Origin of the sequence: Leptospira mtsangambouensis (assembly GCF_004770475.1) — a bacterium.
Classification (GTDB): domain Bacteria; phylum Spirochaetota; class Leptospiria; order Leptospirales; family Leptospiraceae; genus Leptospira_A; species Leptospira_A mtsangambouensis.
In genome coordinates, this window is the sequence record NZ_RQHK01000005.1 from 56,960 (window position 1) to 114,630 (window position 57,671).

Annotated in this window: 50 protein-coding genes (2 of these 50 running past the window's edge); 33 read left to right on the forward strand and 17 right to left on the reverse strand. The window is 38.2% G+C overall.

Going from position 1 to position 57,671, the window contains the following annotated elements; genetic code table 11:
* Positions 1-254 carry the 3' portion of an NAD(P)/FAD-dependent oxidoreductase gene (locus EHR01_RS08445; protein WP_135694255.1) on the forward strand. The gene continues 1,018 nt to the left of window position 1, outside the view, so the window shows 254 of its 1,272 coding nt (coding positions 1,019-1,272); its start codon lies off the left edge, out of view; the stop codon is at positions 252-254.
* Here the strand turns inward: EHR01_RS08445 and EHR01_RS08450 are convergent.
* A complete protein-coding gene (locus tag EHR01_RS08450; protein WP_135694257.1) occupies positions 240-494 on the reverse strand; it encodes a hypothetical protein in 255 nt (84 codons plus the stop codon). The two genes, EHR01_RS08445 and EHR01_RS08450, sit on opposite strands and share 15 nt — an antisense overlap.
* Positions 495-923 carry a hypothetical protein gene (locus EHR01_RS08455; RefSeq protein WP_135694259.1) on the reverse strand — a complete coding sequence of 143 codons (429 nt, stop codon included), beginning with the start codon at positions 921-923 and terminating at the stop codon, positions 495-497.
* Positions 924-991: 68 nt separating this feature from the next.
* Here EHR01_RS08455 and EHR01_RS08460 point away from each other — a divergent pair, with 68 nt between their 5' ends.
* The 11 genes from EHR01_RS08460 to EHR01_RS08510 are packed head-to-tail and all read left to right on the forward strand — an operon-like array spanning position 992 to position 14,710.
* On the forward strand, positions 992-1,852 hold the full coding sequence (locus EHR01_RS08460; RefSeq protein ID WP_135694261.1) for an alpha/beta fold hydrolase: 861 nt from the start codon (positions 992-994) through the stop codon (positions 1,850-1,852).
* Between the two features lie 17 nt (positions 1,853-1,869).
* Complete coding sequence (locus EHR01_RS08465; RefSeq protein ID WP_135694262.1) at positions 1,870-2,412, forward strand: PaaI family thioesterase; 543 nt, start codon at positions 1,870-1,872, stop codon at positions 2,410-2,412.
* Positions 2,409-3,728, forward strand: coding sequence for an LIC20035 family adhesin (locus tag EHR01_RS08470; RefSeq protein ID WP_135694264.1), 1,320 nt, complete (start codon positions 2,409-2,411; stop codon positions 3,726-3,728). The genes EHR01_RS08465 and EHR01_RS08470 overlap by 4 nt, the downstream gene beginning before the upstream one ends.
* The gene (locus tag EHR01_RS08475; RefSeq protein ID WP_135694266.1) at positions 3,719-4,699 is read left to right on the forward strand and encodes an AAA family ATPase; all 981 of its coding nucleotides are present in this window, start codon (positions 3,719-3,721) and stop codon (positions 4,697-4,699) included. The genes EHR01_RS08470 and EHR01_RS08475 overlap by 10 nt, the downstream gene beginning before the upstream one ends.
* The gene (locus EHR01_RS08480) at positions 4,700-5,518 is read left to right on the forward strand and encodes a DUF58 domain-containing protein (protein WP_135694268.1); all 819 of its coding nucleotides are present in this window, start codon (positions 4,700-4,702) and stop codon (positions 5,516-5,518) included.
* Positions 5,511-6,350, forward strand: a complete 840-nt coding sequence (locus EHR01_RS08485) for an LB_053 family protein (RefSeq protein ID WP_135694270.1) — start codon at positions 5,511-5,513, stop codon at positions 6,348-6,350. Before EHR01_RS08480 ends, EHR01_RS08485 begins: the two co-directional genes overlap by 8 nt.
* Entirely contained in the window at positions 6,350-7,306 is a 957-nt protein-coding gene (batA, locus tag EHR01_RS08490; RefSeq protein WP_135694272.1) for a VWA domain-containing protein BatA, read from the forward strand. Before EHR01_RS08485 ends, batA begins: the two co-directional genes overlap by 1 nt.
* Positions 7,303-8,931 carry a VWA domain-containing protein BatB gene (batB, locus tag EHR01_RS08495; RefSeq protein WP_135694273.1) on the forward strand — a complete coding sequence of 543 codons (1,629 nt, stop codon included), beginning with the start codon at positions 7,303-7,305 and terminating at the stop codon, positions 8,929-8,931. Before batA ends, batB begins: the two co-directional genes overlap by 4 nt.
* Positions 8,915-10,492, forward strand: a complete 1,578-nt coding sequence (locus EHR01_RS08500) for a BatD family protein (RefSeq protein ID WP_135694275.1) — start codon at positions 8,915-8,917, stop codon at positions 10,490-10,492. The genes batB and EHR01_RS08500 overlap by 17 nt, the downstream gene beginning before the upstream one ends.
* Positions 10,493-10,495: 3 nt before the next feature.
* Complete coding sequence (gene htpG, locus EHR01_RS08505) at positions 10,496-12,328, forward strand: molecular chaperone HtpG (protein ID WP_135694277.1); 1,833 nt, start codon at positions 10,496-10,498, stop codon at positions 12,326-12,328.
* Positions 12,329-12,385: 57 nt separating this feature from the next.
* On the forward strand, positions 12,386-14,710 hold the full coding sequence (locus EHR01_RS08510) for a sensor histidine kinase (protein ID WP_135694278.1): 2,325 nt from the start codon (positions 12,386-12,388) through the stop codon (positions 14,708-14,710).
* On the opposite strand, the gene EHR01_RS08515 is transcribed toward EHR01_RS08510, so the two are convergent.
* Complete coding sequence (locus EHR01_RS08515) at positions 14,700-15,503, reverse strand: hypothetical protein (protein ID WP_244310030.1); 804 nt, start codon at positions 15,501-15,503, stop codon at positions 14,700-14,702. The genes EHR01_RS08510 and EHR01_RS08515 overlap by 11 nt on opposite strands.
* Before the next feature lie 76 nt (positions 15,504-15,579).
* Here EHR01_RS08515 and EHR01_RS08520 point away from each other — a divergent pair, with 76 nt between their 5' ends.
* Both EHR01_RS08520 and EHR01_RS08525 read left to right on the forward strand, forming a co-directional pair.
* Positions 15,580-16,758, forward strand: coding sequence for an AZOBR_p60025 family cell surface glycopolymer formation protein (locus EHR01_RS08520; protein ID WP_135694281.1), 1,179 nt, complete (start codon positions 15,580-15,582; stop codon positions 16,756-16,758).
* The gene (locus EHR01_RS08525) at positions 16,755-17,579 is read left to right on the forward strand and encodes a 1,4-dihydroxy-6-naphtoate synthase (RefSeq protein WP_135694283.1); all 825 of its coding nucleotides are present in this window, start codon (positions 16,755-16,757) and stop codon (positions 17,577-17,579) included. The genes EHR01_RS08520 and EHR01_RS08525 overlap by 4 nt, the downstream gene beginning before the upstream one ends.
* On the opposite strand, the gene EHR01_RS08530 is transcribed toward EHR01_RS08525, so the two are convergent.
* The 4 genes from EHR01_RS08530 to EHR01_RS08545 all read right to left on the reverse strand — a co-directional run bounded on the left by EHR01_RS08530 (position 17,565) and on the right by EHR01_RS08545 (position 22,943).
* The gene (locus EHR01_RS08530; RefSeq protein WP_135694284.1) at positions 17,565-20,075 is read right to left on the reverse strand and encodes a discoidin domain-containing protein; all 2,511 of its coding nucleotides are present in this window, start codon (positions 20,073-20,075) and stop codon (positions 17,565-17,567) included. The two genes, EHR01_RS08525 and EHR01_RS08530, sit on opposite strands and share 15 nt — an antisense overlap.
* A gap of 50 nt (positions 20,076-20,125) precedes the next feature.
* On the reverse strand, positions 20,126-21,013 hold the full coding sequence (locus tag EHR01_RS08535; RefSeq protein WP_167482941.1) for a helix-turn-helix domain-containing protein: 888 nt from the start codon (positions 21,011-21,013) through the stop codon (positions 20,126-20,128).
* Positions 21,014-21,388: 375 nt separating this feature from the next.
* On the reverse strand, positions 21,389-22,207 hold the full coding sequence (locus EHR01_RS08540; RefSeq protein WP_135694288.1) for a ParB/RepB/Spo0J family partition protein: 819 nt from the start codon (positions 22,205-22,207) through the stop codon (positions 21,389-21,391).
* Positions 22,191-22,943 (reverse strand): ParA family protein, encoded by a 753-nt coding sequence (locus tag EHR01_RS08545; RefSeq protein ID WP_004788002.1) that lies wholly within the window; start codon positions 22,941-22,943, stop codon positions 22,191-22,193. Before EHR01_RS08545 ends, EHR01_RS08540 begins: the two co-directional genes overlap by 17 nt.
* Positions 22,944-23,171: 228 nt before the next feature.
* On the opposite strand from EHR01_RS08545, the gene EHR01_RS08550 reads away from it, so the two are divergent.
* From EHR01_RS08550 to omp85, 10 genes are all read left to right on the forward strand, one after another.
* Positions 23,172-24,488, forward strand: a complete 1,317-nt coding sequence (locus tag EHR01_RS08550) for a helix-turn-helix domain-containing protein (protein WP_135694530.1) — start codon at positions 23,172-23,174, stop codon at positions 24,486-24,488.
* Positions 24,489-24,490: 2 nt separating this feature from the next.
* Positions 24,491-25,489 carry a hypothetical protein gene (locus tag EHR01_RS08555; protein WP_135694289.1) on the forward strand — a complete coding sequence of 333 codons (999 nt, stop codon included), beginning with the start codon at positions 24,491-24,493 and terminating at the stop codon, positions 25,487-25,489.
* Positions 25,490-26,018: 529 nt separating this feature from the next.
* Positions 26,019-26,444, forward strand: a complete 426-nt coding sequence (locus EHR01_RS08560) for a phosphatidylinositol phospholipase (RefSeq protein ID WP_135694291.1) — start codon at positions 26,019-26,021, stop codon at positions 26,442-26,444.
* An 879-nt stretch (positions 26,445-27,323) separates the two neighbouring features.
* Complete coding sequence (locus EHR01_RS08565) at positions 27,324-27,539, forward strand: hypothetical protein (RefSeq protein WP_040917529.1); 216 nt, start codon at positions 27,324-27,326, stop codon at positions 27,537-27,539.
* A 217-nt stretch (positions 27,540-27,756) separates the two neighbouring features.
* Positions 27,757-29,040, forward strand: coding sequence for an MBOAT family O-acyltransferase (locus EHR01_RS08570; RefSeq protein WP_279638586.1), 1,284 nt, complete (start codon positions 27,757-27,759; stop codon positions 29,038-29,040).
* 8 nt (positions 29,041-29,048) lie between these two features.
* Positions 29,049-30,569, forward strand: a complete 1,521-nt coding sequence (locus tag EHR01_RS08575; RefSeq protein WP_135694294.1) for a hypothetical protein — start codon at positions 29,049-29,051, stop codon at positions 30,567-30,569.
* A gap of 36 nt (positions 30,570-30,605) precedes the next feature.
* Positions 30,606-31,655 (forward strand): aspartate-semialdehyde dehydrogenase, encoded by a 1,050-nt coding sequence (gene asd, locus EHR01_RS08580; protein WP_135694296.1) that lies wholly within the window; start codon positions 30,606-30,608, stop codon positions 31,653-31,655.
* Between the two features lie 16 nt (positions 31,656-31,671).
* Positions 31,672-33,672, forward strand: coding sequence for a hypothetical protein (locus tag EHR01_RS08585; protein WP_135694298.1), 2,001 nt, complete (start codon positions 31,672-31,674; stop codon positions 33,670-33,672).
* A 4-nt stretch (positions 33,673-33,676) separates the two neighbouring features.
* Positions 33,677-35,110, forward strand: a complete 1,434-nt coding sequence (gene pyk, locus EHR01_RS08590; protein ID WP_135694300.1) for a pyruvate kinase — start codon at positions 33,677-33,679, stop codon at positions 35,108-35,110.
* 29 nt (positions 35,111-35,139) lie between these two features.
* Positions 35,140-36,537: an Omp85 family outer membrane protein gene (gene omp85, locus EHR01_RS08595; protein WP_244310032.1), complete on the forward strand. Its 1,398-nt coding sequence runs from the start codon at positions 35,140-35,142 to the stop codon at positions 36,535-36,537.
* A 112-nt stretch (positions 36,538-36,649) separates the two neighbouring features.
* On the opposite strand, the gene EHR01_RS08600 is transcribed toward omp85, so the two are convergent.
* The 3 genes from EHR01_RS08600 to EHR01_RS08605 form a co-directional block, all read right to left on the reverse strand.
* Positions 36,650-37,972: a S41 family peptidase gene (locus EHR01_RS08600; RefSeq protein WP_244310033.1), complete on the reverse strand. Its 1,323-nt coding sequence runs from the start codon at positions 37,970-37,972 to the stop codon at positions 36,650-36,652.
* A gap of 35 nt (positions 37,973-38,007) precedes the next feature.
* Entirely contained in the window at positions 38,008-38,358 is a 351-nt protein-coding gene (locus EHR01_RS19305; protein WP_244310034.1) for a hypothetical protein, read from the reverse strand.
* A gap of 128 nt (positions 38,359-38,486) precedes the next feature.
* On the reverse strand, positions 38,487-39,224 hold the full coding sequence (locus tag EHR01_RS08605) for a pirin family protein (RefSeq protein WP_135694304.1): 738 nt from the start codon (positions 39,222-39,224) through the stop codon (positions 38,487-38,489).
* Positions 39,225-39,332: 108 nt separating this feature from the next.
* Here EHR01_RS08605 and EHR01_RS08610 point away from each other — a divergent pair, with 108 nt between their 5' ends.
* Genes EHR01_RS08610 through EHR01_RS08635 form a run of 6 tightly spaced genes read left to right on the forward strand, consistent with a single transcriptional unit; the run spans position 39,333 to position 48,029 of the window.
* On the forward strand, positions 39,333-40,913 hold the full coding sequence (locus EHR01_RS08610) for a methyl-accepting chemotaxis protein (RefSeq protein ID WP_135694306.1): 1,581 nt from the start codon (positions 39,333-39,335) through the stop codon (positions 40,911-40,913).
* 5 nt (positions 40,914-40,918) lie between these two features.
* Positions 40,919-42,220 carry a caspase family protein gene (locus EHR01_RS08615; RefSeq protein ID WP_135694307.1) on the forward strand — a complete coding sequence of 434 codons (1,302 nt, stop codon included), beginning with the start codon at positions 40,919-40,921 and terminating at the stop codon, positions 42,218-42,220.
* A complete protein-coding gene (locus EHR01_RS08620) occupies positions 42,204-43,718 on the forward strand; it encodes a Kelch repeat-containing protein (RefSeq protein WP_135694308.1) in 1,515 nt (504 codons plus the stop codon). Before EHR01_RS08615 ends, EHR01_RS08620 begins: the two co-directional genes overlap by 17 nt.
* Complete coding sequence (locus tag EHR01_RS08625; RefSeq protein WP_135694309.1) at positions 43,705-45,558, forward strand: Kelch repeat-containing protein; 1,854 nt, start codon at positions 43,705-43,707, stop codon at positions 45,556-45,558. The genes EHR01_RS08620 and EHR01_RS08625 overlap by 14 nt, the downstream gene beginning before the upstream one ends.
* Before the next feature lie 37 nt (positions 45,559-45,595).
* Complete coding sequence (locus EHR01_RS08630; RefSeq protein WP_244310035.1) at positions 45,596-47,305, forward strand: Kelch repeat-containing protein; 1,710 nt, start codon at positions 45,596-45,598, stop codon at positions 47,303-47,305.
* Between the two features lie 7 nt (positions 47,306-47,312).
* Positions 47,313-48,029: a hypothetical protein gene (locus EHR01_RS08635; RefSeq protein WP_135694311.1), complete on the forward strand. Its 717-nt coding sequence runs from the start codon at positions 47,313-47,315 to the stop codon at positions 48,027-48,029.
* Here the strand turns inward: EHR01_RS08635 and EHR01_RS08640 are convergent.
* From EHR01_RS08640 to EHR01_RS08670, 7 genes are read right to left on the reverse strand one after another with little or no spacing between them, the layout of a single operon-like run.
* On the reverse strand, positions 48,026-48,364 hold the full coding sequence (locus EHR01_RS08640) for a nucleotide pyrophosphohydrolase (RefSeq protein ID WP_135694312.1): 339 nt from the start codon (positions 48,362-48,364) through the stop codon (positions 48,026-48,028). The two genes, EHR01_RS08635 and EHR01_RS08640, sit on opposite strands and share 4 nt — an antisense overlap.
* Positions 48,351-49,496 (reverse strand): hypothetical protein, encoded by a 1,146-nt coding sequence (locus EHR01_RS08645; RefSeq protein WP_135694313.1) that lies wholly within the window; start codon positions 49,494-49,496, stop codon positions 48,351-48,353. Before EHR01_RS08645 ends, EHR01_RS08640 begins: the two co-directional genes overlap by 14 nt.
* A gap of 2 nt (positions 49,497-49,498) precedes the next feature.
* Positions 49,499-50,995 (reverse strand): MBOAT family O-acyltransferase, encoded by a 1,497-nt coding sequence (locus tag EHR01_RS08650; protein WP_135694314.1) that lies wholly within the window; start codon positions 50,993-50,995, stop codon positions 49,499-49,501.
* A gap of 11 nt (positions 50,996-51,006) precedes the next feature.
* Positions 51,007-52,293, reverse strand: coding sequence for a hypothetical protein (locus EHR01_RS08655; protein WP_135694316.1), 1,287 nt, complete (start codon positions 52,291-52,293; stop codon positions 51,007-51,009).
* 15 nt (positions 52,294-52,308) lie between these two features.
* Positions 52,309-52,896, reverse strand: coding sequence for an LIMLP_18675 family protein (locus tag EHR01_RS08660; protein WP_135694318.1), 588 nt, complete (start codon positions 52,894-52,896; stop codon positions 52,309-52,311).
* A complete protein-coding gene (locus tag EHR01_RS08665) occupies positions 52,893-53,936 on the reverse strand; it encodes a glycosyltransferase family 4 protein (RefSeq protein ID WP_135694531.1) in 1,044 nt (347 codons plus the stop codon). The genes EHR01_RS08660 and EHR01_RS08665 overlap by 4 nt, the downstream gene beginning before the upstream one ends.
* A gap of 22 nt (positions 53,937-53,958) precedes the next feature.
* Positions 53,959-55,251, reverse strand: a complete 1,293-nt coding sequence (locus tag EHR01_RS08670; RefSeq protein WP_135694320.1) for a glycosyltransferase family 87 protein — start codon at positions 55,249-55,251, stop codon at positions 53,959-53,961.
* 63 nt (positions 55,252-55,314) lie between these two features.
* Here EHR01_RS08670 and queA point away from each other — a divergent pair, with 63 nt between their 5' ends.
* The 3 genes in view from queA to EHR01_RS08685 are tightly spaced (at most 52 nt apart) and all read left to right on the forward strand, a layout consistent with a single transcriptional unit that may run on beyond the window.
* Positions 55,315-56,355, forward strand: coding sequence for a tRNA preQ1(34) S-adenosylmethionine ribosyltransferase-isomerase QueA (queA, locus tag EHR01_RS08675; protein ID WP_135694322.1), 1,041 nt, complete (start codon positions 55,315-55,317; stop codon positions 56,353-56,355).
* A gap of 52 nt (positions 56,356-56,407) precedes the next feature.
* Complete coding sequence (locus EHR01_RS08680; RefSeq protein ID WP_135694324.1) at positions 56,408-57,427, forward strand: hypothetical protein; 1,020 nt, start codon at positions 56,408-56,410, stop codon at positions 57,425-57,427.
* A protein-coding gene (locus tag EHR01_RS08685; RefSeq protein WP_135694327.1) for a FlgO family outer membrane protein crosses the window boundary here: on the forward strand, positions 57,387-57,671 show its 5' portion. Its footprint extends 246 nt past the window's final position; the window shows 285 of its 531 coding nt (coding positions 1-285); its start codon is at positions 57,387-57,389; the stop codon falls past the right edge of the window. The genes EHR01_RS08680 and EHR01_RS08685 overlap by 41 nt, the downstream gene beginning before the upstream one ends.

Below are 57,671 nucleotides of genomic sequence, written 5' to 3' on the forward strand. Positions count from 1 at the left end.
TCTCTCCATTCCATTATTTTGATAAAGGAAACATGGCAACCATCGGAAGAACCGATGCTGTTGCTGAATTTGGCAAAATTCGTTTAAAAGGAATTCTTGGCTGGCTCGGTTGGCTTTTTGTTCATCTTGTCTATCAAGTTGGCTTCAAAAACAAAGTAAGCACTCTACTCAGCTGGGTCTGGAGTTATTTGACGTTCCGAGCAGGATCAAGACTAATCCAAGAAGAAATGGATGAACTCTCAATTCGACCGTAAGTTGAATTGATTTTTATCTGCTTCCGAAATACATTTTTTATAGGCAAGTTCTGTATTCCCAATCCAAACAAGATTATTTTGTTCCGTAATTCCTCCTGTTGTATGTCTTTCTAAAATAGGTATCATAAAAAGATAACTTCGTTTTCGTGTTTTTTCGCACTCGGCTTGAAATTGTTCTTCGCGAGAAAGTTGAGCACAGGCAAAAAAAGAAAATAGTAAAACAAAAATAATTCTTCCCATCTATTTTGAGTCACCTAACAAAGTTTTCAATTTTTCTAATTCATCAGACTCTTCTTTAGTTAAAGATTTTTGATTGGACTCAAGATACCGAAGATCTTCTTCGGCTTTGTTTAGCTGTGTAATTTTATATTCAGGTTTATGGGTTACTTTTAATATAATTTCCCCTTTATAACCTGTCTCACCGTTTGCCTCTAAAATGGTAGACTTCAATCGTTTTAAATATAAAGGAATTTGGTCACGAGTCGATGCAACACTTGCAAATTCAGAAATGCCAAAAGTTAAAAAAGTAATTTTTTTTCGATGGATCTCTGTGGAATCTGCTTTTTTTTCGCAGTCCTCTAAACTTATGCAAATAGACTTTTGTTTGGTTTCTGCAAAGAGCGCTATCCCAAAAATGAATACAAAGAAAATCAAAAGAAAACGGTTCATGATGAAATTCAATTAAAAAAGTAAAAAAGAATCAAGCGCAAATCTAAAAGATAAATGTTTACAATCGGATGGAACCAAAAAGCCTTAGGTATATGTTGCCGATTTCAATTCGCACAAAATTTCATACCATTGAGGGTGTTGAGTGGGGGAATCCACAAGGGATACCAATCCTTGCGTTTCATGGTTGGTTAGACAATGCGAATAGTTTTGCACCGCTTGCTAAGTATTTTCTCGACTATCGGTTTATCTCTATTGACTTTCCAGGTCATGGGAAATCTAGCCACAAACCAGAAAATACAGTATATTATTTTGCTGAATATACTCTGGAAGTTATCTCCATAGCACAAACACTAGGACTAGAAAATTTTATTCTTATGGCACATTCCATGGGAGCCGCAGTTTCTACGTTAGTTGCCGGTACAAACCTTTTACCAATCAGCAAATTAGTTTTAATCGAATCACTCGGACCATTGACAAACCTCTCTGAATCTGCGCCAGATATTCTCACAGAAGCAATTAAACAAATCCTCCATCCAAGAGGCAAAAAAGAAACGTATTTCCCTGATATGGAGTCAGCAGTAGGAGTGAGAATGAAAGCAGGAGATATGAATAAAGAATCGGCTGAAATTCTTATGGAACGAGGAATCGAAAAAACACCAAAAGGTTTTAAGCCTAGAAGGGATTTAAGACTCCATTATAATTCTTTTTTTCGTTATACTGAAGAACAAATTGAATCTTTCTGCAAAAGGATCGAATGTCCAACCTTACTCATACTAGGCGATCAATCCGGATTTCCAATAGCAGAAAAATACAAAAACAGAAAAGATGCAGTCAAAAATTTAAAGGAAGTAATCTTGCCTGGTGGGCATCATTTGCATATGGACTCTCCAGAAGAAGTTTCTTCCGTCATTATCGATTTTTTAAATTAAAAACCCAAGGACAATGAATGAACCAACCGATAGAAAATCCTTCCAAACATGGTTATGAAATCCATCATGATACTTGTTTCGGATGCGGGAAAGAAAACCCATTAGGACTCGTCGCAGATTTCACTTTTCACGATGAAACAGGAGAAGTAAACTTTACTTATAGTTTTAAAAGAATGTACAACGGAGCCCCTGGCTTTGTTCACGGAGGGATCCTATCAACTGTTTTGGATGAGGCAATGGGAGGTCTCTGCTTTCATTTAGGATACATTGTGATGACAGACACTATGAGTTTCAAATTCCATAAGGCAACGCCAGTCGAAAAAGAATTACTAATTCGCGCATGGCCAATTAAAAAAGCAAAACGCAAAGTTCTCCTGGAATGTGAACTTACTTCGCTTGACGGAGAAACTTTATACGTAAAAGGAGAGGGAGCATTCCACATTCTCCCTCCACGTTTTTTCTCCGATAAGTTGACGGGAGGAAAAATTGCGATTGCGAATGAATTACTATCGGTAAATAAATTGAAACGCGCACATCTCTTTGACAGGATAGAAACATGAAATACAAACTTCTCTACTTAACCATTGCAACACTCCTTATCCAATGTTCTGGTGCCTCCGTAAAAGACGGATCAGGCGACCAAGAGTTTGAGTTAAAACTAACAAAAGGTAAGTGGATACGAACAGAGAGATTTAAAAACTCAGGCGGAATTCGTGCCATCGGAGAAGTAAAAGCAGAATGCGGTGGAACAAAGTGTACGGACGACCAAGTTGCGAAATTCGCTCCTGCAAAAATTAAATCACTCCCAAAACATGGTGCCTGGGAAGAATACATTCAATTCGAACAACCCGGCTCTACCGCAGAAAATCCGAAATACAAATCAACTCTTGACCAAATAGGAGAATATGTTGACGGCAAAAAAATAGGAATTTGGAAAAAACCTGATCCAGAAAGCCCACAGAAATTTTTGGCTGAAACACCCTGGGTGGATGGAAAAAAAGAAGGAGTTGCGAAAACTTTCGACAAACAAGGAAATGTGACCTCCGAGACAACCTATGTAGATGATAAAAAAAATGGGCCTTATTATCGAAAGAACAACAAAGGGGAATGGGTCGAAAAGGGATCTTTCAAAGATAACGAAGAAGATGGTGAATGGACTTATTATTTTGTAGGTGCAGATGGAAACGGAATCAAAACAAAAGTTTCTTTTGCTAACGGACTAAAGAATGGTTTAGAAATCAATTATTACAAAGATGGTGCTGTGGAGTCACAAGGTTCATATTCATCTGATATTAGAAGTGGTCTATGGAAAATGTTCGGTGCAAAGGGAAACATTCTAGCAGAAGGAAATTATTCTAAAAAAGAAAATTCTGAAAACTTAGATATCAAATACGAAAGAACTGGAATCTGGAAAGAATACTACGCAGACGGAAAAATATTTGGAACAGGTCCAAGAAAACATACAAGAACCGGTGAATGGAAGTTTTATTACAAAAACGGCCAAATCGGTTACCATGGGAATATGGCAAACGAAAGTATGTTAGAATCTGCTAAAGTATATGATAATACTGGTAAAATTCTTGGAGAGGGGAAACTTTTCTTTTCTCTAGTCAAAATTGATGAAGAAACCCAAGATTTAAAATTAAATTACAAACCAAGCATTCCTTATACTTACTTTTATCCATCTGGGAAAAAACGTATGGTCATCCGTTCTACTGAGGATGCAACAGAGTATTCAGAAGATGGAAGAGAATTAGGGAAAGGACCTGTAGAACCTCAAGGAAGAAAAATGGGATGTTGGACCATTGGAGGCAAAACAGAATATTATATGATCGATAAACCAATGCCAAAAATGACTCCATCACAATGCAAATAAACAAAGAACAAATTACAGAAATATCCGATCAGGTAAAATTACTTAGGTCGGAACTATCCGAATCTATCTCAGGGATGGACAATGTCATCCAATCCCTTTTTGTTGGACTTGTAGCAAATGGCCACGTACTTCTAGAGGGAATGCCAGGCCTTGCCAAAACACTCCTTGCGAAAAACTTAGCATCAATCATTGATGCTAAGTTTTCGAGAGTTCAATTCACTCCGGATTTATTGCCAGCAGATCTTACCGGAACAAATATTTTTAACCCAAAAACCTCATCATTTGAAATTAGAAAAGGCCCCATATTCACCAATGTACTGTTAGCTGATGAAATCAACAGAGCACCTGCAAAAGTACAATCGGCCTTACTCCAATGTATGGAAGAAAGACAGGTGTCGATTGCTGATGAAACTTTCGACCTAGAGCCCCCATTTTTTGTGATCGCCACACAAAACCCAATCGATCAAGAAGGAACATACCCACTTCCAGAAGCACAATTAGATCGTTTTTTGTTTAAAGTAATCGTCACCTATCCCTCTTTTGAAGACGAAGTAGCAATCCTACATCAACATGGAAACTTGGATTTTACTAAGAAAAAAGCAAAGAAAGTTATGAAACCAAAAGAAATCCAAAAGATTTCAGAAATTTCAAACCGTGTATTTGTTGAACCAAAACTACAATCCTACATAGTTAACTTAACACGCAATACACGACCGCAAACCACAAGCGATAACGAATTAAAAAACTTTATCCAACATGGAGTAAGCCCCAGAGCAAGCCTTGCTATGTTAAAAGTGAGTCGGATCAACGCTCTTTTAGAAGGTAGAGATTTTGTGATTCCCGAGGATATACAGCGTTTTTTCTCGGAAATTGTCAAACATAGACTTCACTTAACCATTGATGCGATTAGCGAGGACATCAGCACAGATTCTATTATCAAACGAATCCTATCTGTCACGGAAGTTCCTTAGATGTTGACGCACGAACTGAAACGTCTCCTCCAAGTTTTGCAATGGGAAACGAAAAAGAAATTTTCATCGACCAGACAAGGTTTTCTTCCAATGAGAGAAAAAGGTCGGGGACTAGATTTCAAAGAAGTGCGTAACTACCATTTCGGAGATGACATTCGTTACATTGATTGGAATGTCACTTCCAGAACTGGGGAATTGTATACAAAAGAATATTACGAAGAAAGAGACGCATCCATTATCATCTTCTATGATATGAGTGACTCAATGAGTGAATCAAAAAAAGACACTGCCTTTCAAATTGCTTTGTTTTTGTCCTTATTTCATATTAAATTGGGAAACCGAATTTTACTCGTTACCTTTTCCGATCGCTCTCATTCTCCAGGCAAATGGTTAAGAACAGAAGCAGATGTATTTAAAACTTTTACAAATATCACAAAACAAACAGAAGGTGGCAAAACAAACTATAATTCTGCTTATCAATTTGCATTTAGACTTTATCCCAAATTTGCAGTTTGTTACTGGATTTCCGATTTTATCGAATTTGGGGACTATTTGACCTCCAAACAAAATGCAAAAGTTTGGGAACCAATTGGGATCTGGATTCAGGATGAATTAGATACATTGGATTTTCCTTTTTGGTTCAAATTTTTCCGCCAAATATCACAAGAAATACCCAATTTAAGAAATAAAAAAACTACATATGTCGCTGATCTGAAAGCAGCAAAAAAATTTTTTGGCTCTAATTTAGTCCAAGTCAATCCAAACGCCAAACTCTCAAATCAAATTCTACCACTCTTCAAAATCAAACGCAATGGCTAAATATATACTTCTAATTCTTATCTCTTCCTTTTCTTTATTTGCCACTCCTAAGGAAACAATCCAAGAAGAGGAAATCTTTGTAGGTGATACTGTACATTATCAATTAGAACTTACCGAAGGAGTTGAGAGTGACTTACAAATGGAAGAAGGAGATTTTTACGAAGACTCTACAATGCCTTCTTTCAAAATTTTTAACATCAAAAAAGATAATACAAAACTATCCGCTACAATTTTATTTTATAAACCAGGAAATTTTATTCTCCCTATATCTTGGAAGGAAAATGGCGAAGAAAAAAATTCAACAAAAACAATAAAAGTCAAATCGCAACTACTAGGTTCAGAAACGGATATTGAAGACAGTGAACCTCCCATTAATTTTTCCGGTCCTTATCTTTTTCGTTTGTTACTTGTTTTACTCATCACTGCAATCAACCTATATTTATTATATGCACTTTATTTATACTGGAAGTCAAAGCCAAAAGTGGTGGATGCACTATGGGAAAAACAACCAGTTTTACAAGAAACAACCAAACGCCTTCACGTGATCGAAACATATTTAGAGTCGGAATCAATTTACGAAAAAGAACTTGCCTTTAAGATTAGTGAATATGCAAAAGAAGTGTATTCCAAAAGATTAGAAAAAAATTTTTTAGGAAACACTGATTCCGAATTTTTAGCAGAACTTTTCGATAGAACACATATCGATGAATCCATCCTTCGCAACCTTAGAATTTTTTTCAGAAACACTAAATACGACAATAACCAAACCAAACTAGAAAAAGAGGAAGCCCGATCTGTTTGGGAAAAAATTAAAAAGGATATGGAATTGTAATGTTTGATCAGTTTCAAAGACCATATCTTCTATTTTTAATCATCCCATTATTATTAGTTGCGTTTTATCAATGGAAATCCAAAAAATTTGGAGGAGTTTTACTCATCCAATCGGATAGATTCCAAAAACAAAATTCATTTTTATCTACAAAATTTAGATGCGTTCTATTAATTCTTACAGAGGTTCTATTTTATATAGCAGGAATATTTTTGGTAATTGCAGCAGCAGGGCCAGGAGAAAAATACAAACTAACACCTGATAGCACCAGTGGAATCGATATTATGATTGCCTTAGATATCTCAGGATCTATGGTAAATTCCTATGATTTTTTACCAAAAAACAGACTCACTGTTTCAAAAGAACTACTCCGAGAGTTCATTCAAAAAAGATTATATGATCGAATCGGAATTGTGTTATTTGCGGGAGCTGCTTACCTACAATCTCCATTATCAAGCGATCGATATGCGTTGGATGAATTAATCACCGAAACATCAGACGAAGATATCACCGAACAAGGTACTGCCGTCGGCGATGCATTGGTTCTTTCAACGTACCGATTGAAAGACTCGCAAGCAAAATCAAAAATTATCATCTTACTCACTGATGGTGTTTCGAATACCGGAAAATTGGATCCAGAAACAGCATCCTATGCAGCCAAAGCTTTTGGGATCAAAGTTTATTCCATTGGCATCGGGAAAGAGCAGGGTCAATATGAAGTGAATTACGAATCCCTAGAGTCAATATCAACTGGAACCAAGGGAAAATTTTTCCGGGCAGAATCACCCGAAGTTTTACAAGAAGTGCTAAACGAAATCAATGGCTTAGAAGTCGTAGAGCTACCGTCTAAACCAATGGAAATTCACGAAACACATTTCCCTTCGGCCTTATTCGTTTTCTTTATTCTATTGGGAGTGGCGGGTCTATTAATGATATACCCACTAACAGAAAAACTATGATTGACATCCTAACGGTAACGAAGGTTGCGATTATTTCTATTGTTCTCTGGACATTTTTATTTTCCGGAAAACTTTTTATAAATATAAAAACAAATTCATTCAAAGAAAAACACCCCAATCTAAAAAATAGAATTTTTTCAGCAAATACAAGATTTTACTTCCTACGAATTCTCTGTTTTCTTATCTCTCTAACCCTTGCCTTCTATTCTTTATTTAAGGTAAAAGCAACAGAAGTCGAATCCACAAAAGAATTCGAGTCCGCTGATATTTTATTTGTTGTGGATGTAAGTTTATCAATGAATGCAACTGATGTAAGACCGAGTCGACTAAAACGATTTCAAGACTTAGCATTACGAATTCTTCCGAACTTAAAAGGAAATAGAATTGGGATCGTTGTTTTTGCAGGTCAATCTTTTTCGTTTTGCCCACTCACATCAGATATTGCTGCAGTCGCAGACTATATACAGGCATTAGGCGTAGAGATGGTAGGAGCGAAAGGAACAGATCTATCTATCGCCTTAGATCGAGTCAATCTAATCAGAAAAAAAAACAATGTTATCTCCTCTCAAATTACCATCATTGTATCAGATGGAGAAGACCACGAAAATCAGAATATACCGCCAATCGCTGGTGAGGTGATTGTTTGGGGAATCGGGACGGAAGAAGGAGGGAACATTGAATACCGCGATCCAGGGACAGGAAGAGGGGGCTATGTCACAACGGATGCTGGAATTACCGAATCACTTTCTGCACCAAATTTAGTAATTTCGCAAATGAATGTTTCTAAGTTAAAATCTATTGCAGACCAAAATCATGGAACATACCATGATGTTTCTTTCCAAGCGGACGGTGCATATGCTTTGTTAGATACTGTCCATACTATCAAAAAAAGAAAAATTCAAACCATCGAAAGATTCAAAAATGAGGATGGAGCCCACCCATACTTGATTGCCGCTTTTTTCTTTTTATTTTTAGAGCGACTCTTAAACTTATTTTTACAAAACACACTCAAGGGTATTTTTACAATTTTTTTCTTTCTTTTCTCCTTATTTGGCCAGACGAATTTATATGCATGGGAATTGGATCCAGGTGGCAATACCATTGAGAAGGGAGTCAAATCCTATCAGAACAAAAATTATAACGAAAGCCAAATGGAATTCCAAAAAGCAAAGGAATACATTCATGACGATCCAAGACTTTTATACAATGAATCTGCCACGGCTTATCAGCTGGGACAATACAAAGAAGCAATTGGAATTTCTGAAAAAATATTAACCCATCCCAAATCGAACGATGACCTCAAAGCAAAAACATATTTTAACCTTGGTAATATTTATTCAAGATTAGGTGACAAAAAAAATGCATTAAAAGCATATTCAAAAACTTTGGAGATAAATCCGGATCATTTACCTACAAAGAAAAACATAGAACACCTAACAAAGGATAAAGAGGGCGAAGAAAAACCAAAAAAAGACGAAAATAACGAACAACCACAACCAAAACAGGAAAAACGGAACAAAAAAGAAGAGAAAACAGATGCAGAAAAAATTTTGGATCCATTTTCTCAAGACTCCATCTTAAAAAACAAAAGAGGGGGATCTTTTGATAATGAAAAGTTTTGGTAACAAAAAAAATACGCTTCTATTTCTATACATTTTCCTCCTACCACTGGCTGCCATAAATCCCTCTGAAGTTGAATTCCATTTATTTCCTAACGAATTTTCATTAGGAGAACATGCCAAATTAGAAGTGAGGGCCCACGGAGACAAAATCTTCCGAACAACCCAAACAAATTTAAAACAAAATGGAGTTCGAATCCGTTTTTCTGGAAGCGGAACAGAAACACAAATCATCAACTTTAAAGTTTCAAAATCTCAAATACTCAATTTTTATGTAGATACAGAATCTGAAGGCACATTCCATCTGCCAGAAATTTCAGTGGAGTATGACAACAAGATTTATAAATCACCCCCCATCCAATTCAAAGTTAGCAAAAAAAGTAAGAACTCTCAAAATCAATTTTTCAATCCATTCCCATACGAAGATTTTGAAACGCCTACGGAAGGTTCACCTGAAGTTGTGTTCCATACCAATAAATCTATATTTTATAAAGGAGAACCTATTGTTGGGTACTTTGTGCTCTACTACAATGGATATAGACAACCCTTTCTAGAGAGAGATCCTAACCAATCCATCTCGTTTCCATATTTTCTCTCAGAAACACTAAGACAAGTATCCGTTCAAATTGAACCAGAAGTCCAAAGAAACAATACTCTTAAAAAAACCTTAGTATATGACAAAGAAATATATGGATTAACACCGATTAAATCAGGTAGGTTCCAAATCGGAAAAACAAAATTTATTTCTGGAGATAGTTTACGTTTTAACTCACTACAAGAAACTGTGGATACAACTCCAGCCACTGTGACAGTATTAAATCTTCCGACAAAGCAACCGGAAACATTTACCGGTGCGATCGGAAATTTCCAACTCAACCTCACCAATTTTCCAAAAGAAGTCCATAGAGGAGAAACTGTTTATTTCGAAATCACAATAGAAGGGGAAGGGGGCCATGAGGGAATTAAACCTTCGGACGATTCGAAAACAAAATACCAATTAATCTCACAAACCAGAAATAAAACATTTCGAAAGTTAGAATCTGGTGAATATGGATTTTATTCTGTTGTTCGCTTTCTTTATGGCCATCAAGTAGCAGATGAAGAAAAACTCCAACTTGGGCCATACCAATTTTCTTACTTTTCTTTAAAAGATTCACAATACAAAACACTCTCTCTACAATTTCCAAACTTGCCCATCCTTTCGGAAAAGAAAAAAGAACCGAAAGAAAAATTGGATCATATGACAAATTCAAAAGCACCTTCCATTTTCATTTTAGTTTTTCTTGCTGTTTTTGGCACTCTTTCATACCTAGGATATAGAAAGTATCGATTGAATCTCCAGGCAAATGAGTTTGTAGATTTGGTTCAAAACTTTGGAAAAAAAAGGAATGTATTCCTTGTTGATTATTTAGAAAAAAAAGGTATCACCGAAGAAAACATCCAACTCCTTTCAAATTTAATTGAAAGAGGAGATAAAGAAACCCCAAAAAAAACATTCTTATCTTTATCTAAATTCGAGAAAACAAAAGTCTTAAAATTAACAAAACAATTAAAAACAAAGGAGTAATATATGTCAGCTGAAGAATCAGGAAAAATTAGTGTAGAAACAGAGAATATCTTTCCTATCATAAAAAAATGGTTATATTCTGAGAAAGATATTTTCTTAAGAGAATTAGTTTCCAATGCAAGTGATGCAATCACCAAACTAAAAAAAATCTCTTTATCGGAAGAGTTTGAAGGCGGGAACGATTACAAAATCGATTTAAATTTTGATGTGGATACCCGAATCCTAAGCATTGAAGACAATGGGGTTGGTATGACGACAGAAGAAGTCAAAAAATACATCAACCAAATTGCATTTTCCGGTGCCACAGACTTTGCAAAACAATACCAAAATGCAGAAAACAAAGCCGAAATCATTGGCCACTTTGGACTTGGATTCTATTCCTCTTTTATGGTTTCCAAAAAAGTTACAATAGAAACAAAATCATACAAAAAGGGACAAACAGCCGTTCTATGGTCAAGTGAGTCCGGTACCGATTTTACTATTTCACCCATTGAAAAGGAATCAAGAGGTACTAAAATTTCTCTTTATTTGGATAGTGAGTCTGGCGAGTATCTAGACAAATGGAAACTTAAAGAACTAATCAAAAAATACTGTGATTTTTTACCCGTAGGGATCTATGTCCAAGGCGAAAAGGCAAATCGAGAAAAACCTCTTTGGTCTGACGAACCAGCCAAAATCTCTCAAGAAGAATATAAAGATTTTTATTCTTATTTGTTCCCGTTCTCAGGAGAATCTCTCTTCCATATTCATTTAAACGTTGATTATCCATTCCGTTTACAAGGTATTTTGTATTTTCCAAAGTTAACTCACGAGTTAGAAGCTTCAAAAAACGGAATCAAACTTTTTTGTAATCATGTATTTGTGAGTGATAATGCAAGTGAGTTGATCCCACAATTTCTCACAATTCTCAAAGGAACCATAGACATTCCAGATCTACCGCTAAATGTTTCCAGATCTTACTTACAAAACGATCCGTTGGTAAAAAAAATATCAAACCATATCATTAAAAAAGTTGCTGATCGTTTGATCGAAGACTTCAAAAAAGATAGATCAAAATACGAATCAAACTGGGAAGATATTTCTTTATTTGTAAAGTATGGAGTTCTTACCGATGAAAAATTTTATGAAGCAATGAAGGACCATCTGATTTTTAAGAATTCAGAGGGTGGATACTCAACTACTTCCGAATATTGGGAAAAAAATAAGGAAAAAAACCAAAACAAAATTTTTTACGCCAACGAAACAGAAATGGGATCCGTTTATATGGAACTTCTAAAATCACAAGGTTTAGAAGCATTACTTGTAGATTCCAAAATAGACTCTCACCTCATCCAACACTTAGAGATGAAAAATCCCGATTGGAAGTTCCAAAGAGTCGATTCTGAAATTGCTGATCAAATTGTGGATAAAGATGCTCCAAAAGATCTAGTAAACGAAGAAAACAAAACGGAATCCGATCGAATTCAAAATTTATTTCAATCTTCCTTACCAAAAGAAGGTGTTGAAATCAAGGTAGAAGCCTTAAAATCACTAGAAGTTCCTGGTGTGATTCTTTTACCAGAGTTTATGAGAAGAATGTCTGAAATGAACTCCATGTTAAACAGAGAAGACATGAAAAACATTCTCAAGTCTCACACTCTCATGGTTAACTCAAAGTCCCCACTTGTAAAGTCCGCCTTACAAGCGTTCGAAGGAATAAACTCCGAAAAAGGCAAAAAGTTAGCTAGAGTCATTTATGACCTTGCTTTGCTCTCAGCGAAGGTTATGGATGAAAAGGAAGTATCCGAATATACCAAAAGGACAACGGAATTCCTCCAAGAGATTTTTTCTTCCTAACGATAAATCCCTATAGAAAGATTTGGCAACGATCCCTATTTTTGGGATTGTTGCCATGTGATCCAGATTTGTATAACAAGTCGCCTTAGTTCTCTACCCGTTGTCGTTGCTTACAAAAAGGGATACTTTGAAGAATTCGGTGTCAAAGTCACTCTTCACGTCAACACCCATCACAAGGCCATTATGCCATTACTGGACGCCGGTCGAGTGGAAGCAGGTGAGGTCCCAACCATCGCCTACCTTCAGGATAGTTTTCTCAAAAAATCAAAACTCAAACGAATTTACAAAGGGATATATCTTTATCATTCTCCTTTATCATTTTATTCTCGATTCCAATTCAAACCAGAAGATCTCACAAGAAACAAAGCCTACATACTCCCTGTACCTCACCAATACTCAGTCGAGAGATTGTATGCAGAAAAATTTTTAGAAGAGTATGCCCCAAAAAATCCAGTCAAGGTTCGTTACATTGACACTCCAGGATTTTTAGAAGAAAAAGAATTTTTAAAACCTACATGTCTGGGACTAGTTTCAGATCCATTTTCAAGCCCTTTCCTTCGAAACTTCCAAGACTTTGCCAATACCTTAGAACTACCAATCCTCGAAACCAAATCCTTTTTTCCATCCACCTTACTTGCGTTTAGTGGAGATGCGGTATTAAAAACGGGACGAGAGATTTCGGGTGTTCTTCTTGCTGTTAAAAAAGCAATTGATCTTTTGCAAAACACAAACCAACTCAGTAATGGAAATTTATGGGATGACCTACAACTTTCGCATTTTTACCCACACCTTAGAGTAGGGGAGACAAAAAATCTTCTAAACTCCAACCCTCTCATCCAAAAAGGTATTTTTTCTTATAAAGGAGACGCAGACACACTGTTCCCTCTCCTAAAAGATGTATATTTTCGACTCATCCGAAGGGTCATCCAACCCGATGCTGTCCGATCTGCATTCGACTTTGATGAAATCCTATCCGCATTAGAACCAAAAAAAGTATTTGATGTTCGTAAACTCAACAGTTTCCAAGAACCGACAGAAACAAAACTTCACGCACCTTCACAAATCAACTACAGAAAACTCAATGCTGTACGTCACCTCATTGTGGATGTTAACTCAGTCGTTTTAGATATCCTACAAGGAAATTACAATTCAAGACTTAACTCAGACGAAACTTTGCAACTTGACAACCGGGTGAAAGTTCTCGTCAACTCGATGTTAGATTCCTTCAACGCAAAGTTGGAGTTACAAAGAGAAGAAATTACAGAACTCGAAAATTTAATCTCAATCCTAGAAATCAAACTAGATAGATCCGCTGTCGATTTACAATATTCAGAAGAAAAATACAGATACTTATTCGAATTTTCAAGAGAGGCAATTGCACTCGTAGATGCTGATACAGGAAGCATTCTCGAAGCAAACAACCAATTCCGATCTCTCACTGGATACACTCGTGGCGACATCACGAAGTTGAGTATTGAAGATATCATCCTAGGAAACCAAGTTTCAAACCAACTCCGGTTTGGCTCAGACCTTTCTTCCGACACAATGTTATCCTTACCCGATGCAGAAATTATGCTAAAAGATGGATCAAAATTAGAAGTGGATATCAGCTTCACATCCATCCTACTTTCCCCAAAAAAACGCTACCAAGTTCAGTTCCGACCAAATTCAGAAAAAAAAGAACAAGAGCGATTGCAACACGAATTTATCTCCAATGTAAGCCACGAACTCAGAAGCCCGATGACAAACATCCGAGGGTATTTGGAGTTTTTTAAATCCGATCCTTCGTTACCATTTAACACCGAACATAAAAATATGTTGGAAGTGATTGATAAAAATGCAAAAAGACTTAGTTTTTTAATTGAAAACCTACTCAAACTCACTACTTCAAGAGAAAAAGATAAAGAAGATGAGGTCATCGAAATTTTCGATCCAGTACCTGTGATCGAAGATGTCATTCATATGAATTCCCATCTTGCAAAAGGGAAACCTATTGAATGGGACTTATCACTCAAAAAAGGTTTTTTTCTGCGAGGGATCAAATTTGAATTCTCTCAAATCATTACGAATCTATACGTAAACGCTTTAAAATATACTTCAAAAGGGAAAATTGGAATCTCAATTCGAGAAACCAATGGCAAAATTGAAATCACAGTGGAAGATACAGGCATTGGCATCGATCCAAATTACAAAAATCAAATCTTCGATCGTTTCTTTCGAATTCCTTCTTCCGATAACAAAAAAATCGGAGGAACAGGGCTTGGTTTATCTATTGTTAAGTCACTCGTGGACAAAATGTCCGGAGAAATTTTTGTAGAAAGCAGAATGGGAGAAGGAAGCAAATTTACAATTTACTTCCCCAAAGTAAACGTTAGCGTTTAGATACTTTTTTCTTTTTGGGAATTTGTTTTTTCTTTGGAGCCGATTTTGTTTTGTTTTTAGCAGATAAATCGTTTGGTTTCAACATCGCAATTGCTGGCATATTTTTTTCTTCCAGCTGCATTCCCGAAAGAAGAAGAGATAACTCCAACATTTCTCTGGTTCCTAATAGATGCATCATCTCCAATGCTTTACTCATACCCAATTTTTTAAATATCTGAATCGCATTGGAAACACCAAAAAACTTAATCAGTACAGGCAATTCTTCCAATCCACGTTGTTTGATCCATTTTTTACAATCCGCGACTGAGAGTTCGTTCACAAGCTGAATAACAGGACCGACTTGAACTTCATCTACAAGCCAAAGAAAATCTTTCATTGGAATTTCTTTGAGTAAGGCAATTGACTTTTCAATTCCTAATGTTTTAAGGATCTCCACACTTGTTTCACGGCCTAATGTTTTTGCAAGTAACCCCACATCATGCGGAGGGATACTCCGAGAAACAAGAGCCAAATCGGCCATGGGCAAGGAGTGAATGAAATAAACTAAATCTTCATCCTCATTTTCGCGAATCATCTCCACAAGGACCTTCTCAGGAATTTGTTTGACCAGTTCCACAACCGTATCTTCACTTAATTTTTGTGTGAGAACGATCAACCTTTCCTTGGGGACTTTCCCCGTTAAAGAAAGTAACTTCTCATAACCAAGATTCTTCAAAATCTGGAAGGATTTTTTGGGGCCAAGTTTTTCTAAATATTGATACACACTTTGGATCGTAACGAGAACTTCTTTCATTTGCCCCAACTTTGGATACAAACTGTCAGAATCTTTATAAAATTCCAGAGAAATTCCTTTTCGAATCTGTTAAAATTTGCAAAATGGAAGTGTGAAGCTCTACCAACTTTGTTTTCTTTTGATTTTTTACATTTTGGGAGTAGGGGGGCTCATATTTTTTAAGACAGCTCCCTATGACCACTCCCTATCAGCATTGATCGGAATTTGGGAAGGATTTTATGAAATCAACCCCAATCTGGTCGATTCAAATTTTGTAATTTACAAATCAGGCGGGTATGATGGTCAATTCTTCTACCTTCTCGCAAAAGATCTGTTTGTTTCCTCAGATTGGGATCTCATTGTTGACTCTTACCACTTCCGCTTTCATCGGCTAGGTCTTTCTCTTTTAGCAGGGGCCATTTCAAATCTAGTCGGGTTTTTTTATTACCCGATGGTTACACTCACTATCCTATTCTCCACTTTTTTAATTTCTGTCTTTTGTTTGTATTCCTTACTACCAGAATCCAAAAAATGGTATGTTATCTTTTATTTGTTTTCTCCGTTTTCGTTAAATGCAAATTTACTTTTGGTTGCCGATTCGCTTTTTGTAAGTTTCGGAATCATTGCATTTTATTTTTTTAAAAACAAAAAAGATTTTTGGGCTGTATTCTTTTTTTTCATGATGGTGATCACTCGAGAACTAGGAGTATTATTTTTAATTCCCATCATTTTCAAAGCATTGGGGGAAAAAAAATGGGGACAGATGTTTGCCTATTCTATTCCAGGATTCGCATTTCTTTGTTTGGTGATTTTTGGGCTCATCCACCCGCCAAACCATTTGGGAACGAACCCTCTAGGGTTCAAGGATATGACAGACTTCCCATTGTTTGGATTTTTTAAAAGTTTTCAAGAGAATGGCTCTTTTCAGTTTAAACCAAAAGAATTTCCAAAAATCCTGTTTTTTATCTCGCTCATTTCCATTACCGTTGCCTCTGTCCAATCCCTAAAAAACAATCTTCCGAAGAACATCAATGTACTTGTTCCTATTTTCGGTAGTTTGTTTGTCATCTTCATTGCGGAACAAGGTTATTGGAGATCTTTTGATAACTTGAGTCGTATGTTTACACTCATTTTACCTTTTTCATTGTTACTAGAAGATAGCTTTAAAAATCTTTTTTTGCGTTTTTTCCTAGGCATATCTTCCAGTTTGTTTGTATTTTTAATGATCAGGATCCTCTGGATCACACCAACAAAGGAGTTCTTTTTTAGCCTATGATTTCTTTAGCCTATTCACCTTGTCCAAACGATACATTTCTTTTTTACCATTTGATCCGAAACACAAACTATCCAGTAAAAGAAGAATTATATGATGTGGAAAACTTAAACGAGTTTGCTTTTCAAGGAAAATTCCCTGTCACAAAACTTTCATTTGCAGCATACTTCCATATTATCGAAAAATACATTTTACTAGAAACGGGATCAGCTTTAGGTAGGGGCTGTGGTCCCATTCTTGTTCGAAAAAAAAATTCCAAAACAGACCTAAACAATTATAAACAACTATATATCCCAGGGATGCTCACCACTGCGAATCTCTTATTATCCCTATATACAAACGGAACACAAAAACCAACTGCCCTTCGTTATGACGAAATCATACCCAAGGTACTCAGTGAAGAAGGAAGCTTAGGTGTCATCATCCACGAAGAACGATTTACTTACGAAGAACGAGGAATGGAAAAAGTCGTCGATCTTGGGGAATGGTGGGAAGAATCAACGGGATACCCAATTCCCTTAGGTGCAATTGCAATCCGAAGAGACATTCCACGTGAGGTAGCCCTCCAATTCCAATCTAATCTTAGAGAAAGCTTAAAAGCAGCATACTTAGAACCAAAAGAAATGATGGATTATATCCGCTCTAACTCGCAAAACAAGGATGATGCGGTTATCAAATCACATATCAATCTATATGTGAATGATTTTACAAAAAACTTAGGACATGAAGGGCATGGGGCAGTAGAGTATCTACTCAAACGGGCCATCGAGGCAGGTTTTATTAAAAAACCCACCTCACAACCTTTGTTTTTAGGAGAAAGTTAACATACAAAGGATACTTCCTTTGTCTCGTTTACAGGCTTCAATGGCTTTTGCCACAAGCATTCCCGGCTTCAATTTTGCCGGGTCTGCTTTGACGGCATGACCGGAAGATAAACCTGATACCAAAAGATCCCCTGGATAAATTGGCACTTGTGTTGCATCCACATGGATCTTAGTCATTCCAAGCAAAGCAACAAGAACATATTCCACTGCTTTTTCTTGTTTTCCAAAAACAACATGGGCATTGGCCACAGAAACACCAATGACATTTGTGGAGTAGGGGTGTTTGGACCTTCCTAGAACACCAGGTTCTTCGGTGGCAATCAATAGATCTCCTGCTGTCACTACATCTTTGCCATCCAAACGGAAGTATCTAGCAATACATTCCTCACCACCTTCTTTTGTGATGCGAAGATTCCCTTCAAATAAAGATTCTCCGTTAGCATAAATTGCTTTTCCAGAACCAGAAAGTTCAATTTCGGGAATACCTTTCCCGTCAACAATCAATGCAAAATCAGATTGTGATACAAATCGTCCGCCTGGTGCCGTAGTTCCGGCGCCTAAAATCCCTGCAGACTGTTTTGGTGTTTGGCCTTTGGAAATCCCAAATACACCAACAGAATCACCAAACCCAGATACACCTGTTCCAATAGAAACACCCACAACACCCGTTCCCACTTTTGTATTTTTCCCAAAAATGATCGCGTCGTTTGCTTGCGGAGGGACAAAACCTTTAGAAGAAGCGGCTGCTTCCCCTGTGATTTTTAATAACCCGGTATGGGAATTATAATCATGTTCTTTTTCTGCATAAGGATGTGTATGTGGTTTTGGATCTCTTTTGTCTGACAAACGAGGATCATCAGAAAGCACCACCTTACCGGGAACTGCTTCACCGTGGTTTGCAAGAAGGACAATCCCTGCATCTTGGAACCCTGCCTTCGCCAAACGTTTGTCATTCCCTTGGACAACAGCACCTGGTTTAGTTTCACCGGAGTGCGCGAGCTGCACAATCCCATGAAGTTCTGTACTGGCATGTTTCAAACGTTTATCATTTCCTTGGACAACAGTGTTTGGCTCTTCCCCACCGTTTGATGCAAGTTGCACAATCCCTTTTGCAGTTGTTGTTGCGTCTCTCAATCGAGGGTCATCACCAGTAACTACTTTATCAACGGCAACTTCACCTGCATCCGCCAGTTGCACCAAACCAACTGATTTTTTTGTGGCCACTCGCAAACGGGAATCATTCCCTTGGACAACAACTCCAGGCCGAGTCTCTCCGTCTAACGCAAGCTCCACGATCCCAGGATGATCCGTGGAAGCACTCCGCAAACGTTCATCATCCGACTGGACCACAAGTCCTGGCCTTGCTTCCCCGCTTCGAGACAATCTTACTAATCCATGAGTGAGTTCAGTGGCAATTTTTAGGCGTTTATCATTTCCTTGGACAGCGACACCTGGTTTTTCTTCCCCATCAGAAGCCAATTCGACGATTCCACGGTATTCGGTAGTGGCATCACGTAGACGTCTATCGTTTGCCTGGACCACAACACCTTCCTTTACCTCTCCATCCACCGCCAAACGGATAATACCCGATCGTAAGACGGACGCATAAGGCAGAGGTTCTCTTGCAGGCCCACCGTAATCTTTTTTATCCGGACTAGAATACAATTCAAGTTCAATGACTTCCGTCACATAATCTTTTTTATTCTGCTGTTTCTCTTGGAAAAAAACTAGTTTTAAATACCTTAAGTTAACAGGTGAAAATCTCCATTTATACCAAGTTCCAGGTTCTGACAAAAAGAAATTTTCCTCATGCAACTGGTGCCAAGTGATATCATCTTCACTATAATAAGTAACAAAACGTTCTGGAAAATTTGTAATAGGATCGTTTTTTGTGAGCATTCGCATTTCTTCAATACGATTCACTGAGCCCATATCCAAAATTAAATACTCTTCTTCTGGTTCTTCCTTCTTTTTAGAAGACCATCCATAATCAGGTCTTGTATCAAAAAGATTTTCTTTTACAGCCAAACGATCCAATTCCGAACTCGCCTGGATGGACTGAACTCCCGTGATGAGGATTTTCAATTGCCCAAAACTGATCCGATTTTTTCCGTTACTTGCCTTTCTTGAAATTTTAGAAACAAATTTCACATAACGAGCGCTAGTGAGAGAAAACAGCCATTTGGCAGAAGTTTTAAAGGATTTTCGAAAAGAAGATTCTTGTAAAATCGGTTCCCAATACTTCCCATCATGTGATAACTCAAACCGGAAAGAGTCGGGGAAAAAATCCAACCCGTCTTTGCCAGGTAGAAGTTCGATCCCATTAAAATACACAACATCATCAAACTTAAAGATGATGGAGGAAAGAGAAGACTGTTCCTTTTCTTCGAAAAAGGATAAAAATTCTTCGTTTTTGATTTCAAAGGTTCCAGAAGTGGACACTGATTTGATGGGCAAAGAGTAGGGGTGGCTTGTGCGAATTAAATGATCTTTCATGCGCTTATTGATGCTGATTCCTTCCAAAAAATACCGTTTTTCTATCCAGTCTATCGAATTTCACTGAGGCGAGATCCTTCTTCTTTTTCGGAAAACACAACAAGGACGCTTGGTTTCACTCGCTCAGTAAAATACATTTGAACAATTTGGCGCAAATGTCCTTGGAGGGGCGAGCCAACCACAATTACATTTCCATCTATTTGCACTTGCATCCGCTCCAATTGGTTCCAAGAAGATTGGGTCAACTCTTTGCTCGCCCAAGCAAGAAACCCTGCCCAAGAAGCAGGATGGGAAAGAACATCCTCACCAGAAGATTTCTGCCCAGTTTTAATCACTTCTTGCCGTTGTAGGGAAACCAGTTCGCGACAGAGAGATTGGAGATAGGAACTATCGGATTCCATATGCAATGAAACAGCTTTCTTATATGCTTCTAGAGCAATGTCTGGGCCGAATAAAGTGACCAAATTCTCAAACCCAATTTTTTCTCCCTTTTCCTTTGCCGTCTCCGAAAGAGCCGGCACTGCCGGAGCATTGTTTGTATTAGATATAGTTATATTAATATGGTTAGGGGTCCCATCTGCACCCCCCTTAAGTGACTGTTTTGCCCCCTCAGAGAGCCCCGTTTCAGAATCCCTGGGGAGGATGTTTGTATCCCCCAGAGGGGTAATTTTGGAACCCTCGTAGTGGAAGGAAAAATGGTATCGGGTCGAGGTTCTTCCACTTCCCGGGACTTGGTAGAGTAGGCCTGCCTGAGTGAGTTCCTTTTTGGCAGAGACAATTGATTTTTTGGTTTTGAAACCCGTGAGCCTCATCAAAGTTTCGGTATTGGGCCAAACGGGTTTAAAGTTATAGTCACTGAATTTCAATAGAACCGGATAAAGGGTTTTGGCGGCATGGGATAGGCCCGCCCAAACACCAGAATCTATGATGTCGGTCATCAGTCGGATATAGGGATGCCGCTGGTCGCTCACAAAAGCTCCTCCGCTTTTCTGCAAAAATTAAACTAAATTTAAGCAAATTTTACGAAGGAGTTGACATTATCTGACATAATGTTAATTATGTCTCATCCAACAACATTCCTTCGGGAAACCCCGACCCCCTGGAACACCAGGGGAATTTTTTTATTTTTCGGGTTGGGATACTAGATCCCCCACGTCTCTTGGTTCAAAAAGAAACGTTTGCTCAAACTCAAATCACTTTTATTATGTCACATTATTGTCGGATTCCGGCAGATGTCAAGTTCGTACAGCTTTTTTCCTCTCCCGGTCTGAAATTTTTTTCCTAAGTACTTGACTGCTTAGTACTTGTTTGGGTTATGCCGAGTCGCCGTATTTTTTGACCAATTCTTTTCGGATGAATTTGTAGATGTCTCCTAGTAGGATTTCGTCATCCGACAGAATTTGGATCCCATTGCCAGATCTGCGAATTTTGTATCCAGATAGTAGGGAAGTTTTGGGGGAAGATTCATTTGCTTTGGTCTGTTTGTTGAAGTCTTTTGCATCTCGGACTGTTTTTAAAGCTCCCTTATGGAAGAGGGTTAAAAATTCATCCAGGCTTCCTTTTTTAGCGGCTTGGGCTGCTTGGACCAAAAGGTTCTTATTGTAGATTTCGTTCTTTTTGCATTTCTCTAGATCTTCTTTTGACATGGATGTGATCGAGAGCACTTCCGTCATGTAACTGCGACTTTTCCCAAAAAGATCCCCTAATTCTTGGTCCGTGTAGTTGTGTGAATTTTTTAGGAACAATAGGGCATCCACTTCTTCGTAAGGGGATAGGTTTTCCCTTTGTAGGTTTTCGATGACGGCCAGTTTATAAATTTCTTTGTCTGGGCGGTTTAGGATTTTGCATTCGATTTCGGACCAACCCAAAGATTTGGCAGCGTGGTACCTGCGTTCTCCTGCAATGATTTTGTAGTTACCTTCCCTCTCACCTCTGGATACGATGATCGGTTGCAAGAGTCCATCGACCTTTAAGGTTTGGGCAAGTTCTTCAATCCCCTTTTTACGTTCCTGTCTTGGTTGGTATTCTGAGGGTTCAATTCGGTCCATCCGAATGGTCCGGATGGTCCCGTCTAAATTTTCTGCCTGGTAGATGTCAGCAAGAGTTCCTAGGCGTTTACTTTTTGAGCTCATTTAAGACCTCCTCAATAAAACCTTCATACTCCTGGGACTGCCGAGAAGTTTTGTTATAATCGAAAACTGATTTTTTTGCCAGGTGGCTTTCTCCGATGGCCACTCCATCGGAGATGGTATGTTCGAAGATTCTAAAGTATTTTGTCAAAACCGGTAGGATGGTTTTTGTGAGTAAGGTCTGGGGCTTGAGTTGGGTGATGAGGGCTCCCAAAATTTCCAAGTCAGGGTTGATTCTTTTTTTGATCGAAGAGATCGTTTGTTGCAATCCCATAATCCCGTCCATCGAGAATTTCTCTGCTTGGAGAGGGATGAGGACGTAGTTGGCGGCAACCAGGCTATTCACTGTAAAAATAGAAAGAGAAGGGGGGCAGTCAATGATGACAAATTCAAAATCCTTAATCCCCGAAAGGGAATCTCTTAGGATGTAGGGAGCTTCAACGGAGTTGACGGATACTGTCTCCATCTCCGCCAAACGCATGCTAGATGGCGCAATCCACAAATGCTCGTTATACGCCGGTGCGATAATTTCTTTTAAGTTGGCTGAGTTCTGGAATAGGTGAGCCAAATCCTTTTCGACGGTTTCTGGGTTCAGAAAAATCCCTGTGGAATTCGCCTGTGGGTCCATATCGATGAGTAAGGTCTTAAGATTTCGACGTGCCAATCCCATGGCAAGATTCAAAGAAGTCGTTGTTTTTCCTTCTCCGCCTTTTTGGTTTGCAACTGCAATGGTGATCATCTATCTCTTTTTCCTTCCCAAATGGTATGCTTTCCTGTTGAAAATTTGGGATCAATTGTATTTTTAGAAACCACCAAAAAAAGGATTTTTAGGTAGTTACTTCCTTCATTGTCGGACATCCGACATACTGAAAATTAGCAAAAACTCTCTCCTCTCTTTTGGTCGGACGTCCGACATTCAAATAGGTACGTACTTGACAAAGTGATTAAATTTAAACAGTTTCATAGCATGCCTTCCCAAGCCATTTCCCTACTTGCCTCCGAGAAAACAGGCAAGGATTGGATGGAATCTGTCCTTCCCAATCTATGGGAAGGACTATGTACAGAGCTTGGATTCTCTGCGGGTGTCGTAGTTTTGAAAGCAGAGAATGAAGATTCGTTTTATGAATCTTCTAGTTTTGGTTACGGTGAAGATGGGTTTTATTATTCTTTTTTGAATCGGGATTCTTTGCACTGGGAAGAGTTGATGCACTCCCAGGAGCCGGTTTTTTTTTCGGGAACAGAGTTTGAATTGTTTGGAAAAAAGACAAATGCCATGGCAGTTTCGATTCGCTTCGGGGAAAAGAAAATCGGGTTTCTTCTGGTTGAAATAGAGGATCCATCCGCAGTGCCGACAGGTATCTTCATTTCTCTTTTTGCAGAAAAAATCGGGATGGAATGGGGAAGAACAAAACCCCAAGGCAAACTCCCTCTGGCCAATGCAGAAGAAAATTCGCATGCCTTATACCGTCAGGAAATCCCAAATTTGGACCTGGCAATTTCGGAATTTTCAAAACAAAAAATCCTAACCATCCTTGGCCCTTCTGGATCGGGGAAAAAAAGTTTGGCCAAATGGATCCACCAAAACCAGCTGCCAGGTGCACCTTTTCTGGTGGTCGAATCTTTGCCTGAACATTTCGGGAAACTGGAAAAGGCTCTGTCTGTTTGGGGGGGTGAGTCTCGGAATGGAAGTTTGGTCTTAGTTGGAGTTCAAACTTGGAATTTGGGACAACAACAAATTCTCTCCGATTGGTGGTTTAAGTCAGGCCATTCAGGGTCATTATTTTTACTCGGACCCGAAGAAATGGGCCAAGAATTATTACCTGAATTTGAAAGATTTTTACGAAAAAATTCGTTGGTACTACCATCCCTTAGGTTCCTTCCAAAAGCGAAATTGCAGATTTTGGTTCAGTCCATATTTGAAGAACTGTGTAGTTCTCAAAACCGATCGGGGTTGCAGTTAGGGGCGACGAGTTTGCAAGAATTGGTATCTAGATCGTATTCAGAAAATTTCACAGATTTAAGAAATGCCATTTTGACTGGGATTCTGACTTGCAGGTCGAACCAGGTGGAACTTTCCGATTTGGAACCTGGAAGATCGAAGATGGATTTGGAGATTCCAGATGCTGAAGATTTAGACTTGCGGCGTGGAACTGAGGCCTTAGAAAGGCAGAAGATTCTTCTAGCAATGCGGATTTTTTCGGGCAACCAAATCCGGATGGCAAAGGCTTTGGGTATTTCGAGGGGCTCCCTCCAGTATAAAATGAAACAACTTGGATTAATGTAAAGATGGATGATACTGTATACGAAGAACGGAAAACCCCTGCCGGATTTCTCGTCAAAGTAAGACTTTCCAAGCTGACTTACGTTGTCTTTACTGATTCTGGGCCAGAAGTCCCAAAAGGTGCCAGGAACAATTCCATTGTCGTCAATGTCCCTCGTGTTGGGTTTTTCGGGGACGACTTCGATGTTTCCCACTTCCATTTGGGTGAACTTTCTTTTGTCAACGTCAAGGCTGGAAAACTGGTCATCCCTTACCAACATGGGTTTTCCAACGAAATCAAAACAATCTATCTGGGCACCGGGAGTCTGAGTGATGTTTTGCCTGTAGTCATCTACCACTATAAAAATAAAGAAGATTTGATGGCTGCCTGGGAGCGGGGAGAGCAGGCACAATTTCTCGTAGTGGATGAAGAGATTCCCCGTTCGGATATGGTTTCATTTAAGATCCGATATCCAAGTATGAACATCCTTGTGATCAAAAAAAGGATCAATACCTCTGCGGAATCTCAGTCCCCAAAAAAGGATGAATCCAAAGACAAGGGTGTGGTCGATTACGATAAGGTGAGGGCGACTGATGTTGCCAAAAATCAGAACTTAAATACCTATAGCGAAAATCCAGTTTTTTTAGCAAGAATCCATCTCCGTGCCATGGAGCTTGATAAAGTAAAACAGCTACTTTTGGACTTCCATTTATCTTCAGACGATGTTATGTTCATCCGGACTTTTTTAGATGTGATGATCAAAAACGAATTAAAAAAACCAGAACTAGACGTGGTGAAACCACAGCTCGTTGCCATGAACGAAGCTTTCCGTTTGGCGGTTTTGATTTTGGAATTCCGAGTGGAAGATTTTGAAAAGGAATTGGATTCAGGGTTTTCCAAAGAGATCTCGCATATGATTTATGCCCTCCTTGCGAAGGAACAAGAGACGGCACAAGACCTAGAACATGAAATTGTACTCTGGGAATGGAAACTCCGAGTTCGGTCTCAGATCATCAAAAAATAGCCAAAATCCCCTAAAAAATGCTTTATTTTTCTCTGATTTCGGTGGAAACTGAGGGAAATACCATGGGTTTCTCGGAAAAAATAAAAAAACTGGCACAAAAGTTGCAAAGCGGGGCCTTGCTGGCACTGCTGACTTTGTTTTTTATTTTTCCTGTTTCAGGTCTTATGGCAGATGTTTTAGATCTTCCTGTAATCATTCCGAATGATGAACTTCTCACTCCGATAGAACTTCGAGATGGATTGGTTTATGAAGTGGTGGTAACACCTGAAACAGAAGTAGTGTCAAATGACTCATCGTTTCTTGAAAGCCAGTCAGTAGTTTTATTGAAGTCATCTTCTACTTTGGGTCTTGGTGTGCAGGCGGACTTTTCACTGACAACTGAGGGAGTCGTTCTTTTCCCAAACAGAAATGTTTTGTTAAAAAATGAAGGAGAGAACTTTCTCCATCGCAATTCGGTTTTTGAGAGAGGCCCAGAGCATTTCTCCGTAAAATCGATTGCCAGCCCAGGACTTTTTGGTTTTCTGGGGATATGTCTCAGCCGAAGCGAGTTGCCTTCCAAAAATTTCTCAACGCCATGCGAAAACTCTCTACCGAAGTCAATGACTCGGAGATCTGCAAACGATTGGAAATTCTTATGGCAACCAGTAAGGATGACCTCCCACTGGCGCATGTCAACCAACTCCTCCAGGATGCAAAAAACTTTGATCCCAAGACCATCCCAGAGCCATACACCCAGTATGTCCGACACTTCATCTACATGGTCAAACGCAATGGCCGAGTACCCAGTGATCTTTTGTCTGGAGAAGACGACAGAGCCTCGGACCGCTCTGGTGCAAAGTCCTCTAAAAAGCCTACACTTGCAAATGGCACAAAAGGCAAACGAACCTCTGCAAAATCCACAGCTCCTGTAAAAAAGGGGAAGTCTTCCTCTAAACCCACTTCTAAAAAAGCCTAAATTCTCGAAAATTCCCTAACGGGAAGCTTGTCCTGTGCTGCGCACAGGGCGAAATTATGAAATGAATCCTCCTCCCGAAATGGTGAGAAAACAAAGAAAAGTGACCATTTTTAATCACTTTCTGCAAATTTGTTCCATCTGACTAAATTGCGACTGTGCAAGCTCGCCTCAATTCATTAATCTTGCCTAAAAATAGGCATTTATCTAAATTCGAGCACCATTCTCCAAATGCCTATCCTAGGGCATCTAATGAGTGTTAGTCCTTCTCTGCAGGTCCAAATTTGGGCTGCCACTGTTCCCGTTTCGGCGCCAAATCGGGAACATGTTCTTCTGCCGGCGGGCTGAAAGTAGGCATTTCCTAGAGGTGCCTTCCTTTGGGCAGGGTCCCCGCTAACGGGTTCCATAAGGTTTTGTAACTAACTAAATTCCCATTCGACCCACAGGCAAAGGACAATCTAGAGGAAAGAAGTGGAATCGAAAAGTCTGCCCGGGAGCGGTCAGATCCTAAATGCTTGGACTTTTCTGGATTTTAGCCATGAATTGGTGTTTTCTTATGATTGTCTCCTGTGGGTAGCACAGTAGGCCTAGAAGGTGACTCTGGCACTTTGCAGGGGGTCGTTTTGGGTAGAATTTGGCAAAAGCAGGTTACCAACCGACCAAAATCCGGCGTTTAGATGATAAAAAGGGGCCAACTTCCCCGGTGGACTTGGTTTTTTCGCGAGGAACAAGAAAGCCTAAGCAGGGGAGAAGAATTGGTGAAATTTACCAAAAAAGGCGCCAAAATGTCATGTGTATCGAAAATGCATGTGCATGTAAAATTGGCAGAGATTGGAATAGTGGTTGCCACTCACCGTTTCTGCACCCACTGTTCTTTTTTATATGGCGGAAACGATTCGGTTAAGAGTAAAATGTCACGCCTGTTCCAATCTGATTGAAGGGACGGCAAAATACGGCTCTGGGCATTTTGTGCCAGAAGGGGTTGTGTTTGATTTTGTGGCAGTTGGTAAGGTGGAAGGGGCACAGGGCCGCCGCGTGAAGGCAGAAGTCACTTGCACTTGCCCCAATTGTGGTGTAAAATGCAAATACAATGTCTGATTGATTAAGTATAAGCATATTTATGCTCTTTAATTCTTCAATTTTTGGCCTGTTTTTCGTAATAAGCTTGGTGGTCTGGTGGAGTATCCGCCGGTTCTCGCTAATTATTAATCGAGAATTTGTTCTTTATGGATCACTTAATGGCTTAATATTAATCATATATTTGATTTTTATTAGCGCCTTATTTTACTGTTTTTGGAATCCCTTCTATTTTCTTTTGTTGGTTTGGGTTGCGATTGTTGATTTTTGGATTGCTCGCGGCCTTGATTTACCATTTTCTAGGCAAATTCGTGCGATTTTGCTCTTGGTTTCTCTCTGCAATAGCTTGGGAATCCTTTTCTTTTTTAAGTATGGGCAGTTTATTGCTGAAAATTGGGCATATTTTTCTGGTGGTTCCAGTTCTTCCCAAGCTTTTTGGGGACAATGGCTCCTTCCTGTTGGCATCTCTTTTTATACCTTTCAGTCCGTTTCCTATGTGGTTGATGTATACAACCGAGAGCTAAAGGCAGAACGAAAATTTTCCTCTTATTTGCTATTTCTTTCTTTTTTCCCGCAGTTAGTGGCGGGGCCTATTGTGACGGCTAAGTCCTTTTTGCCACAAATTCGCAGGCCTCTCTCCTTTGTTCGGATCCCTATTCTTTTTGCCATATTTTTAATCCTATTGGGTCTTTTCAAAAAGATGGTTTTGGCTGACCATTTGGGAGAGACATCTGACTTTGTTTTTTTGCGGCCAGAAGAAGTTTCTACCAAATCTTTGTGGGTGGGGATGTTTGCTTATTCGATGCAAATATATTGTGATTTTTCTGGTTATACTGATATTGCCCAGGGCACGGCACTTCTCTTTGGTTTTCGACTTCCTGAGAATTTTCGGATGCCATATCTTGCTTCTGGGTTTTCTGAATTCTGGACTCGTTGGCATATTTCTCTTTCCCAATGGCTTAAAAAATATATCTACTTTTCCTTAGGTGGGAATCGCATCGGGACTTTATTCACCTATAGAAATCTTTTTTTGGTGATGGCCATTGGCGGCCTGTGGCACGGGGCATCTTGGAACTTTGTCATCTGGGGATCCTGTCACGGAATTTTATTGATCATTGAAAGATGGTCCTCACAGCACTTCGGAGGCATTTCTCTCTTTTGGCTGCGGCCGTTCCGAATTTTCGGAACTTTTATATTGGTGAGTTTACTTTGGGTTTTCTTCCGAAGTCCAAATTTCGCCACGGCTCTGTGCTACCTACAGGGCCTTTTTTCGAAAAAAGGGGGTTTTTCGCTGCCTTATACTTATGAAATGAATTTCCTTTACTGCTTTTTAGTCATTGCCATTGGTCATATTTGGGGAAGTTTTTATTTTAATGACAATAAGCAGTTGTTAGCTGGATTTAAAAAATGGGAAAATTCCTTAGGAAAAACGTTTTTTTTTGGGGTTTTGACTTCGATTTCTCTCATATTGATTGTTTTGTTTTCAGCCGATAGCAAACCGTTTGTGTATTTTGTTTTTTAGGAAGGGATATGAAACAGCGGATTCTTTTAATATGCCTCTTTTTTGTTTCTCTCTTCGGTTTCGATTTTTTATTTTTTAAGAAAATTCAGTTTTTATTGCCCAATGAATCTCCTTGGAACACGAACCATTTTTTTAATTTTTTGTATGAATACGAGAGAATTAGGAACCTCCCAAAAACAAAAAAGAGAATCATCGTTGTTGGTAGTTCTGTTGCCTATTATTCTATTGATTCTCAAAAGCTAAAGGAATCGCTTTTACGGGACTTTAGGTTGGATGTAGATGTTTTTTATTTAGCCTATGCAGGGAATAGCCCATTGTATGTGTATTTACTACTCAATTGGCTTGATCCTTTGGAGCCGGATCTTGTTGTTTACCCTGTCAATTTTATCGATTACAGGCTTCACCGAACCTACGTTATATTTCCAGAAGGTAGGAACGATTCTGTGGATGAGTCGGTCGTTGTGAGAGATGCACTAACCTTCGGGGAAGCTCCCCAGTCTTTATGGGTCTTCCCTTGGGAAACATTAAAGGAAGTGGGAACATCGATGGACTGGGACACTTGGTCTCGTTATGTTGTTTCCTCAGGATTTTCGTTCTATCGTTATAAAGATATTTATCTCCAAAATTTACAGAATTTAATCCAACATCGTTTTGGACGCAACACAAGTTATCATGCTTATGCCGGTGCCGAGATCCCGGAAGGAATCAACGGACTGGGGTGGACGGGTCAAAAATTTAGTTTTTTCCCCACCGAAAAAATCAAAGAGAAAGGATTTTGGGTTGAGGTAACACAATTTCTTTTGGCAGGCAAACCTTGTCGGATGGAAATATCCAACGGAACCATCCACCAAGTCATCACCCTCACCCGCGAAGGTTGGGTCAGGTTGTACTTGGATCCACAATTTTTCCAAGAGAAAAAGTTAGTCACTATCAAATTAGAGCGAGTGTGGTTTGCCAACCAAGCGACCGGTGCATATTTGGATTATCATTTTGATCCTATGGGAGTTCGGCTTGAACAGACCTTTGGACTTGAGGAAGCTAAATCAGGAATCCAATACAAAAGGGAACCGAGAACAGAAGACTTCCGTTATTTGGGTATGAAGGAGGAAGAATACCGCAAATATTTCCAATACCGGTTGCTTGACGGTTTGGAAAAACGACCAGGGATCGGATACCTTGTGGCCTTAAAATTGGCAAAAGAAAGGATTCGAAAAGAATCATTTCGGCCGTATTTCCACTTTCGGTACCTCAAAAAAATTGCAGACCATTTTCGAGATCGAAATGTCCCTTTTCTCCTCATCAACAATCCTGAAAATCCAATTTCCTTGGAGTGGTATGAGGATTCGGAATGGTACAGGGATCACCTTCGTTACTTACAATCTTTAGAAGGTGGGTCTGTCTATTATTGGGACATTCACCGAAGTTTGCCAATGCAGGGTTTTTCAGACTTCCACCACTTTACATATATCGGAATGGAACAAATGAATCCGATTTATGCTAAAAGAATTGGAAATCTCTTTCCGAAATAGGATGTTTTTCAATCCTTACATTAGTTAAGGAATTTTATGGAAAAAATCAAAGTTGGAGTCCTGGGAGCAACAGGTTCCGTCGGTCAAAGATTCATTCAACTTTTGGAGAATCACCCTTATTTCACGGTGACTCATTTGGCAGCTTCAGAAAAAAGTGCCGGCCAAACTTATGGTGAGGTAATGAAATCTCGTTGGAAGATTTCATCCGATATCCCTGCTTATGCAAAAGACATTATCATTACTTTACCAAATCCCGAAGTGACCAAGGGCGTGCAACTTGTGTTCAGTGGTCTGGATGCATCGATCGCGGGAGAAGTGGAAACTGCTTATGCAGAAGCAGGAGTGATGGTTCTTTCCAATTCAAAGAACCATAGAATGGATTCGAATGTCCCAATTCTTTCTGCGGAAGTGAATGCCCATCATTTGGATGTTTTACAATTCCAAAAGACAAAAGGTAAAATCATTACCAATTCCAATTGTACGATTATGGGAGTTACCATCTCATTAAAACCTTTAATGGATGCTTTTGGTTTAAAGTCTGTTATGTTATTTTCCATGCAGGCAATTTCGGGAGCGGGTTACCCTGGGGTTCCCACCATGGATATTCTTGGTAACGTAGTTCCTTATATTGGTGGAGAAGAAGACAAAGCAGAAATCGAACCACAAAAATGTTTGGGGACTGTGAAAGATGGGATCATCCAATCGGCCGATTTTAAAATTTCCGCCCATTGCAATCGTGTCCCGGTTTTTGATGGCCATACCGTTTGTGTTTCTGTTTCTTTTGATAAAAAACCAAAAAAAGAAGAGATTCTTAAGGTTTGGGCCGATTTTCAAGGGGAACCACAGAAATTGGGATTGCCGTTTGCACCAAACCCGGCTATTCTCTACCGCGAAGAAAATGATAGGCCTCAACCACGTCTGGATTTAGAGACTGGGAGAGGGATGACAACGGTTGTCGGAAGGCTAAGGGAAGATCCAATTTTGGATTGGAAATGGGTAGTACTTTCGCATAACACGATTCGAGGTGCTGCTGGAGCTGCCATCTTGAATGCAGAGTTATTGTATAAGAAAGGATTTTTTAACTAAGGAATTTACTACGTAAATGTTAGATCCCAGCCTCCCGGAATTAAAAGTAATGGATTACACTGCCTGTCTGCAAAAAGTACAGGCTATGGATTCGCGGGGGGACTTTTCCTACAAAGGGATCTATAAAGTTCTACTGGTGATCTTTGAGTGGACTGATAAGTTTTTACAAAACAAAGTTTTGCCAAACGTAGAACAAATTGAACGTGATAGCTCCATTGATCGTGATCGAACAGAAAACTATGTGATCGATCTTAGTTACAAACAAAACCCTGCAATCATCAGAAAATTAAATGTTTTGGAATTTCATCCGAATGAACCAGGGGATCCTGAAAATCCAAAGACCTTTATCAAACACAACACAGTATTTGCAAGACCAACGACCTCGGATGGGGGAACTGCTTTCCGTTATGCACTGGGACTCAATGAACTTTCTACGGCAGCCATCAAAGGATGGTTCAATGAAAAAAGAAAGTATGTTGGAAAAGAAAAGATGCGGAAAGTTATCAAGGCGGCTGTTGATTCCAATCGTTTGTTTGATACCTATGCATCTACAGAAATTGGAAACTTATTTCAATGCCCTTATGACAAAACAAAAGTGCAAAAGGATGCAACGATTATCATCCATTTGAAACCAATTTTGAAACAATTGGTGGATGATAAGATTTTGTTTTTTTTCCGAAATGATTCTGCATCTAGACCTGCAAACAAAAGTGTATTTTTGTATAACAAACCTTCTGAGATTGCAGATCGTTATGATGGTTACATTGATTATACGAAAAACACAATTTATCCAGCTCTAAAAAATTTAGGAGTTATGGGTGAGGTCACTGAAGATTCTTGGAATTCTCCTCGTAACCTTTTAATAGAGATTAAAGGATACATGAATGATTCTTATGGAGACCAAAAAACTCTGATAGAAGAGTGTTTGGTGTTAAATGAAATTATTGAAAAAGATAAAGAAAGAGAAGAAAAACAAAAACGCAAACAACAAATCGATGATTTGATGGCTTTTCTTGCTGAGGCTGGTCGAATTGTAGAGGTGAATTTGCTTCGTGTCAGCGGGGAACCGTTGACAGATGAATTTCGGGCATCACTTCTTTCACAACCAGAACTTTTGTATACTGAGTATGCGGATAACAAAATTTATAATGAATTTATCTTGCACAAGTCCTGTATTCCGCAGGCCATTGAGTCTGCAAAACGAACTTTCCAAATCAAACATTCTGATTTAGAAATTCGAGTTTTAAATCAAATGAATGTGACTCTTCATTTGAATGATGAAAGCCCAAAACGTTTGTTGGAAGAGATCGAAGCACAAAGTTTATTTCAATTCCTCCCATTTTTTACAAGGATTTGGCGTATGATAATGGGCAGTATGACTGTTCATAAATTTGAAATTCCGCCCATCAAAGCACGTTTGCAGCAACAATTAAACAAGGATTTGGCGGGCCAAAAAGCCAAGAAGATATCACAAGAAAAAGAACGTTTGGTAAAAGCTCGTTTGAAAGACCGAGAAGAGGCTGAAAAAGATGCTGAAAAAAAATCCAAACAATCACAGCAGGTTGCTGCTTCTACTTCTGGTTTTAACGGTGGAGAAGAAGATTCTGAACCGGTCAAACAAGGAAGCCCGGAAGAAGAAAAAAAATGGAAAGAGTCCATTGAATCTATCATTCGTATTTTGGATGAAGCCTGGGAGTTCGGTGTGTATCCGGATCGAGAATATGTACTTTCTAAATTAAATGGAAAGTTTACTGAAGAAAATTTGATATTTTTCTTAAAGAAATTTGGCGGAAAAGAAATCTATAGTTTCCCAATTCGAAATCAAAGGGAAAAGTTCCCTTGGCCGATTCTTGTATCGACTGGGTATCTAAAAAGACATGGCAAAAAACTTTTGGACAAAGTGTCTGCTGAAAGTGACCGCCAACGAAGCGAAAAATTTCCAAACCAAGAGAAATTTGACATTGCGGAATCGCAATTAGACTTTCTGAATAGAATCTTACCTCGGTTGAAACCATAAAATTATGCCTGCTATTGAACAACTAAGAGCTCGAAAAACAAAAATCGTTTGCACCATTGGTCCTGCGACTGCCTCCAAAGAAATGATCCGAAGTTTAGCTTTGGCTGGGATGAACATTGCACGAATCAATATGAGCCATGGAGATCATGAGTTTCATAGAAAAATCATTCGTATTATTAAATCTCTCAATAAAGATGAATTACACAAACACCCAATTTCGATCCTTCTTGATACGCAAGGGCCGGAAATTCGAACGGGAGATGTACAGAACGATCTCCACTTAAAAGTTGGGGAGACTTTTACATTTCATATCATTCCAGGAATGGAAGCGGAAGCACAAAGTGTTTTTGTGAACTATCGTGATATAGTAAAAGATTTGAAAGTTGGTGATAAGGTTACTGTTGATAACGGGCTTATCAACTTGGCAGTACAAGAGATCCGTGAAAATGAGCTCGTTTGCACTGTGTTAGATGGTGGAAAACTTGGGTCAAGGAAACATATTAATTTACCGGGGATCCGAGTCAATTTACCTTCTATTACTCCTAAAGACTTAAAAGATATTCTTTTTGGTTTGGAAGAGGATATTGATTTTGTGGCTTTATCGTTTGTTCGTTCCCAGGAAGACGTGATCCAATTGCGTGGGATCATTGATGAAAAAAATCACCATGCACAGATCATTGCAAAAATTGAAGACCAAGAAGGTTTAAAAAACCTTGATGCTATCATTAGAGAGTCTGATGGAATTATGGTGGCACGTGGGGATTTGGGAGTGGAGATTGAAATCGAAGAGCTCCCGATTGTCCAAAGAAGGATCATCAAACGTTGCCAAGAAGAAGGGAAACGTGTCATCGTTGCTACTCACTTGTTGGAATCTATGATCCAAAATCCTTCTCCTACTAGAGCGGAAGTCACTGATGTTGCCAATGCAGTGTATGAAGAAGCTGATGCGATTATGTTATCTGGTGAAACCGCAATGGGGAAATTTCCAGTCAGATGTGTGGAGATGTTGGATAAAATTGCACGTCGTATGGAGATGTCGATTAACCTTGGTCTTGCGGCCCAACGAAAACCAAAAGACCAAAAAGAAGAGATGGCTCGTTCGGCAGCAAATTTAGCTGATTCCATGCAGGCACATGCTATCATTGCAATCACTCGTCGGGGAATCACTGCCAATAACTTGGCATCCTTTCATCCCAAATACCCGATTGTCCATGCATTTACAAATATGACATCAGTTAGGCGAAAGCTTTGGCTGACAAGAGGTGTGATTCCTTATCGTGTGGATTTTTCTTCTGATCCTGAAAAGACAATCAAACTTGCCATCCAAACTCTTGTGAATAATGGATACCTCCAAATGGGAGAAAAGGTAGTCATCCTTTCCGATATCATCGCTGGGGAAGACCGAGTCGAAACCATCCAAGTCCGCGAAGTTAAATAACCTTAATGTTTTTTCGGAATCTGATTTCTGTGTTGGTAGTAATATCAACATGGATATTCATTCCACTGTATGCTGAAGAAAGAAATTCCGATGTACCTGAATGGCTTGGTGAATTCAAAAAATTAGACGAGAAGGAACTGGCCAAAAAAAAAGAAGGGTGGTATGCCACTGGTCTTCCGCAGTTTGGGAATGACGCCGTAAATGGATCAGGTCTGGGAATTCTTGCCAATATTTTCTATAACGGTACCAAAGCTGATTCTTCCTTTAAATACACTCCTTACGAACATATGTTCAATGTGGGGGTGTATAGAACCAATCGTGGAACTCAAAATAATTATTTAGCTTGGGATGCTCCATATTTTGCGGATACCGCATTTCGTTTGAGAGCTTACGTAGGACATGACGCTAGTTTCTATAACCAATATTTTGGTGTTGGAACTGAAAGTTTAGAACCACTTTATTATAAAGATAGAAATGTGGATGGAAGTCGTATCACTCGCAATGCTACATACTCCGATTTTGAGAATGCAAATTCATATACTCGCAATCGTGGTCCGGGGAAGGAATTTACATCGAACCAACATTATCACGATTATCAATTTGATACAACATATGGACAATTTGCCGCAGACAAAACAATTTTTCAGGTTTTCAGAGTTTGGGGAGGAGTTGAGTTTTCTAAGAATACTGTTAGGCGGTATGACGGAACATCAACCGAAGGTCGGGAGCCCCTTACCAACTTGCGAGTCCCTGCAATTGAAGATAGTTCTAAATTAACTGAGGATGCGAGTTCAGGAAAAATTATTGGCCTACATGGCGGAAATTTGAACTACATCCGTGCTGGGATTGCTTATGATACGAGAGATTATGAACCAGATCCAGACCGAGGTTGGCTCATTGAATACAATATTAATAAAGCAGAAAGAGTCATCGGATCTGATTTTGGTTACATCAGACATTTTGCACAGGCGAAAAATTTTTACCAACCCTTCCCGAAACTTTTCGAAGAGTTTGTCATCGCGCAACGTGTAGCACTCACAAAGATTGAAGGAGAAGTCCCTTTCTTTGAATATCGTTATCTTTTTTCTATCGATGGTCCATTTGGTGCACTCGGTGGACAGAACACTCTTCGTGGGTATAGGCAAGAACGCTTTTTTGGTCCAGTGATTGGATTTTATAATATTGAATTACGGTACCGGGTGGGGAGTTTTTCGTTATGGGATCAGTTTTTTCAACTAAGCATTGTTCCATTCTATGATGTGGGTCGAGTTTGGGACAAACTTCGAGATGTGAATACGCTGAATTATAAACATGCACGTGGGATTGGTTTACGACTCGTTTGGGATCAGGCAACCGTGATCTTACTGGACTATGCTTATTCCAGAGAGGACAAATTGTTTTATATTGATATTGGCCATACGTTTTAAATTTTCTTATAAGGTTTCGCTGAAGATCACCGAATGATCCATTCATAACCACCACGGTTTGGAATTTTAAAAAATCACCAATTAAGTATATAATAGGATCCCAACAGAAAATTTATTTTTGTGTCGAGAGATAACCTGAAAAAAAATCAAGGGAGCGATACAACTGATAATCTGGAAGGAGATTTTTATCATTATCAGATTTGACTTTTTGTCCAAATGTGCCATTCTGTTCAATCCATTGGCTGATGGATGTGATATCTAATCTCTGGTATTTTTCTTTCGATTCTGTCGTTGAATTGATTTGTACATTGTTCTTGGCATCAAATAGGTTATGGTCCAATTCTTTTCGGTCCGAAACCCAAACGTTTGGTGTAATTCCTGTTTCATGAAATTTTTTACCATTGGGAAGGTATAAAAAACTAGAGGCTATTTTGATAAGTGAGTTTTCTTCGCCAGAAACTTTGTTTAAAACATGTACAAGCCCTTGACCCGTAGATTTAGATCCAAGTATAATTCCGCGATGGTAATGTTGGATTACACCTGCAATTAGCTCAGAACCTGACCCGGTATTTTCATTTATCAGAACAACCAACGGTAAATCCGTAATCGACGATTGATTTGCATAAACCATACTTGGAGATGTTCTAGAGGATTGTGTAGTTACCAACAATCCATTTGGAATTAACATCCTCATACATTCAATGATTTGGTCTAAAAAACCTCCTGGATTATTGCGAAGGTCTAAAACGAAACCATGGATGTTGATATTTTTATTTTTTGCATCTTCCATTAAGGTGAAATAAAGGTCTTTAATCATTTCAGTGGCACTGGATTGATTATTCTTAATAAATCCAGATACTTTAATGTAAATGAAGTTAAATTTCCCAGTCCAGATTTGACCTTCTACTATTTTCTGATCTGACGGTTTGTTTTCTTTTAAAGGAACTTTGAAACTATATTTTTCATTTTGATTTCGTAGTATGGAAATTTCGATAGTTTCGCCAACTTTACCTTTAAGCATTCGATTTACAGTTTGGATTGATAAGTAGCGAATAGGTTCCCCATTGATGGTAATCAGTTCGTCTTCATTCTGAAGTCCAATCTCTTTCAAAAAAGAAGTTTCTTGTAAGAGAGTGATGATCTTTCTTTTGGACTTTGTCTCTTTGAGAGGGATTTCAATCGATATAATTGTTTTTGGTCGTAATAGATCTCCGTATTTCTCATAGATCATTAAACTAGAACCTAAAAATGAAGAAACGTATCCTTCCGATGCAACAAATTGAATTTCATCCCATTTGATCCTATCTGTATTCGTTAAGCTTAATGCTTCATTTTGTAAATATAGAATTTCCATAACGGATTCTAAAAGGTCTTGTGAAAAAGGTATTTTTGTAAATTCTTCCTCTAGTTGTGAGGCAACAGAATCAGATTGCATTTTTGGATTTTCAAAATTTGGATTCCGAATGATGATTAAATCAGATAACTCCCTGTCGTGAATGATATCCCCTTGGATGGAATCTTGGAATCTTGGAATTTGGCATAAAAAGATTTTGGCAAAAGGATTTGGTGACCGAAGGATTCCGTAGCTATGATGGCAGCTTTTTGAAAGGCTTTGGGTTTGTTTAATTCTTCTGGATAAAGATATGTTTTTGCCATTTGTTTTTTGATCTCAGAAATTTGTTTGGAGTAATGGTATTTTTTTTCCACTGTCGCAGACAGTATTTCTGGATTAGGGCTTTGTTTTGGACTTTGGCAAAATGAGAAGATGAATAAAAATAGAAATGAGAATACAATTTGAATGAAAGTGGAAAAAGTTTTCATCGATACCAAGCCATAAGTTAGTGAATGTGTTATGTATGTAAGATTTTTACAATGACTGCAAAGAAAAGGAAGGGTGTCAATGGAAGAAATTGACGAACCGATTTCATACAATCGGCTCGTCAAAGGATCTATTTCATTGGAACTTCAATCACGAGTAATTCCGATTTCACTTCCGCATGAAATTTGTAATCTTCCTTTCCCCAATACCCAACGGCATCTCGTCGTTCCAGTAAAGTGTCTTCCACCTTTAATTTACCACTGATGAGAAAAGTAAAGATCCCTTGTCCAGGTGCATGGACGGAATAAGAGAGTTCTTTTCCTGGATCAAGTGTAGCCAATGAAAAATAAGCATCTTGGTTGATCCAGACCGCTTCTTCATCAATAGGGGAAACGACTGTCTGGAATCGATTCACACGGCCTGCCTCCGAAAAAGTTTTTTGCGCATACCTTGGTTCAATCCCACCCACTTTTGGAAGGATCCAGATTTGTAAAAAATTTACTTTCTTTTCGCTGCTATGATTGAATTCCGAATGTTGAATTCCTGATCCTGCAGACATGATTTGTACGTCTCCCGTACGGATGATACCATTCGTACCTGTACTATCTTTATGGGCCAACTCTCCAAAGAGAGGGATCGAAACGATTTCCATGTTTTGATGAGGGTGTGTGCCAAACCCCATACTAGGTTCTACGATGTCGTCATTGAGTACGCGGAGTGCTCCAAAATTAGTTTTTTCGGGATTGTACCAATGACCAAAACTAAAGGAGTGATGGCTGTCCAACCAACCGAAATTAACATGCCCGCGTTCTGTTGCAGGATGGATTTTTTTTCCTAAGGAATTGTTGTTGGGTTTTATTGTTTCCATATTGAATAGTTTGATATTAAACTATAATTTGTCAACCGACTTTCTTCTTTCAAGGAGTAAAAAAAGAAAATCACTTTCCATTCGTTTTCGTTTCCCGATCATCATCCTATGTCGAGAACTAGTTTAGAATCTATAAAAACAAAAAAAAACTGGGTGGAATTGGGTCCTGTGTATGTGAATCGAGTCAGGTTTCTTTTGGCGGGGTTCTATATCATAGCAACTCTTGGCTCTTATAAAACCTCCACTACATTACAAACAACAAGTTATTTAGTGGGGATCTCCTGTATGTTTCTGTATGGGGGCCTTCAAGCTTATTTATTTAAGAAGGAAAAGTTAGGAGCATTATTCCCTAAGGTTCTCATCCTTATGGATATCACAGTTCTTTTTGCTGTCACTGCGTCTGGTCTTATGGGTGGTAGTGGGGTTGCCGCAGATTTAATCAAGTCTCCTACACTTTATGTGTTATATTATTTTTATGTTGTGTATTCTGCATTTTTATTTTCGAAACGAACACTTCTTATGAGTACATATTATTCTGCGTTTTGTTTGGTAATGATTTCCGTCATTGGTTATGGGCAAGGAGTTGAATTTAAAGAGATAGAAGGATTTCAAAGCCAAAAGAGTACGGTTGGAATCTCGAATGAAGTGTTTAAGATACTTTTTTTGATTTGTTTCGGATATTTAACTTCCGCGGTTTTGAATCTGTTAAACGAAATCAAAAATGAATCTGAAGAAAGACAAAAAATTGCGGAGTCGGAACGGGGCACCGCTGATGAACTAAATCGAAACTTGGTTCAAGTTGGTTCCGAACTATTTAAAACTCTAAAATCAATTCGTGAAATCACTACGGATTTTAATTTTCAAATTGAATCACAAGATAAATCGATCCACGAACTAACAGAATTTGTTTCTTCCTTTTCGGAAAGCATTCAATCTTCCGTAGACAATATTGGGAAACAACACAACCAAATCACTTTGTTGAATCATAAATCAGATACGTTGAAACTGAGCATTTCTGAAATTGGAACAGTTGTTGAAGAATTGAACTTTAATATGAGTGACTTTCAAGACAGGAGTAATGTACTTTCACATACCGTTCAGAACTTAGAAGAGAGACTTCGATCGGTAAACGAATCCCAAAAGGAAGTGAGCGAAGTAAACGATATTATGGCTGAAATTGCAGATCGTACAAACTTACTTGCTTTGAATGCCTCCATTGAAGCTGCAAGAGCAGGCGAACATGGAAGAGGATTTGCTGTTGTTGCCCAAGAAGTCGCGAAACTAGCGGAAAATTCAAATGAAAACGCCACTAAAATTAAAAAGATCATTACTAATTCCAATCGGTTCATTCAGGAAGGGACTGAACTTGCTTCTGTGTCCTTGAAACAAACAGAAACACTCCAATCCAAATATGAGCTTTTGAGCGGAGTGATTCGAACGGCAACAAATAAAATCAATTCTCAAAAAGACATCAACAACCAAGTTCTGGAATCATTGGATTTAATCGAATCGATCTCAAGAGAGTTGGATTCAGAATCAAAAGTTCTAAATCGGGATAAAGACCAGATGATCGCTGTTGTTCAAAAAATGGAAGAAATCAATAGGGAAGTTGTGATAAATGCTAGAAAAGTTGGCGAAAACACTTTAAGTTTGGAAAAACAAGCTGCTGATTTAGCTGCCGAGCAATAATATTGATGAAATCAAAAATTCTAATATTCTTATTTTTGACTACTCCTGCGATAGTTGCCGCTGATGTCATACCCAAAAGATTTGGGTTTGTCGTGGGAGTCAGTGAATATAGGAATTTGACTTTAGGCGACCTAAAAACCGCAAAAAGCGATGCATTGGGAATGACTAAAATTTTATTTAGTTATGGTTCTTATAACCGCATCCAAACTTTAGTGCAAGAAGGTTCTGTTAATTCTACTCCAACGAAATACAATATTCTAACAAACTTTGAAGCGCTATTAAAAGAAACAAATCCTGATGATTTGTTTATCTTTTATTTTTCTGGTCATGGTGTTGTAGATTATAACGATAAAGTATATTTACTCCCGGAAGATGCAAATCCGACAAATCCGTTTGAGTCAGGGATTGCGGTTGAACAACTTCTCGAAATGACTCGAAAATACCAGTTGAAAAGAGTAGTCTTTTTCATTGATGCCTGTCGTAATCCAGAAGATGGAAAAGGGGAAGAAGGAAAAAAATATTTAGAAGCAGTTAGTTTTCGTGAGTCTGAAATTGTTTCTGTTTTTTATTCCACAAAAGTCGGATATTCTAGTTTTGAAGATCCAAAATCAGGATATGGGATTTTTACAAAGTATCTCATTTATGGATTAGAAGGAAGAGCTGATTCCAATTACAATGGGGAAGTATCTTATTCCGAATTGTCAAACTATGTGATTTCTTCATTGAAGGAATGGTCCAAAACCAATCAGAAATTACAAAAACCTTATACAAAGGAATATGCGGAGAAATCGGAAGATACCATTCTCACATACGCTGTCAATCCTGAGACATCTTTAACGGATGCACCTCTATTCAACCCTTACAATCCTACTTATGCATTTCGTTCCTTTTTGGTCCCCGGTTGGGGACAGTATGTTCGAGGTCAGGAAGAAAAAGGGAAAATTTATATGTCCATCTTTGCGTTAGGGGTTTTATACGCTGGATATCAGTACAATACCTATAGGCAGGACAAAGCAGCCTATGAATCTGCAGTAGGGTTCCCACCGAACCCTCGCATCGCAGAAACAGTGGCTCTCAATTATTATTTAATTGAACCTTACAGGCAACGGATGGAATCGTCCAGGGCTAATTTGTCACAGGCTTTGACAGTGCTTCTCTTTCTCTGGTCGGCAAATGTGTTTGATTTTTATCTCTTGGGGCCCAATCCTAAGGAAAAGTCAGGTGTATGGCTTGATTTCAATTGGGAAAACCAAGGTTATATGGGAATTGATCGGGTTGGGAAGTTAGGATATGCGATGCATTTTTAAATTAGTTTTCATCTTATTGTTATTCCAATGTAAGATCCAAAACAAATCCCAAAATCTTTTTGATCCGACAACACTTTCAGGTGGTTCGGTTGCCGTTTTATCTTCTTTGGTATTTCAGGATGGAATACAAATCACCACTAGATACCAGCAGAATGACTATCCATCTTTTGTAAAAACAGAGATTTTGGATTTAGATTTAGATAAACCAGTTTCCTCTCATTTTAATAAAAAACACTTTTATGTGTCAGAAAATTATAAAGACGACTTAGTTCTCAGAGATGTTTTCCCTCTATCTGAATCAAAAGTGCGTGTATTGTTTTCTGTTTCCTCTCGGTCTGAATGGAGAGAACCTATCATCCTACGCATTCAGAAACCTGAATCACTTACGGAGTATGCTTTTAACTGGAAAATATTGGAATTCAAATTTCCTTATCCACGTTATATCGGGAACATTTCGGAAGCTAAAGGTCAGATTACGACACAACATTTGTTAGATGGTAGAATTTTATTGGTTGGAGGAGTTTCTGTTGCAGGGAATACATTGCCAACAGTAGAAATTCTGGATCCTGATACAGGGACAACTGTTTTGTTTCCTCCTTTAAACCAAAGTTTGATGGGGATGGCGATTTGCGCAAATTCCGATGGGACTGTGTATGTTTCCGGAGGGAAAACAATTGTTGGCTCCCCAACAGTCAATACTCAATTCAGCAATAAAATTTATAAAATCAATAGTACAAATCAAACAGTGGAAGAACTTCCTTTTACTTTGCAGAAGCGAAGGTATGGCCATTCGATGGTATGTTTGAGTAACGGTGATTTGCTAGTTTCTGGAGGCCAGTTTCAAGTAGGAACGGATCATACTGCGATCACTAATGATCATGAATATGTTTCCATACAAAATGGGAACACGACCGTTTTGAATTCTTCGGCGAACTTTCCGATGAATACAATATTTCATTTTGCCGAGTATGATTCATTCAAGCAGCGAGTCCTATTTTTCGGAGGTAAAGACCGAATTGACCCGTTTGCTGCTTATTCGAATTCCATCAGTACATTAGATTTGAATTCCCAAGTTCTCAGCACATTGCCTTCTGTTTTTTCGACGGCTAGATCCAATGTAACGAGTATGATCCTGCCAGGGAATGACCGATTGGTTTTGGGTGGCGTAATGGGTGGTGGTGTTGGTTCTCGGAGTATTGATTCTTGGAATGAAACTAGTTCCACAAGCCAAACTAATGGATTTACAAGCAGAATGAAAAATGGGAGTTCCATTACAAAGTTTTCAGATTCGCAAGTTTTGTATACCGGTGGTGTTGATACATACTATAAGTCCGGTATCTTAGAACTTTATGACCACATTGAAAAGAAAAACTTTGTTGTTGATACAATGATGAATGCACGTTCAGAACATACGGCAATTCAAACAAATAGAGGTATCATCATATTCGGAGATTCTGCTTTGACAGATACAAGGGTTGAGTTGTATGGGAAAGATTAAGTTCATTCTACTTTTCTCATTTTTGGTTTCTTGCCAACTCAGTTCGGGACAAAATGCTTTTGATCCAAACTCACCAACAAATTTAGGATTGTTTTTGTTAGGTGCGGAGTCTGTAGTCAACATGGAATTTTCAACCAATCGTGTGCAACCCGGTGGGACTATTTATATTTCTACAAATCATGATTTTACTTCGAAGGTAGATGGATTACGTTTGCCAATTTCCGGTGTAGGAGTGAATCCCATATCTCAGGTGATCCCTCGTAGCCGATACTTATATGAAGTTCGTATGAAACCAGGAATCACATCTGGTAAGTTTAGTGTTAATCTAAAAGATTATTATTTGAACGAATCACTTCTGGTGAATCCAGCAAACTTTGAATTCGAAATAGATTCCCAACCACCGGTACTTGAACTCCGCACAGGAAATGCAATTGATATCTCTGAATTACAATCTGGTTTTCTGGATATCGTTTCTAATGAAGAAATTGTTTGGGAAGGAAAACTTTCTCAAGTTACTTTATCGGGAACTGCAAAAAATACCCTTGTTGTATCGGATATCATTGTATCTGAACGTAACATTCGTTTGTTGTTTGCTGGAGATCCAAATTCAAATGGGGGAATCCTTACAATTTCTTTTAGTGGAGTTAATGATAAAGCTTCCAATTCACAGGGGACCGTGATGGTTCCTGTCAATGTGTTTGCATTCAAAAGTGGTCCCAACCTAAACGTTGCAAGAAGGTCTTGCGTTGGGATTGAGCTCGATGATGGAAGAAGACTTGTTTTGGGTGGAAGGGCAAAAAAAGATGTTTTGATCAACGGGAATGGGACACTCAGCCATTCCGAGTTTTATAACTCCGTTACTAAACAATTTTTGTCTGCTCCTGACATGGTCTACCGCCGCCAAGAATTCGACGTTGTCAAATTACAAGATGGCAGATTGTTCGTATCAGGTGGGTTCGGTGGTAAGGTTGGCGACCCATCGAATGGAAGTTTAGCATCGACAGAAATTTATGATCCAACAACCAATGTTTGGACAGAAGGGCCTTCTCTAACAACTCCCCGTCAGCTACATAAGATGACTTTGCTTCCAAACGGTGATGTTTTGGTTGTGGGTGGACTCAGTCCATTTAAACCATTCCAATCTGTTGCGATGGTAGAATTGGTTCATATCACCAATCATCCAGCTACCATGACTGTTGAAACCATTGGAAACTTAGCAGATCCTCGTGGTAAACATGCACAGATTTTGTCGCATTCTTCGGGTAAGGTGGTGATTTTTGGTGGTGAACGTTCCGATATAACGGGACCAATGCCAAATGATTTTAATGCATATGCTTTAGATTCTATCGCCTTATATGATATTAATTCAAAAACTTTAATAAATTCGTCTGCAAAACTATATAAAAGATTTAATCATTTTGTGCATGGTTTGACGAATGGTGAAATTTTAATTCTTGGTGGGATCAATTCAAGATTTGATACAAGCCAACCTGTCCTTCGAGCACAAATTTATAACCCTGCGAACGATACAATTCGAGACCATAAAAATCTTTTATTTGGGAGAGAGTGGGGATCTTCCTTCGTTTTTCCATATGGCAAAGACCAACTCATTGTAGCAGGTGGTTTGGAGTATCGCACAGTAAATGGTTCTACATTCGACTCCATCCATGATACAGAGTCTTGGTCAGAATCAATCAATCGTTTTTATATGACTAGTCGGTCTTTGAATGCTCGTTGGGAAGGATGTGACATCCGTTATTCGTCGACAGGCGGTGGAATGATTCTTGGTGGTCGGATTGGTGATATTATAGGAAATACGGAGGAATACAGCTTTGAATAAGATGTTTGTCCTTTCGTTTCTTTTTTCTATTGGGTGTATGTTTCCAGCAGAGTATCATAACGTATATGATCCAAAATCCACTAGTGGTCTCTTTTTAAGTGCATTTTTGTATTCAACACCTTTTAGTTGTTCAGATAGTGCTAATGCTAAATCTCTCGGTAGTGTCGATCAGGTTTTATTACAATGCAACCGAGAGCTTGCAAACATAGATACGGTTTATCTCGCAGAAGCAAACCAAGGTGTTTTTTCGAATATTAGTTTTACGAAGATAAACAAAGATCGACTTTTTGTGAAGTTTGATCCATTGACTGATGATGGTCAGTATGAATTGGTTTTGTCAGGAGTTGTTTCTAACTCAGGTGAAACTTTAGAGGATGATAAACTCTCCATAGTCATTGATACCAAAGTTCCTACTGTATCTCTCTCTGGATACATCCCAATCACTGACTATACATTTTTTTCACCTAGATATTGGGATTTTGTTAGTTCAGAACCTTTGGAACATTTTGGTCCTCCCATACTGAGTGGCCCTCTTGCTTCTTCGGTTGTGCTTAGATCTGTACAAAAGATTAATGAAACTACGTACAGAGTGTACTTTGAGACCAACTTTTCTTCCAATAACCCAGGTTCTTTGACTTTGCAGTTTTTGAATTCAAAAGATAATGCATCCAATGTAGTTTCAAATAGTTTGACTGTCCAGTTTATTGGTCTTGTCTCGGGCCCTAATTTAAATTTTGGCAGATTTGAGTTTGATGCCTTCCAAAACGCAAATGAAGATGTGATTGCCATTTATGGAGGGTCGTCAACTGCAGAAATTCTTCGTAAAGGGTCTTCTAGTTTTACGCTCACGAATCCAAGTTTGCCTGTGATTGCCCGGGGTGAACGCGGTGTGATGTTGGATGGAAAAAATCTTTTGATTACTGGAGGGATCCAACTAGCAAACGCATATGCCCTCACTTCAAGTTATATATTTGATACTGATGCTGCAACAATTACACCGACTGGAAATATGAATGAACCTCGACATCTACATAATATTGTAAAACTCCAAGATGGAAAAGTAATCATTTTAGGTGGAATACGAGACTTTGTTCCTGTCACACCTGCTTACTACACATCTTTGAATACTGCAGAAATTTATGATCCAGCCACTGGTGTATTCACAGCAGTTACCAATCGAATGATGACTGCAAGATCGTTTTCTTGTTCAGTTTTACTCGATGATGGTCGTGTATTTGTGATTGGTGGAACCGACGGGATTTTTGCTCCGAAAGACACAACGGAGTTCTTTGATCCTAACACACAAACATTTTCCTGGGGTCCCACGTTACCTGTTCCTGTAGGTGCCTTGAAATGTATGAAACTAACAGATGGAAATGTTCTGATTTATGGAGCACAGTTATCAAATCTAAACAACTCGACTATGTTATACGATTATACTCGGAATCAAATATTTACAATTGCGAATTCTAAATTTCGTAGAGAGTGGAGCATTGCATCAGAATTGCCGGATGGTGGGATTCTTTTTTATGGTGGTGCCTATCGATATAACACAAGTGAGCCAAGTCGAGTTATAGAAAAACTTGATTATGCAAAGAGTAATAATTTTTTCGATATGGGAATGGCCAAGTATAGTGTTTCAAAACATAGTGGCGTTAAGTTTTCAGATGGAACTTTGTTTTTTCTTGGTGGAGAAACCGGAGGAATCGCTAATTTAGGAACCGATTACTACGGTTTATCTAATTAAAGATTATATGCCACATGATAACGGCCGCATTTACGGATCCTTTAAAAAAATTTGTATTCCAGAACTTGAATTAAAAAAAGAAGCAGAGCTCATTGGACCAAACTTACTCTCTTTAAAGACTGATTGGGAATCAGGTCATATATCCGACAGTTTGCTTTCTTTTCAATTAGTGTTACTTTATTTAGAACGAAGAGTCAAACGACATCCCTTCCTACGAATGGGAAAACCGTTACCGAATCGAAACGAATCTAAAGAATTTTTGGAAGTAGTTCGATTTTATGGAATGCCCGATACCGTACGATTTGCACTATGGAAGTGGCATATAGGTGAATGGGATATCCGTCTTATTGATTATAATCCAAGTTCGTTGGAAATGTTAGAATCGCAAAGTTTAGGTTATCGTTATTCAACAATTAGTTGGGATGATGCGATTAGCGGAAGTTTGGTAGAAGGAAAAAGGGATGCTTTTGAGCATCTTTTGCATGATTTAGCCCATGCTTATATGTTTTTTCGTAAGGATTATGATTTTGAAGGCCAAAAACAATTTTTTCAGAAAATGTATTTTGAATATCCGCAATATGAATCAGCCTTAGAAACAAATCCAATTTTTAGAACTAAGTTTGACTATTGTATTTCTGATATGAATTCACATCCTGCTCATCTTTCTGCTTATTGGAACGCAATTCGAAGAGAAGCGGGGATACCCACGGAAACCAATGGTTAGAGTTTCGGATTGTTTTTGTGGCGATTTAAGTCGCGTTTTGTGTTTTTCTGGATAGTGGTTTGGATTACATCTTGGAGTGAAATTCCCATTTGGTTTGCTAAACATGTTAATACAAATAAGATATCACCAATTTCATTTGGAATGTTGTCTGCCGATTCACCAGATTTGAAGGACTGGTCACCAAACTTTCTTGCCATAAGTCTCGACAGTTCTCCAACTTCTTCCATAAGAATTGCTAAGTTTGTAAGTTCAGAAAAGTACCTAACTCCAATTGTTTGAATCCAATCGTTTACTTCCGATTGTAATTGGTTTAAGGTGATATCAGCGTTTTCCAATTTTTTTCTCCAATTCCTTTGCAAGAATTTTGGTGAACTCTTTCATACCGGCTTCGTTTAAATGGATCAGGTCAAAACAATATTTTCCATTTGTTTCACCAAGAGAGTCTTGGAGATCCATTTCGTCCAAAGTTTGATGAGGTGCCAATGCTTCTGAAAGCCCATCATGCCAAACTTGCATTCTACCTGCATTGTTTACTTTTCTGATTACATCTGAGTATGGTGCAAAGACATTGATAATATGGATGTTTCGATTTGCGATATAATCATACATTTTTTTTAATCTTCTGAAATATCGTTTTGTATCCTCTGTTGCATTGGATTCTTGTGGGACTACACTTGCAATTCCACAAGTTTCAAATAACATACGTCTATGGTCGGGATTCGACGCCTTTGGGATATCAAGAGGAAGATGGAGCGCCAGACGATTCAGACAATCGTCCACACTTTTTAATTGGTATTCATCAATGGATTCAGGATGGTCGTTCTCATAATCCCAAGCATTTAAGTTAGGATTTTTATTTCTTCTTGAGATTGCCTTTAGTCTTTCGTTAAAGTTAATTACAAAATCAGATAGATCTTTGCGATACGCTACAGATTTAAATGTCAGAAATAAATAGTTCGAAAAGGTTAGGTCATATTCAAAATTTAGAACTGTTGGAATTGCTTTAAAATTTCCAAGTTCAGATAACATTGCCATTGTGGGATCAACAATGTATTTTCTATCTACCCAAGGCATTCCAGGTTCCATCACGTGTAGGATAATTTTTACATTTGGAAATTTATCTAAGTATTCTTCCAAAATTCGATGTTGGACGACCAACTCCGAACCACGAACGGCAATGGATTGCGTTTTCCATCCAGACTTTTGAAGTTCTTCATTCAGAATTCGTATACTTATTCCTTCAAATGCAACAGAAGTTCCCACAATGAGAATGTCAGGATCTAACACATCTCTTTTCGATACTACATGTTCTGTTACACGGTTGATATTGGACGCATAGGAATTTTTCTTTAAAAAAGGTTTATAAAAGCCTGCTTGAAGAATACATTCCAATGCGATTAAAATAAATAATGATAAAAGAATCTTTTTATCGGTAAAAAAGGAAATGGTTTCTTTTAGTAAGCTCATAATTAAAATTGAAAGTAGAGAAAGTTCTGACTTTCAGTGACTCCAAAAAGTAATAATAGTAATACGTTTACAATAACAAAGGTTGTGTATTTTAACCAACTTCCCGTGAGAAGGGTAGGGATTTGTCTTTTCGAAAAAACATAACTTGCAGTAAAACAAATCACAAGTAAAATCCCGAATCGGTAATTTGACCAACGAGTGAGAGGGGCAACAGAATCATTCAAAAATACAAGTGCTTTCATCATCGGAATGGCTTTTTCCATTGTTTCTGCTCGAAACATGATAAAACCAAATGCCAAACAGAACATGGTAAAGATACGGGCCAAAAGGTCATACACTCTTCCACCTTTGTTGTTCAAAAATTTTGCAACTTTAGTGTCTCCGTAGAATTTATGTGAAAGTAACATTGTACCCTGCCAAATTCCCCATCCCACGTAGTGGTAAGCTGCCCCATGCCATAAACCTGCAAATAACCAGGTGATCATGATGTTTCTGATATACATGATTACGCTTACTCTCGATCCGCCTAACGGAATATAGATGTAGTCTCTGATCCAAGTTGAAAATGAAATATGCCACCTGGACCAATGGTCTGCAATGTTTCGACAAGACATTGGAAAGTTGAAGTTTGGATTAAATTGGAATCCGAATAATCTGGCCACTCCGATTGCGATGTCTGTATAACCGGCAAAGTCAAAATAGATTTGCCAACCAAAAGCCAAAGCTCCAGTCCATATTTCAATAGAGTTCAAGTTTTGGTAATTTGCAAAGGTTGAATCGACAACTCGTGCTAGGTTGTCAGCAAAGACGATTTTTCTTGTGAAACCAATTAAAATTAGAGCAAAAGCGGTATCAATGTTTTCTTTGTATACCCCAAGACGAAAGTCTAAGTCGCGGAAAAAAGTTTCAGCACGGACAATTGGACCTGCAACCAGTTGTGGAAAAAATGCAACATATAGCGCAAAATCTAAAAATGACTTTCTTGCTTCAATTTTACGATTATAAACATCGATGGTATAACTCATCGACTGAAATGTATAAAAAGAGATTCCTACAGGAAGGATGATGTTTTGTTTAGGGAATTGATAAGAACCCAAAAGATGGATGTCATTGATCACTCCTAATAAAAAATCAGTGTATTTGAAAAACCCAAGGGTTCCAATATTTACTACAAGAGATAATACCAGTAACCATCCTCTTGCACTATCTCCATCTTGTTTTTCTTCAATCAGTCTTGCTGCAAAGTAGTCGATGATGGTTGAAAAAATTAAAATAAAAACATAGGGATTAATTTTAAAATCACAATAGAGTCTATCGGTATAAAATTTTAATCCCTCCGCTGCCATTCCTGTGCAGGATATGGAAGAAGGTTGCCAAGCCATGTAAAAGTAGTAACTGGTAAGTAAAAAAAAGAGTTTTTGCCAACGATTCTTTAGAATGTTTCCTACAATGATCGTTACAAAAAAGAAAACTAAAAATTCAAAAGAGTTAAATAACATTTGTTTGGTTCCTAACGGTAAATTGATTCTTCGGCTAACTTCTCAACAGGTCCTTGGATTCCTTCGGTATATCCAAATTTTGGACCAATGGATCTAGGAAGTGTGGAGAAGGTAAAATTTGTACTGAAGTAAAATAGAAATAAAACAAGATAGATGGAATGAAGGATGGCCTTAGAAAACTTTGGTAACATCGGTATGGCTAGGGATTGCAAAGTATAGGAGTTAAGTATCCAAAGTGCAATCGTAGTCCCAACCCAAAATTCAAAAAAATACCCTTCCCACCATGTGTAAAATCCGATGGATGGAATGATCCAAAACAACATCACCAATAGTTCTTGTTTGTATCGGGCCCACATAGTACGGAAATTCAAAATTCCCAGACACAAACTAAAAATCCAGAATAAAAGATTTAAATTGTAGGGGAGATGTTTGGGGTTCTGGAAGTCAAATAGGTTCACACGAAATTTAGGAATGACGTTCTGGAATACAAGGAACGCATCTCCTATCCCTCGATAGAAGTAGAGAACATAGTTTTTTTCTTCACCAAGGCTAGTCCCCCAGCGATTGATGGCAGCATAAAGGAACATCCAAAAGGAAAAATGTTTTTCATCGATTGGTCCAAGGCCTCTTTTTAAAATGATAAATCCAACAAACAAATAAGATAGGATCGTTGCCATTCCTAAACAGGTCAGATAAAGGAAGATGATTCTAAGTTTTTTACCAAAACTACGATTTGGCGAAAGGAATACTGCCATAGGTACCATTCCAAAATGAATGACATTCGATTGATGAAAGTAGATACTAAAGAGTTGGATGAACCATAGAATGATGAGATGTTTTGTTTGTAACCCTTGTCTAAGGAAATAAATTGTATATAAAAATAGAAGTGCCATCAAACAAGAATGAATGAGTGGTGTGTCGTTATGCAAACTATAGAACCAAAACGCTTGGCTAACTTGGATGACAAGAGCAAGGATGATTCCAAGCAATAGATCCTTATATAGTTTGTAATAAACCCAAATAAAGAGCCCTAAAAAAAATAATGAAAAACTGAGAATCCGCAATCTTAAAAAGAACATAATGTCCGTTGTTGGATATATAGAACGAATCATTTTCCAATAGAGTAGACCCGAAGATTCAAAACCCAAATGGTGTGGGTTAAAAAATGCAGATTCTACTCGATCCTTTTGGATATTAAGTGCATAGACACAAGAATCCCAGTCAAAGGCCCGAGATAGGTATCTAAGATGAAACAAAAACAGGAAAAGTAATAAAAGTAGAATGAATAACTTTTTCAAGAATCAGATTCCGGTTTAACGATTCAAAACTCGATTCACGATGATTTTATTTTTTTTATAAGGGAAAAAGAACGGAGTGGTCAGTACAGTTTTTCCGTCCTTTTCCCAAATCATTCGATTACAACCAATGTAATCGCTTAACCCACCATGTTCATATCCTAATTGAATTTGATTAGTTTCAAAGTTGACTTTGACCAGCTTTTTTCCGAATCCAAATCTTTGGATTTGCCAAATTTCATTTTTTACAAAAACAGTTCTTTTATTCCATTTGTTTAAAAGGCGGCTAACGTCAATTAGTAGAGATACGGTTATGTAAAAATAGACAAATGCGGATAAATAATGATAATATCTTAGTTCGTCTAAAAAAGGAATTTTTAAAACTTTTGTGATTTCTAACACTCCAACGAACCAGAAAAAAAACTTCCCTAGATAAAATGCGTATGGAAGGCTATAAACAAAAAACAGAACGACTGCTGTAATCAATAAAAGAGAAGGGATGGGATTTATCGTTAATTCATCAAATAAAGAAGTGCCAAAATAAGCCGCTTCCTTTTTGCTTTGGATTTCTTTCCATTTTGATATCCATTTGTTTAGAAATTTCATAAAAAAATTACCTCTTCTATTTTTTTCGCTGTTTCTTCCCATGTCCATTGTTTGGCGGGAAATTTCGGAGACCTGACTTTTTTAGGTCCTGACATTCGTTCGAAGGTTTGAGTCCAAACCTCTGTTTGTTTTGGTGGGACAAAAAGATCACATTTTTCAGATAAAATCTCTTTAAAAACGGGGATATCAGAAGCAACACAACGTTTGTCTTCTAACATAGCTTCCAAAAGAGGTAATCCGAATCCTTCGTGTAAAGAAGGGAAGAAGAACGCCTTACATTGTTTAAATGCTTCTGCCAAAGTGGAGTCGTCAGGTTTTTCCAAAAACTGAACGCCTTGTTTTTGAATTTCTGGGTCATTTAACTTTTGGTATAACAACTCACCTTCTTCTCCCCATCCCCTTCGACCAAGAATGAGTAAAAAGTTTTTATCTTTTGGATGGTTCTTTTTGAATTCTAAAAATGCGTCTACTAGGCGATTGATATTTTTTCTTGGTTCTAAAGTTCCAACTGTTAGAAAAAAATCTTTAGGAAAATTGGTTTTTACTTTTCCGGTTTTTTGTTTGGATACACCCGGATAAACAACTATACATTTTTTTTCGTAGGATGGATTGTATGCGGTGATTTCTTCTTTTGTGTTTTTAGACAAACAAAAGATTTTGTCCGCATTTTTCATAGTGATCGGTGACAAAAGTTTATGTTGTATGTAATTCCATTTCGCCATTGTCTCTGGGGCAGAGATAAAGTTTAGGTCATGATAATTTACATAACTTGGAATAGGAAGTTTTCGAAACGGTAACATTTGAATGGTGCCCCAAAAAACTTCAATTCCATCTTTTTTTAAACGTTTTGGAAGGATAAAATTCAAATAGATTGGTCCTGGGATTTTTTTAGGTTCCAGGATCTCTTTTGTATTTGGACCTAATAAATCCCGAAAAACAGGATGGATGGGTTTGTTCGTATATAAAAAGAATTCTTTTTCTTTATGTTTTGGGAGAATGATTTTTAATACTTCTGCTAAGTATCTTGAATTCCCCGTCATTCCATAAGCAAGAGGTCTAGCATCAATGCCGATTTTCTGTTTCATGGAATGCAAACCTTACAATGTAGAAGTATAAGAAACTAGTTGTATAAAATAAAATAGAGAACATTGACAGTGTTGCTTCTAATTTTGTTCCAACAAATGTTCGATGGGCAATCAGTGGTAAACTTAAGATCACAAGTAGAATGTATAATTCCTTTTTGTTATCTATTTTGTTTGTTACTTGATTCAAAATAAAATAAACGGGAATTAAACAAATCACAAAGCTATGAACCCAGCTAATTCCACTAAAGAGTGCAGAAACTAAAAACAAAAGAGAAACAATTTCCCATTTTTTGTTTTTCTTTCTCCATAATAACAATAGTGGAACTCCAAATAGAATCATAAACACAAGTTGAATGAGTTTTAAAGTGGACAAGGACAAATTTACAAATGGCATCGAGTAAGTTGGTTGGTTGATCATATCTGCACCAGACACAAAATATTTAGCCAATGTAGAACTTAAGGATTGGTTATTTTTCCAAGAACGAAGGAGGGGATTACTGAACGCATTCCCTAAAATTTCGCGGAGCCATTCTGATGTCATTTGAATGGTATAATCCCAATGATACAAAAGTGGAATTGCATTCCAAACAATCATACCAACCAAAAACCAAAGGATTCGTTTGTATTGTTTTTCGTAGACAAACACAAATAAAAAAACAAGAGGAGTGATTTTGATGCTAACTGCAAGGGCCAATAAAAATCCACTCAACCAATGAGATCGTATCGTGAGTGCTACGAAGATGAGTAGGATGAGAAGAAGCCCCACCTGGTTATTTTGGATATGACTTTCTAAAAATCTAAAATTGAAAATCAGAGAGGCAAGAAGAATCAAAAAAGGATATTTGGAGTGGCTTAGGTTTAGTTCTTTATTTTGGAATAATAAGTAAAGGATTCCAAACAAAGAGATCCAACTCAGAATTTCAAAAACAAGGGCCGCCCCTGGCTCACTGAGATAAGTAAATGGAATGAGTAAAAAAGAAAACAAAGGAGGGTAGATATAGGTTGCTGTTTCGTTTTGAAGAGCCGAAAGCAAATGGAGATTTTCTGGTCGGAAAAGGTCTTCCATTGTTTTGATTTTGGTTTGGAGTTCAAAAGCAACATCAAACCTGTAGAGATTTTCACCTGTTTCCCAGCGTTCCGCAGCATGGTAATAATCTAAAAAATCCGACTTTTGTTTGGACCTGGAAACGGAAAGGACAAGGAGAACCAAAAGTAAGAGGCTCAAAATCCATTTTCCACGTTTCTCAACGGTTTCGAAAAATTTCCACATAGTTCTCCTACCATTCCCAATATTTCTGGTTAATTGACAAGGTTTTCCCAAGGCTATCTATAGATGGATTTTTTGAACGAATACGATTTCCACCTTCCCGAAGAGCAGATTGCTAAATTTCCCTTAGAAAATAGGGACGAGTCGCGTCTCCTTGTGGTGGATCGTGCCCAATTAAAATATTGGGAAGCACCTTTGTTTCGAGACATCACAACCTTGGTTCGACCAGGTGATATTTTTGTATATAATGAGACAAAAGTATCCTATCGGCGTGTGTTTTTACAAGTGGAATCAGGTAGAATCCATGAATCGATTTTTTTAGAACCACAAGACACCCAAAACCAAACTTGGTTGTGTATATTAAAAAATAGGGCAAAATTAAAGTTAGGTGATAGGTTGTCTCCAGTGGGGTTCCCCAACTATCAGTTTGTTTACCATGGCCCGGAAGAAGAACTTTCTTTTCTAGGCTCTGAGTTATCAATTTCTGATTCCGATTTTGAAATTTTTGGAAATATTCCAATCCCACCTTATCTCAAACGGAATGTAACAGAAGAAGACAAGGTAAGATACCAAACGATTTTTGCCAATCGATCAGGATCGGTTGCGGCACCTACCGCTGGCCTTCATTTCACCGAAGAGTTAAAAAATACGTTCCGAACACTTGGTGCAGAGTTTTTGCCAGTGGAACTACAAATTGGTTATGGGACATTTCGTCCTTTGACCACCGAACAATGGCAGACTAAAACTTTACATAGGGAGAAATACTTAGTTTCTGAATCCACAGCAACAAAGTTAAACGATGCAAGAAAAGAGGGAAGGAGGATCATCGCTGTCGGAACCACAACGCTCCGTGTTTTAGAAACTGTTTTTGATTCTCAACTACAGAAATATAAGGTAGGATCAAGTCAAACTGACATCTTTTTGTCGCCAGGTGACAAGATTGATTCTGTGCAAGGATTGATCACAAACTTTCATTTGCCCAAGTCGAGTCTCCTTCTTCTTGTCAGTGCCTTTGCTACGACTCAACTTGTGTTGGATTCTTATCGGTATGCATTGAAGAACGGGTTTCGTTTTTATTCGTATGGGGATTCAATGTTCTTATTTTAAAAATAGATTTACATCCTTTGGAAATTAGGAAATATGTTTCTACAGTTTCTTTATGTACTCCCCGAAATCTTCGGTATATGTTTCCCTTTTCTCTGGTTTAGGTCTTCTTGGTGTAGTTTTTATCGCTCCCATCAAAGAGTCTGCTGTCAGAGAATTAGAACCTCCCAACTCATTAGGGTTAGGTGAAGAATATTTACTTACAACTCCTGTTAAAACAAACTCAAAAAAAAAATCTCCCGGTAATTCAGAATATTCGAATCATCTAAAGTCTCTTTCTTTGGGGTTCCTAACAGGGTCTAAAAAAAATGGGAACAATCCTCTCGAAGGAAATCCAAACTCCAATTCTGGGAACAAATTGGAGTTTGATCTTTCTCCTCCCTCTATCAATGTTTGGGATGCAAAACAAAGTGGTGAACCATCATTGGCGCAACCAATTCCTGTGACACCAATTCATCCTTCTGCAACAATGATCTTTCGTCAGTTGGATACCAATAGGAGATTGTTGGTAGATCCAAAACAACTCTATGAATACCAGGGAAGTTTTTCACCGGCACAATTTCTCAAAGTACAAACCTCTGTTTATCAGGTGAAAACGGAAAATCCAGTAACAGCCTATGGTGCGGAAGGTGGAAAATTTTCTTTTTTTTTTGGCAGTGATAAAGTCCAACTAAATGTTAAATACAATTATGTAAATGCAAAACCTGGATCCTATGCCAATGGGCAAATGGGGTTTTTGCCGGCCCAAGACATTGCCTCTCTCGGTTTTATCTTTTTTCTGGGTTCTTCTAAGAACTATTCTCTTTATGTTGGGAATCAAATTTTTAATGTCTTTAACGACCCTTTATTACAGGTAAAAGACCAAAATGGTCGTTCTCCAGAGACTTTTGCTGCTAGTTTCCGTGGCAAACATCCTGGAAAATTAAAAACTACTTTTTTTCTTAATTTTCAGAACCAGTTTTATAAAGACGGTATGCTAATTGGGGTTCCCGGTGGTTTTATGTACGGGAATGGGTTTAATGGAAAATCGTTTTATGAATATGTTACCTCACTTGGGATGGAACTTGCGTTTTAAAAAAATAATTTTTGTTTTGATTTTATTTAGCTTTAGCGCTTGTTATTTGGGAGATGAAAGAGAGTCCAAACCCCAAAAAAAAATCGTTCCCCCCCTCGAACAATTGGCCCTATCTCTCTCAGAAAAAGGTTTTTATTTCAAACCACAAAGACTTGTTGTTTTAACTTTTTTAGACCATGAGGGTAAAAAAAGCCCCTACGGCGATATCCTTGCTGAAAAACTAACCACAGAACTTGTAAAAAAA

What these genes read in the sequence shown, in the direction of transcription:
- EHR01_RS08450 (WP_135694257.1), bottom strand. Translation starts at nt 494, where the DNA reads ATGGGAAGAATTATTTTTGTTTTACTATTTTCTTTTTTTGCCTGTGCT.
- EHR01_RS08455 (WP_135694259.1), bottom strand. Translation starts at nt 923, where the DNA reads ATGAACCGTTTTCTTTTGATTTTCTTTGTATTCATTTTTGGGATAGCG.
- EHR01_RS08460 (WP_135694261.1), top strand. Translation starts at nt 992, where the DNA reads ATGGAACCAAAAAGCCTTAGGTATATGTTGCCGATTTCAATTCGCACA.
- EHR01_RS08465 (WP_135694262.1), top strand. Translation starts at nt 1,870, where the DNA reads ATGAACCAACCGATAGAAAATCCTTCCAAACATGGTTATGAAATCCAT.
- EHR01_RS08470 (WP_135694264.1), top strand. Translation starts at nt 2,409, where the DNA reads ATGAAATACAAACTTCTCTACTTAACCATTGCAACACTCCTTATCCAA.
- EHR01_RS08475 (WP_135694266.1), top strand. Translation starts at nt 3,719, where the DNA reads ATGCAAATAAACAAAGAACAAATTACAGAAATATCCGATCAGGTAAAA.
- EHR01_RS08480 (WP_135694268.1), top strand. Translation starts at nt 4,700, where the DNA reads ATGTTGACGCACGAACTGAAACGTCTCCTCCAAGTTTTGCAATGGGAA.
- EHR01_RS08485 (WP_135694270.1), top strand. Translation starts at nt 5,511, where the DNA reads ATGGCTAAATATATACTTCTAATTCTTATCTCTTCCTTTTCTTTATTT.
- batA (WP_135694272.1), top strand. Translation starts at nt 6,350, where the DNA reads ATGTTTGATCAGTTTCAAAGACCATATCTTCTATTTTTAATCATCCCA.
- batB (WP_135694273.1), top strand. Translation starts at nt 7,303, where the DNA reads ATGATTGACATCCTAACGGTAACGAAGGTTGCGATTATTTCTATTGTT.
- EHR01_RS08500 (WP_135694275.1), top strand. Translation starts at nt 8,915, where the DNA reads ATGAAAAGTTTTGGTAACAAAAAAAATACGCTTCTATTTCTATACATT.
- htpG (WP_135694277.1), top strand. Translation starts at nt 10,496, where the DNA reads ATGTCAGCTGAAGAATCAGGAAAAATTAGTGTAGAAACAGAGAATATC.
- EHR01_RS08515 (WP_244310030.1), bottom strand. Translation starts at nt 15,503, where the DNA reads ATGAAAGAAGTTCTCGTTACGATCCAAAGTGTGTATCAATATTTAGAA.
- EHR01_RS08525 (WP_135694283.1), top strand. Translation starts at nt 16,755, where the DNA reads ATGATTTCTTTAGCCTATTCACCTTGTCCAAACGATACATTTCTTTTT.
- EHR01_RS08530 (WP_135694284.1), bottom strand. Translation starts at nt 20,075, where the DNA reads ATGAAAGATCATTTAATTCGCACAAGCCACCCCTACTCTTTGCCCATC.
- EHR01_RS08535 (WP_167482941.1), bottom strand. Translation starts at nt 21,013, where the DNA reads ATGACCGACATCATAGATTCTGGTGTTTGGGCGGGCCTATCCCATGCC.
- EHR01_RS08540 (WP_135694288.1), bottom strand. Translation starts at nt 22,207, where the DNA reads ATGAGCTCAAAAAGTAAACGCCTAGGAACTCTTGCTGACATCTACCAG.
- EHR01_RS08545 (WP_004788002.1), bottom strand. Translation starts at nt 22,943, where the DNA reads ATGATCACCATTGCAGTTGCAAACCAAAAAGGCGGAGAAGGAAAAACA.
- EHR01_RS08550 (WP_135694530.1), top strand. Translation starts at nt 23,172, where the DNA reads ATGCCTTCCCAAGCCATTTCCCTACTTGCCTCCGAGAAAACAGGCAAG.
- EHR01_RS08555 (WP_135694289.1), top strand. Translation starts at nt 24,491, where the DNA reads ATGGATGATACTGTATACGAAGAACGGAAAACCCCTGCCGGATTTCTC.
- EHR01_RS08560 (WP_135694291.1), top strand. Translation starts at nt 26,019, where the DNA reads ATGTCTCAGCCGAAGCGAGTTGCCTTCCAAAAATTTCTCAACGCCATG.
- EHR01_RS08565 (WP_040917529.1), top strand. Translation starts at nt 27,324, where the DNA reads ATGGCGGAAACGATTCGGTTAAGAGTAAAATGTCACGCCTGTTCCAAT.
- EHR01_RS08575 (WP_135694294.1), top strand. Translation starts at nt 29,049, where the DNA reads ATGAAACAGCGGATTCTTTTAATATGCCTCTTTTTTGTTTCTCTCTTC.
- asd (WP_135694296.1), top strand. Translation starts at nt 30,606, where the DNA reads ATGGAAAAAATCAAAGTTGGAGTCCTGGGAGCAACAGGTTCCGTCGGT.
- EHR01_RS08585 (WP_135694298.1), top strand. Translation starts at nt 31,672, where the DNA reads ATGTTAGATCCCAGCCTCCCGGAATTAAAAGTAATGGATTACACTGCC.
- pyk (WP_135694300.1), top strand. Translation starts at nt 33,677, where the DNA reads ATGCCTGCTATTGAACAACTAAGAGCTCGAAAAACAAAAATCGTTTGC.
- EHR01_RS08600 (WP_244310033.1), bottom strand. Translation starts at nt 37,972, where the DNA reads ATGCAATCTGATTCTGTTGCCTCACAACTAGAGGAAGAATTTACAAAA.
- EHR01_RS19305 (WP_244310034.1), bottom strand. Translation starts at nt 38,358, where the DNA reads ATGAAAACTTTTTCCACTTTCATTCAAATTGTATTCTCATTTCTATTT.
- EHR01_RS08605 (WP_135694304.1), bottom strand. Translation starts at nt 39,224, where the DNA reads ATGGAAACAATAAAACCCAACAACAATTCCTTAGGAAAAAAAATCCAT.
- EHR01_RS08610 (WP_135694306.1), top strand. Translation starts at nt 39,333, where the DNA reads ATGTCGAGAACTAGTTTAGAATCTATAAAAACAAAAAAAAACTGGGTG.
- EHR01_RS08615 (WP_135694307.1), top strand. Translation starts at nt 40,919, where the DNA reads ATGAAATCAAAAATTCTAATATTCTTATTTTTGACTACTCCTGCGATA.
- EHR01_RS08620 (WP_135694308.1), top strand. Translation starts at nt 42,204, where the DNA reads ATGCGATGCATTTTTAAATTAGTTTTCATCTTATTGTTATTCCAATGT.
- EHR01_RS08625 (WP_135694309.1), top strand. Translation starts at nt 43,705, where the DNA reads ATGGGAAAGATTAAGTTCATTCTACTTTTCTCATTTTTGGTTTCTTGC.
- EHR01_RS08630 (WP_244310035.1), top strand. Translation starts at nt 45,596, where the DNA reads ATGTTTCCAGCAGAGTATCATAACGTATATGATCCAAAATCCACTAGT.
- EHR01_RS08635 (WP_135694311.1), top strand. Translation starts at nt 47,313, where the DNA reads ATGCCACATGATAACGGCCGCATTTACGGATCCTTTAAAAAAATTTGT.
- EHR01_RS08645 (WP_135694313.1), bottom strand. Translation starts at nt 49,496, where the DNA reads ATGAGCTTACTAAAAGAAACCATTTCCTTTTTTACCGATAAAAAGATT.
- EHR01_RS08650 (WP_135694314.1), bottom strand. Translation starts at nt 50,995, where the DNA reads ATGTTATTTAACTCTTTTGAATTTTTAGTTTTCTTTTTTGTAACGATC.
- EHR01_RS08660 (WP_135694318.1), bottom strand. Translation starts at nt 52,896, where the DNA reads ATGAAATTTCTAAACAAATGGATATCAAAATGGAAAGAAATCCAAAGC.
- EHR01_RS08665 (WP_135694531.1), bottom strand. Translation starts at nt 53,936, where the DNA reads ATGACGGGGAATTCAAGATACTTAGCAGAAGTATTAAAAATCATTCTC.
- EHR01_RS08670 (WP_135694320.1), bottom strand. Translation starts at nt 55,251, where the DNA reads ATGTGGAAATTTTTCGAAACCGTTGAGAAACGTGGAAAATGGATTTTG.
- queA (WP_135694322.1), top strand. Translation starts at nt 55,315, where the DNA reads ATGGATTTTTTGAACGAATACGATTTCCACCTTCCCGAAGAGCAGATT.
- EHR01_RS08680 (WP_135694324.1), top strand. Translation starts at nt 56,408, where the DNA reads ATGTACTCCCCGAAATCTTCGGTATATGTTTCCCTTTTCTCTGGTTTA.